50 protein-coding genes (1 of these 50 running past the window's edge) are annotated in these 55,355 nt (G+C 74.7%); 27 read left to right on the top strand and 23 right to left on the bottom strand.

What is annotated here, in order from left to right; all coding sequences use genetic code 11:
- On the top strand, positions 1–253 hold the 3' portion of the coding sequence (yidD, locus tag ACWDBE_RS33825) for a membrane protein insertion efficiency factor YidD (RefSeq protein ID WP_449809811.1). Its footprint begins 320 nt before the window's first position; only the last 253 of its 573 coding nucleotides appear in the window; its start codon lies beyond the left edge, outside the window; the stop codon is at positions 251–253.
- A gap of 102 nt (positions 254–355) precedes the next feature.
- Here yidD and ACWDBE_RS33820 read toward each other — a convergent pair whose 3' ends face one another.
- Positions 356–2,698 (bottom strand): glycosyl hydrolase family 18 protein, encoded by a 2,343-nt coding sequence (locus ACWDBE_RS33820; protein ID WP_449809810.1) that lies wholly within the window; start codon positions 2,696–2,698, stop codon positions 356–358.
- Between the two features lie 287 nt (positions 2,699–2,985).
- Here ACWDBE_RS33820 and ACWDBE_RS33815 point away from each other — a divergent pair, with 287 nt between their 5' ends.
- Both ACWDBE_RS33815 and ACWDBE_RS33810 read left to right on the top strand, forming a co-directional pair.
- Complete coding sequence (locus ACWDBE_RS33815) at positions 2,986–3,651, top strand: class I SAM-dependent methyltransferase (RefSeq protein ID WP_449793314.1); 666 nt, start codon at positions 2,986–2,988, stop codon at positions 3,649–3,651.
- A gap of 112 nt (positions 3,652–3,763) precedes the next feature.
- Positions 3,764–4,858: a TolB family protein gene (locus ACWDBE_RS33810; protein ID WP_449809809.1), complete on the top strand. Its 1,095-nt coding sequence runs from the start codon at positions 3,764–3,766 to the stop codon at positions 4,856–4,858.
- On the opposite strand, the gene ACWDBE_RS33805 is transcribed toward ACWDBE_RS33810, so the two are convergent.
- Complete coding sequence (locus ACWDBE_RS33805) at positions 4,845–7,097, bottom strand: hypothetical protein (protein ID WP_449809808.1); 2,253 nt, start codon at positions 7,095–7,097, stop codon at positions 4,845–4,847. The genes ACWDBE_RS33810 and ACWDBE_RS33805 overlap by 14 nt on opposite strands.
- A gap of 365 nt (positions 7,098–7,462) precedes the next feature.
- Here ACWDBE_RS33805 and ACWDBE_RS33800 point away from each other — a divergent pair, with 365 nt between their 5' ends.
- Positions 7,463–8,050, top strand: coding sequence for a TerD family protein (locus ACWDBE_RS33800; RefSeq protein ID WP_449793311.1), 588 nt, complete (start codon positions 7,463–7,465; stop codon positions 8,048–8,050).
- Positions 8,051–8,078: 28 nt separating this feature from the next.
- Here the strand turns inward: ACWDBE_RS33800 and ACWDBE_RS33795 are convergent, their stop codons facing one another.
- Together ACWDBE_RS33795 and ACWDBE_RS33790 are read right to left on the bottom strand one after the other, a co-directional pair.
- The gene (locus ACWDBE_RS33795) at positions 8,079–9,734 is read right to left on the bottom strand and encodes an ABC transporter permease (protein ID WP_449793310.1); all 1,656 of its coding nucleotides are present in this window, start codon (positions 9,732–9,734) and stop codon (positions 8,079–8,081) included.
- On the bottom strand, positions 9,731–10,651 hold the full coding sequence (locus ACWDBE_RS33790) for an ABC transporter ATP-binding protein (protein ID WP_449809807.1): 921 nt from the start codon (positions 10,649–10,651) through the stop codon (positions 9,731–9,733). Before ACWDBE_RS33790 ends, ACWDBE_RS33795 begins: the two co-directional genes overlap by 4 nt.
- A 96-nt stretch (positions 10,652–10,747) precedes the next feature.
- On the opposite strand from ACWDBE_RS33790, the gene ACWDBE_RS33785 reads away from it, so the two are divergent.
- The gene (locus tag ACWDBE_RS33785; protein WP_449793308.1) at positions 10,748–11,257 is read left to right on the top strand and encodes a GbsR/MarR family transcriptional regulator; all 510 of its coding nucleotides are present in this window, start codon (positions 10,748–10,750) and stop codon (positions 11,255–11,257) included.
- A 46-nt stretch (positions 11,258–11,303) separates the two neighbouring features.
- Here ACWDBE_RS33785 and ACWDBE_RS33780 read toward each other — a convergent pair whose 3' ends face one another.
- Entirely contained in the window at positions 11,304–12,668 is a 1,365-nt protein-coding gene (locus ACWDBE_RS33780) for a lytic murein transglycosylase (protein ID WP_449809806.1), read from the bottom strand.
- A 564-nt stretch (positions 12,669–13,232) separates the two neighbouring features.
- Here ACWDBE_RS33780 and ACWDBE_RS33775 point away from each other — a divergent pair.
- Together ACWDBE_RS33775 and ACWDBE_RS33770 are read left to right on the top strand one after the other, a co-directional pair.
- The gene (locus ACWDBE_RS33775; protein WP_392877886.1) at positions 13,233–13,616 is read left to right on the top strand and encodes a hypothetical protein; all 384 of its coding nucleotides are present in this window, start codon (positions 13,233–13,235) and stop codon (positions 13,614–13,616) included.
- Between the two features lie 41 nt (positions 13,617–13,657).
- A complete protein-coding gene (locus ACWDBE_RS33770) occupies positions 13,658–13,942 on the top strand; it encodes a hypothetical protein (RefSeq protein ID WP_449809805.1) in 285 nt (94 codons plus the stop codon).
- 8 nt (positions 13,943–13,950) lie between these two features.
- Here ACWDBE_RS33770 and ACWDBE_RS33765 read toward each other — a convergent pair whose 3' ends face one another.
- The 3 genes from ACWDBE_RS33765 to ACWDBE_RS33755 all read right to left on the bottom strand — a co-directional run bounded on the left by ACWDBE_RS33765 (position 13,951) and on the right by ACWDBE_RS33755 (position 17,268).
- Positions 13,951–15,555: an alpha/beta hydrolase gene (locus tag ACWDBE_RS33765; RefSeq protein WP_449809804.1), complete on the bottom strand. Its 1,605-nt coding sequence runs from the start codon at positions 15,553–15,555 to the stop codon at positions 13,951–13,953.
- 111 nt (positions 15,556–15,666) lie between these two features.
- A complete protein-coding gene (locus ACWDBE_RS33760) occupies positions 15,667–16,299 on the bottom strand; it encodes an NAD(P)-dependent oxidoreductase (RefSeq protein ID WP_449809803.1) in 633 nt (210 codons plus the stop codon).
- A 45-nt stretch (positions 16,300–16,344) separates the two neighbouring features.
- Positions 16,345–17,268: an EamA family transporter gene (locus ACWDBE_RS33755; protein WP_449792771.1), complete on the bottom strand. Its 924-nt coding sequence runs from the start codon at positions 17,266–17,268 to the stop codon at positions 16,345–16,347.
- 109 nt (positions 17,269–17,377) lie between these two features.
- Here ACWDBE_RS33755 and ACWDBE_RS33750 point away from each other — a divergent pair, with 109 nt between their 5' ends.
- Entirely contained in the window at positions 17,378–17,875 is a 498-nt protein-coding gene (locus ACWDBE_RS33750) for a MarR family winged helix-turn-helix transcriptional regulator (protein ID WP_449792770.1), read from the top strand.
- A gap of 36 nt (positions 17,876–17,911) precedes the next feature.
- Here ACWDBE_RS33750 and ACWDBE_RS33745 read toward each other — a convergent pair whose 3' ends face one another.
- On the bottom strand, positions 17,912–18,766 hold the full coding sequence (locus tag ACWDBE_RS33745) for a methyltransferase domain-containing protein (RefSeq protein WP_449809802.1): 855 nt from the start codon (positions 18,764–18,766) through the stop codon (positions 17,912–17,914).
- Between the two features lie 29 nt (positions 18,767–18,795).
- Here ACWDBE_RS33745 and pdxR point away from each other — a divergent pair, with 29 nt between their 5' ends.
- The 5 genes from pdxR (at position 18,796) to ACWDBE_RS33720 (ending at position 23,223) form a co-directional block, all read left to right on the top strand.
- Positions 18,796–20,298, top strand: a complete 1,503-nt coding sequence (gene pdxR, locus ACWDBE_RS33740; protein WP_449792768.1) for a MocR-like pyridoxine biosynthesis transcription factor PdxR — start codon at positions 18,796–18,798, stop codon at positions 20,296–20,298.
- A 385-nt stretch (positions 20,299–20,683) separates the two neighbouring features.
- Positions 20,684–21,706 (top strand): glycoside hydrolase family 3 N-terminal domain-containing protein, encoded by a 1,023-nt coding sequence (locus ACWDBE_RS33735; protein WP_449809801.1) that lies wholly within the window; start codon positions 20,684–20,686, stop codon positions 21,704–21,706.
- A gap of 286 nt (positions 21,707–21,992) precedes the next feature.
- Positions 21,993–22,454 carry a hypothetical protein gene (locus ACWDBE_RS33730; protein WP_449809800.1) on the top strand — a complete coding sequence of 154 codons (462 nt, stop codon included), beginning with the start codon at positions 21,993–21,995 and terminating at the stop codon, positions 22,452–22,454.
- Between the two features lie 237 nt (positions 22,455–22,691).
- Positions 22,692–23,033: an ArsR/SmtB family transcription factor gene (locus tag ACWDBE_RS33725; RefSeq protein WP_049656769.1), complete on the top strand. Its 342-nt coding sequence runs from the start codon at positions 22,692–22,694 to the stop codon at positions 23,031–23,033.
- A gap of 43 nt (positions 23,034–23,076) precedes the next feature.
- On the top strand, positions 23,077–23,223 hold the full coding sequence (locus ACWDBE_RS33720) for a DUF6126 family protein (RefSeq protein WP_392877867.1): 147 nt from the start codon (positions 23,077–23,079) through the stop codon (positions 23,221–23,223).
- Between the two features lie 67 nt (positions 23,224–23,290).
- Here the strand turns inward: ACWDBE_RS33720 and ACWDBE_RS33715 are convergent, their stop codons facing one another.
- On the bottom strand, positions 23,291–25,822 hold the full coding sequence (locus tag ACWDBE_RS33715) for a cytochrome P450 (RefSeq protein WP_449809799.1): 2,532 nt from the start codon (positions 25,820–25,822) through the stop codon (positions 23,291–23,293).
- A 341-nt stretch (positions 25,823–26,163) separates the two neighbouring features.
- Between ACWDBE_RS33715 and ACWDBE_RS33710 the strand changes: the two genes are divergently transcribed.
- The 4 genes from ACWDBE_RS33710 to galE all read left to right on the top strand — a co-directional run bounded on the left by ACWDBE_RS33710 (position 26,164) and on the right by galE (position 29,802).
- Positions 26,164–26,928, top strand: a complete 765-nt coding sequence (locus tag ACWDBE_RS33710) for a sigma 54 modulation/S30EA ribosomal C-terminal domain-containing protein (protein ID WP_449809798.1) — start codon at positions 26,164–26,166, stop codon at positions 26,926–26,928.
- Between the two features lie 53 nt (positions 26,929–26,981).
- Positions 26,982–27,443 (top strand): hypothetical protein, encoded by a 462-nt coding sequence (locus ACWDBE_RS33705; RefSeq protein WP_449792763.1) that lies wholly within the window; start codon positions 26,982–26,984, stop codon positions 27,441–27,443.
- A 567-nt stretch (positions 27,444–28,010) separates the two neighbouring features.
- Positions 28,011–28,658 carry a hypothetical protein gene (locus tag ACWDBE_RS33700; RefSeq protein ID WP_449792762.1) on the top strand — a complete coding sequence of 216 codons (648 nt, stop codon included), beginning with the start codon at positions 28,011–28,013 and terminating at the stop codon, positions 28,656–28,658.
- A gap of 127 nt (positions 28,659–28,785) precedes the next feature.
- Positions 28,786–29,802, top strand: coding sequence for a UDP-glucose 4-epimerase GalE (galE, locus tag ACWDBE_RS33695; RefSeq protein ID WP_449792761.1), 1,017 nt, complete (start codon positions 28,786–28,788; stop codon positions 29,800–29,802).
- A 13-nt stretch (positions 29,803–29,815) separates the two neighbouring features.
- Here the strand turns inward: galE and ACWDBE_RS33690 are convergent, their stop codons facing one another.
- Together ACWDBE_RS33690 and ACWDBE_RS33685 are read right to left on the bottom strand one after the other, a co-directional pair.
- Entirely contained in the window at positions 29,816–30,514 is a 699-nt protein-coding gene (locus tag ACWDBE_RS33690) for a lytic transglycosylase domain-containing protein (RefSeq protein ID WP_449809797.1), read from the bottom strand.
- A gap of 71 nt (positions 30,515–30,585) precedes the next feature.
- The gene (locus ACWDBE_RS33685) at positions 30,586–30,792 is read right to left on the bottom strand and encodes an antitoxin (protein ID WP_363387466.1); all 207 of its coding nucleotides are present in this window, start codon (positions 30,790–30,792) and stop codon (positions 30,586–30,588) included.
- A gap of 267 nt (positions 30,793–31,059) precedes the next feature.
- Between ACWDBE_RS33685 and ACWDBE_RS33680 the strand changes: the two genes are divergently transcribed.
- Both ACWDBE_RS33680 and ACWDBE_RS33675 read left to right on the top strand, forming a co-directional pair.
- Positions 31,060–31,671, top strand: a complete 612-nt coding sequence (locus ACWDBE_RS33680) for a DUF6542 domain-containing protein (protein WP_449809796.1) — start codon at positions 31,060–31,062, stop codon at positions 31,669–31,671.
- Positions 31,664–33,277, top strand: coding sequence for an LCP family protein (locus tag ACWDBE_RS33675; protein ID WP_449792758.1), 1,614 nt, complete (start codon positions 31,664–31,666; stop codon positions 33,275–33,277). Before ACWDBE_RS33680 ends, ACWDBE_RS33675 begins: the two co-directional genes overlap by 8 nt.
- Positions 33,278–33,366: 89 nt before the next feature.
- On the opposite strand, the gene ACWDBE_RS33670 is transcribed toward ACWDBE_RS33675, so the two are convergent.
- Together ACWDBE_RS33670 and ACWDBE_RS33665 are read right to left on the bottom strand one after the other, a co-directional pair.
- Positions 33,367–33,726, bottom strand: a complete 360-nt coding sequence (locus ACWDBE_RS33670) for a hypothetical protein (RefSeq protein WP_449792757.1) — start codon at positions 33,724–33,726, stop codon at positions 33,367–33,369.
- A complete protein-coding gene (locus tag ACWDBE_RS33665) occupies positions 33,723–34,532 on the bottom strand; it encodes a nucleotidyltransferase domain-containing protein (protein WP_449792756.1) in 810 nt (269 codons plus the stop codon). Before ACWDBE_RS33665 ends, ACWDBE_RS33670 begins: the two co-directional genes overlap by 4 nt.
- A gap of 120 nt (positions 34,533–34,652) precedes the next feature.
- Here ACWDBE_RS33665 and ACWDBE_RS33660 point away from each other — a divergent pair, with 120 nt between their 5' ends.
- Entirely contained in the window at positions 34,653–35,090 is a 438-nt protein-coding gene (locus tag ACWDBE_RS33660) for a DUF4259 domain-containing protein (protein WP_449809825.1), read from the top strand.
- Between the two features lie 7 nt (positions 35,091–35,097).
- On the opposite strand, the gene ACWDBE_RS33655 is transcribed toward ACWDBE_RS33660, so the two are convergent.
- Positions 35,098–36,333: an MFS transporter gene (locus ACWDBE_RS33655; protein WP_449809795.1), complete on the bottom strand. Its 1,236-nt coding sequence runs from the start codon at positions 36,331–36,333 to the stop codon at positions 35,098–35,100.
- A 153-nt stretch (positions 36,334–36,486) separates the two neighbouring features.
- Between ACWDBE_RS33655 and ACWDBE_RS33650 the strand changes: the two genes are divergently transcribed.
- Positions 36,487–36,930, top strand: coding sequence for a winged helix-turn-helix transcriptional regulator (locus ACWDBE_RS33650; protein WP_449809794.1), 444 nt, complete (start codon positions 36,487–36,489; stop codon positions 36,928–36,930).
- Positions 36,931–37,004: 74 nt separating this feature from the next.
- Here the strand turns inward: ACWDBE_RS33650 and ACWDBE_RS33645 are convergent, their stop codons facing one another.
- Complete coding sequence (locus ACWDBE_RS33645; RefSeq protein WP_449792753.1) at positions 37,005–38,081, bottom strand: DUF6777 domain-containing protein; 1,077 nt, start codon at positions 38,079–38,081, stop codon at positions 37,005–37,007.
- A gap of 597 nt (positions 38,082–38,678) precedes the next feature.
- Between ACWDBE_RS33645 and ACWDBE_RS33640 the strand changes: the two genes are divergently transcribed.
- Entirely contained in the window at positions 38,679–40,046 is a 1,368-nt protein-coding gene (locus ACWDBE_RS33640; RefSeq protein ID WP_449792752.1) for a streptophobe family protein, read from the top strand.
- Positions 40,047–40,227: 181 nt separating this feature from the next.
- Here the strand turns inward: ACWDBE_RS33640 and ACWDBE_RS33635 are convergent, their stop codons facing one another.
- The 4 genes from ACWDBE_RS33635 to ACWDBE_RS33620 form a co-directional block, all read right to left on the bottom strand.
- The gene (locus ACWDBE_RS33635) at positions 40,228–40,857 is read right to left on the bottom strand and encodes a DUF1304 domain-containing protein (RefSeq protein WP_449809793.1); all 630 of its coding nucleotides are present in this window, start codon (positions 40,855–40,857) and stop codon (positions 40,228–40,230) included.
- 186 nt (positions 40,858–41,043) lie between these two features.
- Positions 41,044–43,455, bottom strand: coding sequence for an FHA domain-containing protein (locus ACWDBE_RS33630; RefSeq protein WP_449809792.1), 2,412 nt, complete (start codon positions 43,453–43,455; stop codon positions 41,044–41,046).
- Positions 43,456–43,774: 319 nt separating this feature from the next.
- On the bottom strand, positions 43,775–44,506 hold the full coding sequence (locus ACWDBE_RS33625; RefSeq protein WP_449809791.1) for a hypothetical protein: 732 nt from the start codon (positions 44,504–44,506) through the stop codon (positions 43,775–43,777).
- A complete protein-coding gene (locus ACWDBE_RS33620; protein WP_449809790.1) occupies positions 44,503–45,153 on the bottom strand; it encodes an RNA polymerase sigma factor in 651 nt (216 codons plus the stop codon). Before ACWDBE_RS33620 ends, ACWDBE_RS33625 begins: the two co-directional genes overlap by 4 nt.
- Before the next feature lie 246 nt (positions 45,154–45,399).
- Here ACWDBE_RS33620 and ACWDBE_RS33615 point away from each other — a divergent pair, with 246 nt between their 5' ends.
- The 4 genes from ACWDBE_RS33615 to ACWDBE_RS33600 all read left to right on the top strand — a co-directional run bounded on the left by ACWDBE_RS33615 (position 45,400) and on the right by ACWDBE_RS33600 (position 49,371).
- On the top strand, positions 45,400–46,203 hold the full coding sequence (locus ACWDBE_RS33615; protein WP_449809789.1) for an SAM-dependent methyltransferase: 804 nt from the start codon (positions 45,400–45,402) through the stop codon (positions 46,201–46,203).
- Positions 46,204–46,828: 625 nt separating this feature from the next.
- Entirely contained in the window at positions 46,829–47,710 is an 882-nt protein-coding gene (locus ACWDBE_RS33610; protein WP_449792746.1) for a hypothetical protein, read from the top strand.
- A gap of 78 nt (positions 47,711–47,788) precedes the next feature.
- Complete coding sequence (locus ACWDBE_RS33605; RefSeq protein WP_449809788.1) at positions 47,789–48,604, top strand: SDR family NAD(P)-dependent oxidoreductase; 816 nt, start codon at positions 47,789–47,791, stop codon at positions 48,602–48,604.
- Entirely contained in the window at positions 48,601–49,371 is a 771-nt protein-coding gene (locus ACWDBE_RS33600) for a polysaccharide deacetylase family protein (protein ID WP_449792744.1), read from the top strand. Before ACWDBE_RS33605 ends, ACWDBE_RS33600 begins: the two co-directional genes overlap by 4 nt.
- 48 nt (positions 49,372–49,419) lie before the next feature.
- Here ACWDBE_RS33600 and ACWDBE_RS33595 read toward each other — a convergent pair whose 3' ends face one another.
- The 3 genes from ACWDBE_RS33595 to ACWDBE_RS33585 are packed head-to-tail and all read right to left on the bottom strand — an operon-like array spanning position 49,420 to position 52,615.
- Entirely contained in the window at positions 49,420–50,511 is a 1,092-nt protein-coding gene (locus ACWDBE_RS33595) for an MGDG synthase family glycosyltransferase (RefSeq protein ID WP_449809787.1), read from the bottom strand.
- Between the two features lie 12 nt (positions 50,512–50,523).
- Positions 50,524–51,468 carry an NAD-dependent epimerase/dehydratase family protein gene (locus ACWDBE_RS33590; protein WP_449809786.1) on the bottom strand — a complete coding sequence of 315 codons (945 nt, stop codon included), beginning with the start codon at positions 51,466–51,468 and terminating at the stop codon, positions 50,524–50,526.
- Between the two features lie 22 nt (positions 51,469–51,490).
- The gene (locus tag ACWDBE_RS33585) at positions 51,491–52,615 is read right to left on the bottom strand and encodes a DegT/DnrJ/EryC1/StrS family aminotransferase (RefSeq protein WP_449809785.1); all 1,125 of its coding nucleotides are present in this window, start codon (positions 52,613–52,615) and stop codon (positions 51,491–51,493) included.
- A gap of 382 nt (positions 52,616–52,997) precedes the next feature.
- Between ACWDBE_RS33585 and ACWDBE_RS33580 the strand changes: the two genes are divergently transcribed.
- Positions 52,998–55,205 (top strand): MMPL family transporter, encoded by a 2,208-nt coding sequence (locus ACWDBE_RS33580; RefSeq protein ID WP_449792740.1) that lies wholly within the window; start codon positions 52,998–53,000, stop codon positions 55,203–55,205.
- Positions 55,206–55,355: the final 150 nt, after the last annotated feature.

The following is a 55,355-nucleotide window of genomic DNA, read 5'->3' as shown; positions in this document are numbered from 1 at the left end:
GTCCGCCCCCGCCCCGCGCGGGTTCGCGGCCGGAGTGCTGTACGGCGCGGTGCGCTACTACCGCACCGAGGTCAGCCCCCGCCGTCCGGCCTGCTGCCCGTACACGCCGTCCTGCTCGACCTACGCGGTACAGGCGCTGCACCGGCACGGTGCGGTGCGCGGGGCCCGGCTGACGGCCGGGCGGTTGCTGCGCTGCCGTCCGGGCGCGGGCGGGACGGACCCGGTGCCGCCGGGCGGTGGCCGGACGCGCTGAAGCTGATCGGGCCGCCCCCGGGCGGGACGGGTACGGCAGGACGAGCCGCGGGTGGCCCGCACGGATGTTCCGTGCGGGCCACCACTCTGGTCCGATGGATCGTCAGCGCAGGCTGCTGTCCATCGAGTTGAGCATCGTTCCGGCGGCGTCGTCGTTCTCCAGGGAGAAGGCGAACAGCCCGCCCAGGCCCTTGCTCTTGGCGTACGCCCCGCGCGCCTGGACGGCCTGCGGGGTGTCACCGGTCCAGAAGTTGGTGCCGTCGTAGACCCAGCTGCTCTCGGTGACCGGGTCCCAGTGGGTCTGGGCCGCGGTCGGGTTGAGCTCCTTCCAGGCGGCCAGGCCGGCCTCCTGGCTCAGCGGCTTCTTCGCCGTCGGGCCGGTCGCGCTCTGGTACAGGCCGTAGTCGGAGCCGGCCGGGACACCGGTCCAGCCGCGCCAGTAGAACGGGATGCCCAGCACGATCTTGTTCGCCGGGAAGCCGCCGGGGATGCCGTACTCGGGCAGGCCGGTGGTGTACGCGGCGAGCGTGGTGTCCACGTTGTACTTGCGGGTGCCCGGGGTGATCGGCGTGGTCGGGTCGGCCGGGCTGTCGTGCAGCGGGTCCTGGTGGTTGGTCGGGCCCGTGGCGTCCCAGGCGCCGTGCATGTCGTAGGACATCACGTCGGCGTAGTCCAGGTAGGCGCCGATCTTGTCGGTCTCCAGCTGGGCGATCTTGTCCTGGCCGCTGGGCAGCGCGGCGGTCAGCAGGTACCGCTTGCCCTGGGCGGTGCCGAGGGCGTCCAGCTGGGTGCGGAACTCCTTGAGCAGCAGGGTGAAGTTCTGCTTGTCGGCCGCGGAGTAGTGGTTGCCGGTGTGGCCGCCGGCCGAGCCCGGGTACTCCCAGTCGAGGTCGATGCCGTCGAAGAGGCCGGCCGCCGAGGCCTGGCCGCCGGAGGCGTCACCGGCCACGCCGGTCGGCAGGTTCCCCTTGAGGAACATGTCGACGCACGAGGAGACGAAGGCCTTGCGGGAGGAGTCGGTGGCCGCCGCGTCGGAGAAGTACTTGGAGTACGTCCAGCCGCCGATCGAGATGGTGAAGCGCAGGTTCGGGTACTTGGCCTTCAGCTGGCGCAGCTGGTTGAAGTTGCCCTTGAGCGGCTGCTCCCAGGTGTCGGCGGTGCCGTCCACGCTGGTGCCGGAGCCGTAGTCGGCCTGGTAGTCGGCGTAGGCGTCGCCCGCGCCGTCACCGGCGTTCGGGTTGGACTCGTTGGCCGAGTCGGAGGCCTTCACCGCCTGGAAGCAGGTGAACCTGGTCGGGTCGATGTTGGCGAACGCGTAGTGGATGACGTCGAGCTTGGCCGCCGCGCCGCTGGTGTCGACGTTCTTCGCGTTGTACGCGTTCTCGTAGACGCCCCACTGGTCGAAGTAGGCTGATCGGACCGGCTGTTGGGCGGGGGCCGCCGCGGTCGTGGTGCTCACCGGCGCGGACTGGGCGGAGGCGTGGCTGCCGGAGTAGCCCTGGACGCTGAAGGTGTAGCTCCTGCCCGGCAGCAGCGAGCTGACCGTGACGGAGGTGCCCATCGAGGTGGCGACCAGCTGGCCGTTGGACCACACCTTGTACGCGACCGCGCCGTCACCGCTGGTGAGGGTGGACGGCTGCCAGGTGAGCACCACCGCGTTGGACGTCGTCCTGCTGACCGCGAAGCCGGTCGGCGTGGTGACCTTGCCGTCCCCGGCCGGGCCGCTCGCGGTGGCCGTCGGGGTCGGGGTGGCGGTCGTGGGGGTGCCCGTCGGGCTTCCGGTGGCGGTGGGGCTGCCCGTGGCGGTGGGGCTCGCCGTGGCCGTCGGGCTGGCCGTGGCCGTGGGGCTCGCGGTGGCCGTCGGGCTGGCGGTCGAGGTGGGGCCGGCCGGGCCGGTCAGCGTGAGGTCGTCCGCGTAGTACGTGCCGGTGCCGTACCAGCCGTGGGTGAAGACCGTCACGGAGGTCGTGGTGGCACCGGTGGTGAAGGTGGTGCTCAGCTGGTTCCAGCCGGTCCCGCCGGGTGTCCAGACCGAGGAGTTGACGCCGGTTCCGGTGGCGCCCAGGTAGACGTAGCTGCCCTGGACCCAGCCGGCCAGGGTGTACGTGGTGTTCGGCTGGACGGTGACGGTCTGCTGGCACTGCGCGGTGTCGCCGACCGAGGCGGCGCCGCTGAGCGCGTGGGTCCCACCGTGCACCGGGGTGGTGACGACCGACCCGTTGGAGCAGGTCCAGCCGGCCAGGGTGCCGGCCTCGAAGTCGCCGTTGGCGAGCAGGTTGACCGGGGCCGCCGAGGCGGAGCCGAAGGTCAGGGCGATGGCGGCGCCGCTGGTGGTCAGGGTGGCGGCCAGGGCCAGTGCGGTGGCCCTTCTGCGGTGGGCGGCCCGGCGGCCGGCGCGCTCCCCGGCGGGGTGAGCGGGCTGTGCGGGCAGGACACGGTCGTGCATGCGGTGGGTCCTCCGGATGTGTGGGGGTTTCCGGCGGTGCGGTGGCCCGGGTGGGCCGGGGGGAGCCGGCCCGGGCGCGGTGGGGGCGCGCGGGCAGGGTGACGCGTGCTGACGGGCGGTGCGCGGACACCACGGGCGGCCGACCCGTGTACGTCACGACTGAACAGATTGGACTGGACCAATATTCGCCGTCAAGGGTGTCCGTCCGCTGGACCGCTTCCGGCCGGTTCGGCGGCGGCCCGGTAGGTTGGCCGGTACGAGCAGGCCCGTCGAACGGAGGAGGCGCGATGGACAGCCAGGACTGGGACGACCGCTACGCCGCGAGCGAACTGGTGTGGGGAGCCGCGCCCAACCAGTGGGTGGTCCGCGAACTGACCGGCCGGACCCCCGGCCACGCCCTCGACCTGGCCGCCGGTGAGGGCCGCAACGCCATCTGGCTGGCCACCCAGGGCTGGGAGGTCACCGGACTGGACTTCTCCGCCGTCGCCCTGGAACGCGCCGAACGCCTCACCGCCGACCTGCCCGACGAGGTCGCCGACCGGCTCACCTGGCGCCACGGCGACGCCCGCGCCCTGGAAGCCCCCGCCGCGGGATACGACCTGGTCCTGGTCGCCTACCTGCAGCTCCCCGCCGCGGACCGCCGGGCCGCCCTGCGCCGCGCCGCCGACGCGCTCGCTCCCGGCGGCACCCTGCTGGTCCTCGGGCACGACCTCAGCAATCTCACCGAGGGCGTCGGCGGGCCGCAGGACCCGGCCGTGCTGTTCACCCCGGAGGACGTCCTGGCAGACCTCGCCGACCACGGGCTGCGCACCGTCCGGGCCGAGCGGGTGCACCGTGTGGTCGGCGGGGAGCCGGGCCACAAGGACGGCGAGACCGACGGGGGTGGTGGGGCGGCCGGTGGCGGCCGGGTCGCGGTGGACGCGCTGGTCCGGCTGGAGCGGAGCGCCGGCTGACGCATCCGGCCGGCGGGGCCCGCGGCGAGGTCCGCCGGCCCCTGCCGGCCGGCGGCGCCTGATCCGCCTGGCGACGTACGGAAGTTGACCGTGAGTCAACTAGCTTGTGGGCATGAGGACTCGTGCGCTCGGGGTGGCCGCCGTGGCCGCCGCCCTGCTGCTGGCCGGATGCGGTGGCTCGAACTCAGGAACCGGTGCGTCGCCGGCCGGCAGCTCGCCGGTCGACGCGCCGTCGGCCGAAGCCCCGTCGGGCGGTGCGCCGCCGGCCGACCCGCCGTCGGCGGGCGCCGAGCGCCGCGCCGACGGCGCCCGGCTGCTCTACCGCCCCAGCGGCGGGCACAGTGCGCAGAACCCGGCCTTCGCCCCGGACGGCCGCTCGGTGCTGCTCACCGAGTTCAGCGGGGGCTACAACAAGGGCGACGCCGCCCTCGGCATCCTCCCGCTGGACGGCGGCGCGCCGCGCAAGGTGGTGGAGGACCCCGACAAGGCGGCCGTCAACCTCCCCGGCACCAGCTGGAACGCCGCCGCCGACGCCTTCGCCTTCGCCACCGACCGGGAGTCGGAGCACGACGAGGTCTGGCTGATGAGGCCGGGCGGCACCCCCGAGCGGGTGACCAGGCACAGCGACGGCAGCGGCTACAGCGAGCCGAGCTTCTCCCCGGACGGCGAGTGGATCGTCTTCCAGCAGAGCCGGGAGCCGGAGCACACCGCCGGGCAGAGCGACCCGGCCGGGCGGGACTCGATCCGGAAGGTCCGCCGAGGCGGCGGCGAGCCCGTCCTGCTGGTGGACGGCCCGGGAACCGGCACCGACAACCGGCAGCCGAACTGGTCCCCGAAGGGCGACCGGATCGTCTTCCAGCGCCGGAGCGCGGGCCGCGACGACTGGTCGCTGTGGACGGTGGGCGCGGACGGCGGCGGGCTGCGGCGGGTCACCGACGTCCCGGGCGAGCACACCGACCCGAGCTGGTCCCCGGACGGCCGCTTCCTGGTGTTCTCCTCCAACCTGGGGGACCTGCCGAACGCCCAGGTCTTCGTGGTCGACGCGGAGGGCGGGACCCCCGTCCGGGTGACCCACGACGACACCGCCTACGACGGCGCGCCCAGCTGGTCCCCGGACGGGCGGTGGATCGCCTTCGAGTCCGCTCCGGGCGGCGAGGCCAACCCCGCCGCCCTCTGGCGCGTCCCCGCGCCCGCTAGTCCGCGGTGATCGTCACCACCGAGTACTGGGCGACGGTCAGCGGCACGCTGACCGTCGAGCCGGTGACGGTGTACGGGACGGCCTTGGGTGCCGGGTCGGTGCCGTCCGGGCTGGCGACCGTGACGGCGGTGACGATCGCCCCGGCCGGGAGGGCGTAGGAGAGCGTGCAGTTGGCGGGAGCGCTGCGGAACGCCGCCGGGGTGTCGGCGAAGTTGCTGAAGTTCACCAGGTGGACGACGGTGTCGGCGCCGAGCCGCCGGGCGTCCAGGAAGATCCGGCGGTCCCCGGCCAGGGTGACCGCCGGCGGGGCGGACTGCCGTACCGCGGTGAGCAGTTGGTCCGCCGAGGCCTGGTCGGTCTTGGTCAGGTAGCTCAGCCCGGGCAGCGCCTTGACGTACCAGCAGCTGCCGCTGCCGTAGGAGTTCTGCCTGGTGGCGGGCAGCGGGTCGGCCCTGCGCAGGCCGAGCACGTCGGAGAGCGCGAACTCGCTGCGCAGACCGCCCAGTTCGTCCAGCGCGGTGGGTGCCGGGCCGGTGATGACGATCGTCCCGCCGGCCGAGACGAAGCCGCGCAGCAGCGCCGCCTCGGTGTCCGAGACCGCCTGGAGGTTGGGCAGCAGCAGTACCTTGAACCGGGCCAGGTCGTCGGCGGTCAGGCCGGGGCTGGGCACCGTGTCGAACGGGACGTGGGCGTAGACCAGCGCCTTGACGGTACCCCGGAACTCGCCGAGCCAAGGCAGCGAGGCGCAGCTCATCTGCGGGTCGTCGCCGCCCCACCAGTCGGCGATCCCGGCCGGGGCCGTGGCGTTGACGTACATCCCGTTGCCCTCGCCCGGGGCCACGTAGTCCCGCGACGGGGCCGAGTGGTAGACGCCGACCTGCGCGATCGAGACCGGGTTGTAGAGTTTCGCCTGGTTGGTGCGCACGAAGCGGTACATCCGGGTGCGCATCGCGCCGTCCACGGTGTCGTTCTTGAACGGGGTCTTCACCTCGTACGGGTTGCACCCGGCCGCGATCAGCTGGGACATCACCAGCGAGGCGTCGTCGGCCTGCCAGCCGTAGGAGAACGCCCAGGCGGGCTTGGTGCCGCTGGCGGCGCGGGCGTACTTGTACATGGAGATCAGGCAGACCCAGTCGGAGGCGGTGGCGTGCCGCATGCCGTCGTAGTTGCCGAGGATGTCCACCTCCCAGACCTGGCTGACGGCGCCCGGGGCCTGGCGCAGGTAGCCGCCGTCCAGGCCGATCGAGGTGGCGTAGCGGTAGTCCATCGACACGGTCTCGACGAAGGTGACCAGGTCGGGGTTGACCGAGCGGCCCGCCTCGGCGATGTCCAGCTGGAACCGGAGCAGGTTGCGGTGGCGCCACTCGACGTAGCGGCGGAAGACCGGGTCGGCGAAGTTCTGTGCCTTGGGCAGGTCGAGGCCGGTGTCGGCCTTGAACGCGGCCGCGCCCCAGGTGGAGGCGTCGCACCAGGAGAGCACGCCGTCGAAGTAGATCGGGACGTCCGGCCAGATGCCGTCCACGCCGGTCGCGGCCACGCCCTTGATCCGGTTGAGGTAGTAGTCCCGCCAGGGGGAGTTGGGGCTGAGCCAGACGCTCTCGTCGCCCGGGTCGACCCAGACCACCACGCTGCCGTAGAACACGTTGGGCTTGCCGGCGAGGTCGCGCTGGACCCAGTTCTTGCCCTGGTCGTTCTTGTAGAAGGAGCGGCCCTTCTCCCCGCCGGGGGAGATCAGCTCCAGCGACGGGTAGTACATGACGACCTTGAGGCCGGCGGCGTGGGCGAGGTCGGTGAACATCTTCACCTCGGCCATGTGGGCGGCGAACTGGGCGTCGGTGAGCCAGTCGGAGAGCAGGGTGTCCAGCTCGATGACGCTGACCTCCTGTGCCTTGAGGGCGTCCACGTAGCTCTGCATGTCGGCGGGCTCGTTGAAGGTGCCGTCGGCGATGCGGGCGTAGCGGGCCCAGTCCGGCCACACCTGTGCGGCGGCGGTGTCGGTGCGCAGGCCGGCCCGCCCTGTCTGCGGCCAGAGGCCGTCGTACTGCGTGGTGCCGTGGTCGGTGTCCGGCGCCGCGGCGGCCCAGGCCGCGCCGCCGGGCAGCAGCCGGGCGGTGGCGAGCGCGCCGCCCGCGCCGAGGCCGGCCCGGAGCAGCCGGCGGCGGCCGAGGCGGGAGCCTCCAGGGCGTCCCGGTGCCGGGTGCTGTGCGGTTCCTTCGTGCCGTTCGGTTCCTTCGTGCTGCTCGGGCATGGTGGTCCCCCCGGCGTGAGCGGGCCGGCGCGGGTCGGCCCCGGCCCGGGAACGGTCGTGAGCACTGCGATCGGTGCGTGGGGACGGGCGTGCCGTCCCGGGGCCGACCCTAGACCGCGCGCCGCCCCGGCCGTCCGGTCACGGTCGACGGCTACGCCAGACGTCGGACCCCCGGTTCCCTCAGTGTGCGGACCGTCGTCGGGGGTCCTGGGGTCCTGGGGTTCCGGGGCGAGGCCAGGAAGAGGCGGGGGTGAGGCCCGGGGGAGTACGGGGTAGGGGTGCTCCCAGGACACCGTCGATGATCATAAATTCTCTACAGTGCTGTAGATTCGCGGCACGGGCGGTGGCAGAACGAGGAGGACGCGATGAGCGTTTCGCTGGCCAAGGGGCAGAAGATCAGCCTGGAGAAGCCGGGCGGCGGGCAACTGAGCCTGGTCCGGATGGGCCTGGGCTGGAAGGCGGCGGAGCGCAAGGGCTTCCTCGCCAAGCTGCTCGCCGCCGGCCGGGAGATCGACCTGGACGCCTCGGCGGTGCTGTTCGCCCAGGGGCGGCCGGTGGACGTGGTGTTCTTCCAGCACCTCAACAGCAACGACGGCTCGGTCCGGCACAGCGGGGACAACCTGGTCGGCGGCGCGGGCGACGCGACCGACGACGAGTCGATCACGGTCGACCTGACCGCCGTCGCCGCCGAGGTCGACCAGATCGTCTTCACCGTGAACTCCTTCACCGGGCAGACCTTCCAGGAGGTCGAGGCGGCCTTCTGCCGGCTCGTGGACGAGACCACCGGCGTCGAGCTGGCGCGCTACACGCTCACCGGCGGCGGCCCGTACACCGCCCAGATCATGGCGAAGGTGCAGCGCACGGCGACCGGTTGGCAGATGACCGCGATCGGCCAGCCGGCCGGCGGGCGGACCTTCCAGGACCTGATGCCGGAGCTGGTCAAGTACCTCTGAGCCCCGTGGCGGGGCCCGGCGCCGGGCGTCAGTCGATGTCTCGGCGCCGGAAACCGACCAGGGCCAGGGCGATCAGGGCGGCCGCGACCAGGGTGAGCACGGCGAGCGGCGTCCAGTCCATCGCGGTCGCCGGGAGCCGGGGCACCTGCCCGTACGGGGAGAGCCGTTCCAGGCCCTCGGGGAGGTCGAGCAGCGGGCCCAGGTAGCCGATCACGAACGCGTACGCGGGCACCAGCCAGGCCAGCGGCGCGGCCCGGGGCAGCCAGCCGTAGACCGCGGCGGCGAAACCCACCGTCACCCACTGGGCGGGCGCGAAGGCCAGTGCCGCGCCGGTCAGCCGCAGGAACGCGCCCCCGTCGCCGCTGGACAGCGCCCCGGCCAGGCCGAAGCCCACGCCCGCCGCGAGCAGCACGGCGGTGGAGCCCAGCAGGGCCGCCGCCAGGTGCCCGCCCAGCCAGGCCGACCGGGAGACGCCGGTGACCAGCACCGGCACCGCCCGTCCTGCGCTCTCCTCGGCGCGCGGGCGCAGCGTGGCCAGCACCGCGTGGACGCCCGCGACCACCGCGACGACCAGCATGGTCAGCGCGGCGTAGGAGTCGGCGAGGGTGTGCCCGCCGAGCCGGTCCAGCGCCTCCCGGATCCGGTCGACGCCCTTGAGCATCGAGTCGGCGTCGCCGAGCAGCGAGCCGTACATCGCGCCGACCAGCAGCAGGGCGGCCGCGAAGCCGCCGAGCAGGCCGCGGTGCAGGCGCAGCGCGAGGCCGAGCGGGGTGCCCAGGGCCGGGCTGCCGGTGGCCGGGCCGGGACGGGCGGCGCGCAGGCCGGCACCGTGGTCCCGCCGGCTGCTGAGCGCGAACCCGGCGGCGGTGGTCGCGGCGGTCAGGGCGAGTGCGGGCAGCAGCGGCCACCAGCGGTCGTCCACGAAGGGGTAGCTGCGCTGCAGCCAGCCGATCGGGGAGGCCCAGGAGAGCGCGCCCGAGCCGGCGTCCCCGGCGGCGCGCAGCGCGTAGGCGGCGCCGAGCACGGTGAGGGCCAGCCCGGAGGCGGTCCGGGCGTGCGCGCTGAGCTGGACGGTGACGGCGGCCACCGCGGCGAACAGCAGCCCGGCGAGGGCGGTCGCGGCGCCGTACAGCGCCGATCCGGCGGCGGTGAGGCCGGGGATGCCCAGCGCGGGCAGGCCGGCCGCGAGCAGCAGGCCGAGTGCGAGGTCGGCGACGGCGGCGGTGGCCAGGGCGGCGGCGAGCGGGGCGTGCCGGCCGACGGCGGCGGAGCGGAGCAGTTCGGCGCGGCCGCTCTCCTCCTCGGCGCGGCTGTGCCGGGTGACGGTCAGGACGCTCAGCAGGCCGGCCAGGACGGCCAGCAGGCCGAGCATCCGGTGGCCGAGCATGGCGCCCCAGGTGTAGTCGGCCAGGTAGCGAGCCGGGCCGCTCATGGCGAGCAGCGCCGGGTTGTCCGAGCCGTGCGCGATGGCGGCGCGGTCGGCGGCGGTCGGGTAGACGGAGCGGACGCTGTCGGCGGTGGCCAGGGTGACCAGCCAGAGGCCGAGGACCCAGGCTGACAGCCGGAACCGGTCGCGGCGCAGGGCGAAGCGGAGCAGCGTGGCGGTCCCGGCCAGGGTGGTGCCGGCCGGGTGGCGGGGTGCGGCGGTGCGGCCGGTGGCCGGTCCGGCGGTGGTGGCGGTCATCGCAGGGCCTCGGTGTGGTGCCCGTTGGCGGCCAGCTCGTCGCCGTAGTGGCGCAGCATCAACTCCTCCAGGGTGGGCGGGTGGCTGACCAGGCCGCGCAGCCCGGCCGCGCTCAGGAGCCTTACAGCGGTGTCGAGTTCGCTGCTGTCCACGGCGAACCGGACCAGGTCGCCCTCGGTGCGCAGGCCGTGCACGCCGGTCAGCGCGTCCAGTCCGGCGACCGGGCGCAGGGTGCGGGCTTCGACGGTGGTGCGGGTGAGATGGCGCAGTTCGTCGAGGGTGCCGCTCTGCACGACCCGGCCGTGCCGGATGATGCTGACCCGGTCGCCCAGCTTCTCCACCTCGTCCAGGATGTGGCTGGAGAGCAGGACGGTGCGGCCCTCGTGCTTGGCCTGGCGCACGACGTCCTGGAAGACCACCTCCATCAGCGGGTCCAGGCCGGAGGTCGGCTCGTCGAGCAGCAGCAGCTCGGCGTCGGAGGCGAGCGCGGCGACGATGGCGACCTTCTGCCGGTTGCCCTTGGAGTAGCTGCGGCCCTTCTTGGTCGGGTCGAGGTCGAAGCGCTCGACCAGCTCGTCGCGGCGGCGGCGGTCGAGCCGGCCGCGCAGCCGGGAGAGCAGGTCGATGGCTTCGCCGCCGGTGAGGTTGGGCCAGAGCTCGACGTCGCCGGGCACGTAGGCGAGGCGGCGGTGCAGTTCGACGGCGTCGTGCCACGGGTCCCTGCCGAGCATCCGGGCGCTGCCGCCGTCGGCGCGCAGCAGGCCGAGCAGGACGCGGATGGTCGTGGACTTCCCGGATCCGTTGGGGCCGAGGAAGCCGTGGACCTCGCCGGTCTCGACGGTCAGGTCGAGGCCGTCCAGCGCGGTGGTCCGGCCGAAGGTCTTGCGCAGGCCGGACAGGGTGATGGCCTTGGTCATACTTCTGAAGCTACCGTAGTTTCAGAAAAACGTGAATATTGGGAAGTCGTTAAAGTCGACATCGGGGACGAGTGATCACCGGAAAGGGGCGCAGGGGTGGTACAGGGAACCAAGGGGCCGGGGAAGCCGGAGGAGGAGCACGAGGACACGGCGGTGTCCGACTTCGTCGAGCGCTTCGCGGCGGAGCTGGTCGTCGCGGGCATGGGCCGGATGCCCTCCCGGGTCTTCTCCTGCCTGATGGCGGAGGAGAGCGGGGTGCTCACCTCCGCCGAGCTCTCCGAACGGCTGCGGATCAGCCCGGCCGCCGTCTCCGGCGCGATGCGCTACCTGACCCAGATCGGCCTGGTCGCCAAGGAGCGTGAGCCCGGCTCCCGGCGGGACCGCTACCGGGTGCTCGACGACGTCTGGTTCGAGTCGCTGACCCGGCGCGACGAGAACCTGCTGCGCTGGATCCGGGTGCTGCGCGACGGCGAGGCCACCGTCGGCGCCGACACCGCGGCGGGAGAGCGGCTGGCGGAGAGCGCCGCGTTCTTCGAGTTCATGATCGACGAGTTGCACGGGATGCTGGGCCGCTGGCGCGAGCACCGCGCGGCCCAGGGGCTGTGAGCGAGGGGGCGCGGGTTCCCCGGGAGGAACCCGCGCCCCCGCCCGGTCACTTCGTCGGGGCGGCCGACGGTGAGAAGGCGGCGCTGGGGGTGGTGCCGGGCGCCGCGCTCGGGGTGTCCGTCGCGGTGGGGGTGGGGGTGGGGCAGCCCGGCAGCGGCGTCGCCGTCGGGGTGCCGGTGGGCGTGGCGGTCGGGGACGGAGAGCCCGTCGGGGTGGGCGTGCCGCTGGGCGTGGCCGTCGGGTCCGGGCAGGCGGTGGGCGTGCCGGCCGGCGTGCCGGTCGGTGTGCCCGTCGGGGAGCTGCCGCCGCCCGGGGTGGTCGTCGGCGTCGCGGACGGCGAGGTCGACCCGCCGGGCGTGGGTGTGGTGGTGCCCGGGCCCGGCGTCGGCTGGGCGCTCGGCGACTGGTCCGGGGTGGGCGTGACCGGAGCGGGCGGCTGCGGATCCGTGGTGGGCGTGCCGCCGGCGCCCGGGCCCGAACCGTCGGCCGGGAGCGTCGGGAGGCCCGGCGCGGGCGGAGCGGTGGGCGGGACCAGCGGCCCCGGCCGGTTCGGGACGGTGGCCACCGTGCCGCTGCCGAAGTGCGCCATCCAGTTGCGGACCGTCCGCAGGTACTCGCCGGAGTTGTTGTAGCTGAGCACCGCCCGGTCGAGCTGCGCCGGGTCGGCGAGGTCGCGGCCACCGGCGCACAGGTAGCGGCCGGCGGTCTCGGTGGCGTCGAAGACGTTGTTCGGGTCGGCCTTGCCGTCACCGTTGGCGTCCACGCCCCAGGAGGCCCAGGTGGACGGGATGAACTGCATCGGCCCGACGGCGCGGTCCCAGCGGGCGTCGCCGTCGTAGCGGCCACCGTCGGTGTCGGCTATCGCGGCGAAGCCGTTGCCGTCCAGCGCCGGGCCGAGGATCGGCGTCAGGGTCGTGCCCGCGGCGTCCACCTGACCGCCGTTGGCCTGGCCGGACTCCACCTGGCCGATCGCGGCGAGCAGCTGCCAGGGCAGGTGGCAGCCCGGCGAGCGCTGCGCCAGCGAGGCCTCGGCCTGGCGGTAGGCGGCGAAGACGGTGGCGGGCAGGGACGCTCCGGTGGCCGCGAACGGGCCGGCCGAGGGAAGGCCTGGCAGCGCGCCGGGCGGCTGCGGGAGCTGGACGGTGCCGCCGCCGTCGGCCGGCGCGCCGGTGCCGAAGGTGCCGGGAGCGTCCGTCGAGGGGCCGCCGCCGGGCAGCAGGCGGCCGGCGCCCTGGCTCGCGGTGTCGTTCGCCGGGCCGGCGTCGGCGACCGCGACCGGGGCGAGCCCGATGCCCGTCACCTGAGAGCCGGTCAGCGCGGCCAGCGCGGCGAAGGCCGCAGCCGTCCCCGTGACCCGCTTGCCGATCCGCAGCTTGCGCCCGCCCGTGGCCTTGCCGATCCGCACCGTCATCCGCTGCCCCTCCCCGTCGCCGTCCGGACCTTCCCGGAACGGTTGAGCCGTCGTCATCGTGCCCGTCCAGTCGAGGACTGGATCCGCCGCCGGGACGATTAGTATCACGACGATCTGACAGGGACAGGGTGACCGGGAGACGGACAGGAGCCCTCCGAGGGGTTGACTCGGCACTTCAGTCGGGGTGCGGCCCGTTCCGGGAGGTCCGCGACCTGCCGCCTCGTCGGCGCCGCCCGGCGGCAACTCCCCCGACGAGGACGAAAGTTGACTGGCGGCCAACTGTGGTGGGACGGGCGCCAACCGGCGCCGGACCGGCGGTTCGGAGCACGGGGGTGGTGCGTGCGCGGTGTTTCGGGCTCCCCGGAGCCGCCGGTGGTCGCCCCCTGCTGACCTGCCGGAACGTCGGGGAGCGGGCTCGGCCCGCCTTACCAGGACGGGCGCCGGGACGCCAGGGAACGGCCCGGACTCGGCCCTGGACGGGTGACGTTCTGGTGAAAGTGGGCATGCCAGGAATCACCGCCCGGCATGCTGTGCCGCGTGATGATGCGGATGGAGGTCCAGACCGTGAGCGCGAACCTGCCGGAGACCCTCGCCGAGGGGGCGGTGGTCCTGCCGGCTCCCCCTCGGGTGGTCGACGACCTGGCCCGTGACCTGACCCAGGCCGCCGCGGCCGTCCGGGCGGTGTCGCGCACCGGCCGCTCCGGCGCGGACGTCGCGGTCGCCGCGTACACCGCCGTGGTGTGCACCGGGCGGTCGGCCGCCCGGGCCCTCGAAGAGGCCGCCGCTTGGTGCCGCCAGGCCCCCGAGGCCGAGGTGCACTCGATGGCGTGGGCCCGGGTACCGGGGCACCGGGAGGACGTCCACGAGTACCGCGTCACCATGGCCGTCAGCTTTCCCGACGGCGAGACCGGCGAGTACGTCGGCGACACCCATCACGCCTGCCGCTGACGCCGTATCATCACCTCCATGACCGAGGGGGCACGAACGACATGGTGAACGGACCGACCACCGGTCAGGACGGCGCGGTCGCGGGGGAACGGGCCGACGGCCCGCGGGAGTTGTCGCGGGCCGCCGCCGTCGCGGTCACGGTGCTCGCGGTGCTGTCCGGCGCCGCGGTGCTGCTGGCCGTCTTCCACTGGCTGGGGTGGACCGTCCCGTGGATCGGCTGGATCGTCGCCAAGGCCGGGATCAAGCTCGCCGTCGGAGGGTTCGCCGGGCTGGCCGTCGGCTTCGCCTGGCTCCGGGCCAGGCTGAGGGCCCGGCCCGAGAGCTGAGCGGCCCGTCAACCGGCCTGCGGGGACGGGCAGGTGAGGTCGCGCTCGGGTGCGGTGTCGTCCAGCAGGTAGCGCTCGACCACCCCGCTGACGCAGGCGTTGGACGTGGGGTACTGGCCGTGGTCGCCGTTCCCGGTGACGGTGACCAGCCTGGAGCCGCGCAGCGCGCGGTGGGCGCCGAGCGCCGCCTCGTAGTAGGTCGCCGGATCGTGCACCGAGTTGAGCATCAGCGTGGTCGGCAGATGGGCACCGGTCACCTTGACCTCGGGCGCGGGGGCGGCCGGCCAGGCGGCGCAGACCGCGCTGAAGGCGAGCGTCCGGGCGCCGGCCAGCGGCCAGCGGGCGGTGTTCTCCGCGCCGCGCCGGATCCAGGTGCCCAGGTCCCTGGTCCACGGGGTGTCGTTGCAGGTCACCGCGAAGTACTCGGCCGCGAACTCCGGGCTGAGGTAGCTGTTGTAGGCCTTCGCGGCGGCCGCCCGGGTGGCGGGGTCGGCGTCCTGCCAGGTGTCGAGGGTGGCCAGCAGCCGGGCCAGGGCGGGGAAGTCGGACGCCCGGTAGATCGCCGACATGGCGAGGCTGTCCAGCTGGTTCGGGCCGATCGTCAGCGCCCCCTCGACGATGGGGGAGTCGTGCAGCGCCGCGCGCCGCTGCTCCCAGTGCGCCCGCACCTGCTCCGGTGTGGAGCCCCAGTGGTAGGTGGCGTCCCGGGCCGCGAGCCAGGGCGTGAAGTCCTCGTCGAAGCGGCGCTGGAAGCTCATCGGCTGGCCCAGCTCGAACGTCTCCCAGGTGCCGTCGAAGCCGATGTTGCTGTCCAGCACCATCCGCTCGACCCGGTGCGGGAAGAGCGTCCCGTAGTAGGCGCCGATCATCGAGGCGTAGGACGGGCCGTAGTAGCTGAGCTTGCGCTCGCCGAGCAGGCCGCGGAACAGGTCGATGTCGTGGGCGGTCTGCTCGGTGGTCAGGTAGGGCAGGAGGTCTCCGCTGCGCTCCTGACAACTGGCCGCCAGATTCCTGGAGTTGGCGATGACCCGGTCGATCGCCGCGGGGGACTGGTCGCGGTAGTCGCCGGCCAGGAACTCCTGGAACTCCTCCTGGGTCTGGCAGACCGCCCTGGTGCTCTCGCCGACGCCGCGCTGGTCGAAGCCGACGATGTCGTACGCGGCGGCGACCGCCGGGGCGCCGGCGGCCAGGTGGGCCGGGCGCGCCAGGCCGGTGCCGCCGGGGCCGCCGGCCGCCATCAGCAGGGTGCCCTTGCGCTTGGCCGGGTCGGTGGCGCGGTGCCGCGAGACGGCGATGGTCAGGTCGGCCCCGGCGCCGGGGTGGTGCCAGTCGCGCGGGGCGGCCATGGTGGCGCAGTCCAGCGTGGGCTGCCCGGCGCAGGGCTTCCAGTCGAGGGTCTGGTGGGTGTAGCGGGTGGGTGCCCGGTCGGCGTCGCCCGGGTCGCGGCCGGTGGCCGCGCCCGCGGTGGCGGGTGAGGCCAGGCCGGCCAGGACGGCGGCGACGGTGAGGGCCAGGGTGGTGCGGCGGGCGCGCCGGGCGCGGGGTGCCGGTCTGCCGGTCTGCCGGGCTGGGGTCTGACGGGTTGCGGTCCGGCGCGTTGCGGTCTTGGTCACGGGAACGATCCTGTCCGGGCCCGGCCTGATGATCCATCACGCCCGCTGCCGTCTTCGGGGTGGTGCTGGGTACACCCCGCCGGGGCGGGGCGGGGTGCGGGTCGAGGGTGCTCAGTAGGCGGCGGTGAAGCGGGCGCGGCGGTGGGCGGGCCGCTCGGCCTCGTCGAGGAGCGCGACGGCGAGGTCCTCCATGGAGATCGCCGAGTCGCCCGCGGAGTCGACCAGCAGTTCGTCGCGGCCGATCCGGAACCGGCCGGTGCGCACACCGGGCTCGAGCACCGCGGCCGGGCTCAGGTACGTCCAGTCGACCTCCGGGTCGGCGGCGCGGTAGAGGTCGAGCTGCTCGCCGCAGGCCAGGGCGATCGGCCGGATCTCGTCGGGGCTGTCGACCAGGGCGGTCCCGCCGCCGCCCGGGACGAGCAGGCTGCCCGCGCCGCCGACGGCCAGCAGCCGCACGCCGGTGCCGGCGATCCCGGCCAGCAGGCCCCTGGTGGCGACGGCCAGTTCGTGCTCGCTGCCGGGCAGCGGACGGGTGGCGGTGATCACCACGTCCTGCCCGGCCGCGATCCGGGCGACGTCCTCGGGGGCGCGGGCGTCGCCGACGGCCAGGGCGGCGGCGGACGGCAGGTCGTGCGGCTTCGCCGGGTCCCGTACGACGGCGGTGACCCGGTGGCCGCGGGCCAGGGCCTCGGCCACGACCCGGCTGCCGACGTTGCCGGTGGCGCCGAACACGGTGATGCGCATGGGGAACTCCCTGGAGTGGTGGGGAACGGTGGTGGTGGGGCGGGGTCAGGCGTTCTCGCGGGCGGGCCGCGGGGCGGCCGCCGGCTCGGCGTCGACCGCCGTCTTGGCCGCGGTGCGCGGCCGTTGGGTCTGGGCGGCGACCAGCGCGCCGAGCACGACCAGCGCGCCGAGCGCCTGGAGCGGGCTGAGGTCCTGGCCGAGCGCCAGCCAGCCGAGCAGGGTGGCGACGACGGGGCTGAGCAGCGAGAGGAAGGAGACCGAGGTCGGCGGCAGCGCGCGGAGCCCCCGGAACCAGAGCGCGTAGGTGACGGCCGCGCCGATCAGGCACAGGTAGGTGTAGCCGAGCACGTTGGCGAGGCTGTAGTGGGACGGCGGCGCGCCCTCGGCGAGCAGCGTCACCGGCACCAGCAGCAGCCCGCCGGCGGTGAGCTGCCAGCCGGTGGTGGCGAGCATCGGCGCGGGGGAGACCCACCGCTTGGCGAGGACGATGCCGGCGGCCATCACCACGGCGCCGCCGAGCGCGGCGAGCACCCCGACCGCGTCCAGCGCGGCGTTGGCCCGCAGCACCAGCAGGCTGACGCCCGCGACGCCCGCGATGCCGGACAGCACGGTGCGCGGGGTGAGCCGGTCGCCGAGGAGCAGGGCCGAGAGCCCGGCGGTGACCAGCGGCTGGACGGCGCCGACGGTGGCCGCGATGCCGCCGGGCAGGCGGTAGGCGGCGATGAAGAGCAGCGCCTGGAACACCCCGATGTTCAGGGCGCCGAGGAGCAGTGAGCGCCACCACCAACTGCCCTGCGGCAGGCGGCGGGTGAGGGCTATCAGGAGGATCCCGGCGGGCAGGCAGCGGATGACGGCGGCGAGCAGCGGGCGGCCGGGCGGCAGGAGTTCGGTGGTGACCAGGTAGGTGGTGCCCCAGACCGCCGGGGCGAGGGCCGTCAGCAGGACGAGGGCGAGGCGATTTCTTAGCACTAAGGCAATGTATCTCAGCGCTAAGGCATCTCACCATGCCGGGAGAGTGATGTGGCTCACGGTTATCTCACCGCTAAGGAATTCTTTCGGGATCGCCTACCCTGAACCCGTGGCAGATCATGTGGACCGCGTCGTCGCGCAGTGGGGCGCCGAGCGCCCCGACCTGGACGTCTCCCCGATGGAGGTGTTCGGCCGACTCAAACGCCTCTACCGGCTGGTGGACGCGGCGCTCAACCGCACCTTCGCCGAGCACGGGCTGGACGCCGCGTCCTTCGACGTCCTCGCCACCCTCAAGCGCAGCGGACCGCCCTACCGCCTCACCCCCACCGGCCTGATGCAGTCCGCGATGGTCACCTCGGGCGCCATCACCCAGCGCCTGGACCGGCTGGAGGCCCGCGGTCTGGTCACCCGCACCCGCAGCGACCAGGACGGCCGCAGCCGCGAGGTGGCCCTCACCGCCGACGGCCACGCCCTGATCGACCGCGCGCTGCCCGACCACCTCGCCACCGAGTACCGCATGCTGGCGGGCCTCGACGAGGCGCAGCGGACGGCGCTCGTCGAGGCGATGCGCGCCCTGCTGGCGGACCTCGGGGACAGCCCGGAGTAGTAGCCCGCGCCCGGTGCCGGTGCCCGTGCCGGGCGGCTACGGCCTGACCGCCACCGCCTTGAAGAAGGCGTAGTGGAACGTCCCGCCCGGCTCGGCGGCGCGGCGCAGCTCCGTGACCCCCCGGTCGAAGTCCTCCGGGGTGGTCAGGCCGGCGGCCAGCGCCTCCGCCCGTACGGCCTCGACCATCGCGACGAAGGTCCGCCGGGTGAAGCCCTCCACCAGGGCCGGACGGGAGTCGTCGGCGTAGACCGTGCGCGGGCGGACCGACACCCGGGCGAAGCCGGCCGCCGTCAGCAGCGGATGGAGGCGGCGGCCCAGCAGGCCGTCGCCGCCAGCCCGGGCCTGCAACCGCACCAGGTGGTCGACGGTGCGGCGGGCCGCCGGGCTCTCCGGGTGGAACAGCGCCGAGCCGTGGTCGCCCTCGATCACCGTGATCGTCCCGCCCGGCCGCAGCACCCGGTGCAGCGCCGCCAGCCCGGCCGCCGGGTCGGGCAGGTGCTCCAGCACGAAGCACAGGAAGACGTGGTCGAAGGAGCCGTCCGGGAACGGCAGCCGGTGCAGGTCGCCGTGGTGCCAGACGACGTCCGCGGCGGGCGCCTGGGCGGCCACCCGGGCGCGGGCCAGGGCCAGGGAGTCCGCCGAGAGGTCCGCCGCCGTCAGCCGTACGCCCGGGCTGGCGGCCAGCAGGTGCACGGTCTGCGCGCCCACCCCGCAGCCCGCCTCCAGCACCCGGCTGCCCGCCGGGTAGGCCGTGCCCGCGTGCAGCAGTTCGGCGAGGGTGTCGGCCTGGTCGCCGAGGCGCCGCGCCTCGGTCCGCGAGTAGCCGTGGACGTAGTCACCTGGGTGCTCCGGCGCCGCGGCAGCCGCGGGTGTGGACGTTTCCGTGGTCATGGCCCCACCCTCGCCGCCACTATGGTCCGGTGAACAGGTCCAAAGCCGAGGCATCCGACCGGTCCAAAGAGGCCGGCGCCGACTTCCTCCAGCTCGACACCGCCGACGCCCCGCCCGGCGGCCTCACCGACTGGCTCGCCCGTCGGCTGCGCGAGGCCGTCGCCGACGGGCGGCTCCCGGCGGGCAGCCGGCTGCCCGCCAGCCGGGTGCTGGCGGCCGAACTCGGCGTCTCCCGCGGGGTGGTGACGGACGCCTACCAGCGCCTCGCCGAGGAGGGGCGGGTGGCCGGCCGCGGGCGCGGCGGCACGGTCGTGGTCGCGGCCGTCGCCGCCACCTCCTCCGTCGTACGGGGGGAGGAACCCGGGGCGGACCGGCCCCGTCCGGCGCCCGCGCTGTTCCCGGACGACCCCGCCCCCGAGGTCTTCGACCGACTGCGCGCCGCGCCCGCCCGGATCGATCTCACCCCCGGCGTGCCCGACCTCGCGGCCTTCCCCCGCACCGCCTGGATGCGCGCCGAACGCGCCGTCCTCGACGGCCTCGCTGCGGCCGACCTCGGCTACGGCGACGTCCGCGGCACCCCCGCCCTGCGCCGGGCCGTCGCCCACTGGCTGGCCCGCAACCGCGGCATCCGCGCCGACCCGGACGAGGTGCTGATCGTCGCCGGCACGGCCCAGGCCCTCGCCCTGCTCGGCCGCGCCCTCGGCCGCGTGGGCATCGGCGAGGTCGCGGTCGAGGACCCGGGCTCGCTCGGCGCCCGGCAGCACCTCGCCCACTGGCTCGCCGCCACCCCGCCCGTCCCGGTCGACGCCGAGGGCATCCGGGTCGACGCGCTGCGCGCCACCGGCGCCCCGGCCGTCCTGCTCACCCCCGCGCACCAGTACCCGACCGGCGTCGTCCTCGGCGGTGACCGGCGGCGCGCACTGCTGCGCTGGGCCGCCGAGGGCGGCCTGGTCATCGAGGACGACTACGACGCCGAGCACCGCTACGACCGTCCGCCCGTCCCGGCGCTGCGGGCCGCGCTGCCGGAGCAGGTCTGCTACGCGGGCAGCGTCTCCAAGCTGCTCGCCCCCGCGCTGCGCACCGGCTGGCTGCTGGTCCCGGCCCGGCTGCGGGACGCCGTCCTGGACGCCAAGCGCTTCGCCGACCTCGGCAACCCGGTGCTGCCCCAGCTGGTGCTCGCCCGGCTGATGGAGTCCGGTGAGCTCGACCGCCACCTGCGGCTGCTGCGCCGCCGTCACCGGCGACTCCGGGACGCCATGATCGCCGCCATCCGCACCCACCTGCCGGGAGCGACCGTGCACGGCGCGGCGGCGGGCCTCCACCTGATGCTGACGCTCCCGGAGGAGCCCGGTCGCACCGACACCGAGTGGGCCGCCGCCGCGCTGGCCGAGGGGGTCAAGGTGCAGCCGCTGTCCTGGCACGCCCGGCTCCCGTACCCGCCCGGCCTGGTCCTCGGCTACGCGGCGGGCTCGACGGCGGAGATCACCGAGGGCGTGGCCGTCCTGGGGCGGCTGGTCCGGCGGTCGTCCTGACCTCGGCGTCGGCTCCGGCGCGGTGGGGACGCCGCGGCGGGCCCGGTGGGGGGCTCGGTTCACGGCCTCCGGAGGCTCTTGGGCCCCCGTTCGGCGTAGGGCGCGGCGTTGGTGGCTTATAAGTCGGAATATCGGATACAGCTGCGCAGAGGGAATGCCGGGCCGTGCCCCGGGGTAAGTTGACATGCTGTAGTCAAATACTGGCCCGGGAGGCGTGATGGTCCCGTTCCGAAGTGTTGCCCAGTTCGGCGTCGTGCTGGCGGTGCTGGGAGCCGCGCTCGGGCCGGTGCCGCTCGGATCGTCCGCCCGGCCGGGCGGCCCGGAGCGCCCGGGCGCTTCGACCGTATCGACTGCTTCGAGCGCTTCGAACGAGAGGGGCGCGGCGATGGCCGGCCACGGGCAGGAGGACTCCCGGGTGCTCGCCGGGCGGCGGATCGTGCTGTCGTACCCCGGCCCGACGCCGCCGCCCGGGGTGCTCCAGGTGATCCGGGAGGGCCGGGCCGCCGGGGTGATCCTGTTCGGCGAGAACGTCACCAGTCCCGAGCAACTCACCGAGGCCGTCGCCGAGTTGAAGCAGGCCGCGGCCGAGGCGCCGCATCCGCGCACCCTGCTGCTGATGACCGACCAGGAGGGCGGCAAGGTCCGCCGGCTGCCCGGCGAGCCCGAACTCTCGGCCCGGCGTGTCGGGTCGGCGGCGAACCCGCTCGCCGCGGCGGCGGAGACCGGGGCCGGTGCCGCCCGGACCCTCGCCGACGCCGGGCTGAACCTCAACCTCGCCCCGGTGCTCGACGCCTACGACACGCCGGACAACTTCATCGACCACTTCGAGCGCTCCTACGGCCAGGACCCCGCCAAGGTGGCGGAACTGGGCAGCGCCTTCCTCGCCGCCCAGCAGGGCCTCGGCGTGGCCGCGACCGCCAAGCACTTCCCCGGCCTCGGTGCGGCGCCCCGGGGCGAGAACACCGACGAGCGCCCGGTCACCCTGAACGTGCCGCTGTCCCAGCTCCGCTCCCGCGGCGAGGCCCCGTACCGGGCGGCCATCGCGGCGGGCGTGCGGCTGGTGATGGCCTCCTGGGCGGTCTACCCGGCGCTGGACCCGGACCACCCGGCCGGGTTCTCGCCAAGGATCATCCAGGGCGAGCTGCGCGGCCGGCTGGGCTTCGGCGGCGTGACCGTCACCGACGCGATGGAGGCCCAGGCGCTCGCCCCGTACGGCGGCACCGGCGACCGCGCGCTGGCCGCCGCCGAGGCCGGGATGGACCTGCTGCTCTGCTCCGCCCGCGACCCCCGGCAGGCCGAGGACGCCGCCGAGGCGCTGGCCGCCGCCCTGGACGACGGCCGCCTCGACCGGCACGCCTTCACCGACGCCGTGTCCCGCGTCGACGCCCTGCGCGCCTCCCTGGGCTGAGCGCGCGGGCGCCGGCAAGCGGGGCGAGGGCGGTCGCGCGGCGGCGGTTCGCATGCGGTTCACCTGGGCTCAAGGCGGGCGTCGCCCAGGCGTGTGCGGAAGTTCTACCGCTCAAGGGCGTTTGAGCCATCGAAGGTCTGATTTTGGCCGAGCATTCGGTTCAAAGGGTAAATCGAGCTCTGGGCTTATGAATCACATGGCAAAGTTCCTGTCGTGGACCTATGAAATGTCATATGTACCACGTCACCTGTCCCAGTCCGCCCTCGTTCCCCTCAAGGAGGAACCCATGAACCGGATCGCCCGGATCGCCGCCGGTGCCGCCGGCGCCGTCGCCCTGCTCTCGGCCCCCGTCCCCGCCTTCGCCGCGGCTCCGACCCCGGCCACCACCACCGTCACCACCTGCGGGAACTACAGCCTCCAGGCCGGTCTGGCCACCTACGCCTGCGCCGACGTGACCGGTGACAGCGTCGCGATCTACGGCAAGATCGGCCTGGCCGGCCCGCCGTCCCCGGGCACCCCGTGGCCGCCGGCGCCGAAGGAGCTGGTGACCCACCTGTCGGCCGACGTGGTCGGCGGCACCTCGCTCGGCGCGGTGAGCGGCCGCACCGTCTTCCAGGTGAGCACCGTGCGGGTGGACGGCATCGCGGCCACCGTGGCGTGTGGGTCCACCGTGCACGTGTCCTTCGACGTCGAGGGGTTCTGGAGCGGTCAGGTGCCGGCCACCGCCGATGTGCCCGTGGTCTGCTGACGATTCGTCATCGTGACTGCCGAGCCCGGGAGTTGGCAGCATCCCGGGCTCGGCTTTCGGCTTCCCTGACCCGGTCGGGGCCCGGTGGTCGATCCCGCGGCCCGGGCCCGTCGGGCGGTCGACGCACTGTGACGACTTGAAGAAATCTTCATCTGTCGCGATGATGCCTACCGGCCGCGGCTCCGATCCCGCCCGGCCGGACGACCACCGAGCCGGACCAGAGGGAGTGCGCGGACGATGCCGGTACCGCTGTACCAGGCCAAGGCGGAGTTCTTCCGCACCCTCGGCCACCCCGTGCGGATCCGGGTCCTGGAGCTGCTCCAGGACGGCCCCAGGCCGGTGCGCGAGCTGCTGGCGGAGATCGAGGTCGAGCCCTCCAACCTCTCCCAGCAGCTCGCGGTCCTGCGCCGCACCCAGCTGGTCACGGCGACCCGCGAGGGCAACACCGTGGTCTACGCGCTCAGCACCCCGGACGTCGCCGAGCTGCTGCGCGCGGCCCGGCGGATCCTGACCGAGCTGATCACCGACCAGGGCGCGCTGCTCACCGAGCTGCGCGCCCCCGGCGGTCGGCCCCGCTGAGCCGAGCCCGGTCCGTCCGCCCGATCCGAGGAGAAGCACCACCATGAGCGACAGCACGAGCGACGAGGGTACGAGCGAGGAGAAGCGGCGCCGCAAGGCGATGCTGATCCGCGCGGGCATCTACATCTTCGCCACGCACCTGTTCGCCGGTTTCGTGCTGCTGCTGTTCGCGCTCGGCGGCCGGAAGTAGCGCGCCGCGGGCGGGAGCCTCACCGTCGCCGGGAGCGGGACGCTCGGCTGCGCCGCGGGCGGGACCCTCACCGGCGCCGGCCGCGGTCCGGCACCAGGTAGCGGTGGCTGGTGCTGGTCCAGGCCAGCACGCCGGCGATCAGCTCCCGGGTGCCGTCCAGGTACCAGCGCCCGGAGGGGTGGCGGCACAGCAGCTCGCGGCGCAGCTCCTCGCTCTCCTGCTGCAGCCGCGCCACCTGGGCGCGCACCGAGTGGACCGCCCGGCTCCGGGTGCAGCCGTGGGCCCGCTGGAGGGCGATCACGGTGTTGAAGGCGGCCCCGGGCTGTCGTTCCTCGCGCCTCAGCGAGTAGAGGTCGTTGATCAGTGTGGCGGCGTCGGCGGTGTTGGCGCGCAGCCGGTGCAGCGCGGGCTCCGCGTGGAGCGCGGCCGGGGCGTCGGCGCCGTGGACCCGTTCCAGTATGTTCATGAACGGGTAGAGGCAACTGCCGTGCCGGCGCAGGTGCATGGTGTCCGTGAGGTCGAGGCCGAGGGCGGGCACGGTGCCGCGGGCGCGGTGGTCGGCCTCGGCGGGGAAGGTGGCCAGGCAGGCCCGCCACTCCCGGGTCGCCCGGGCGCGCCACTCCGGGGACATCGACGCGGTCTGCCGCTGCCACAACTCCCGCCAGGCGAGCAGCGTGTGGCTCTCGGACGGGCTGTCGCCGGGGGCTCCGTCGAGGACCGCGTTCAGCGGGTCGACCAGGGCGCGGGCCTCGTCGGGGTGGCGGCCGGGCGAGCCGTCGAAGCGGTCGTCCAGGATGGTGAACCAGCCCAGCATGTCCACCAGGAGGTCGAGTTCGGCGCCCCGGGTGCGGGGGAAGGCGTGGCCGATCAGCTCGTGCAGCGCGTAGGCCCGGTAGCGGGGCAGCTCGGGCGGGGTGAGCAGGCCGTGGCGGACCACCCAGTCGGCGTGCCGGTCGGCGGCGAGGCGCAGATGGGTGCGCGGCCGGGGGGCCGCCGGGCCGGCCGGGCTCGTGGGCGCGGCCGGGGCCGTGGAGGTGGCGGGGGCGGTCGCGCGGTCGGCGCCGGTGAACGGACACCGGTCGGGCGGCTCGCCCTGCGAGGAGGCCACCGCGTTCCCCGGTGAGGCGGCGGCGTCGCCGTCGCGGGAGGCCGTCGAGGTGCGTCCGCGTGGGGAGCGCGCGCCCCGTGGCGCGAGCCGCACCCGCAGGCCGTGCGCCTGGACCGTCGTCCACACCACTTCGCGGGCCCGGGAGCCCGGCACGGCCGTCGGGCGCCAGCGGCGGAGGATCGCCGCGGCCGCGACGGTCAGCTCCGCCCAGGCGAAGGCCTCGCCGATGCACTTGTGCTTGCCCGCCCCGAACGGCAGGAAGGAGGGCCGCCCGGTGCCGCCGCCGTCCTGCCAGCGCTCGGGCCGGAAGCTCGTCGGCTCCGGGTAGCGCACCGGGTCGCGGTGCAGCGCGGTGAGGCTGTACAGCAGCTCGGTGCCGGCCGGGACGCGGTACGGGCCCAGCTCGACCGGCACCTGGGCGGTGCGCATCAGGAAGGCGTTGGGCGCGTGCAGCCGCACCACCTCCTGGGTGACGCTGCGGGTGTACGTGAGCCGGGCCAGCGCCTCGGGGGTGGGGACGGTGCCGACGGGCAGGTGCTCGTCCAGCTCGTCGAGGATCCGGGCCTCCGCCTCGGGGTGGCGCAGCAGCTCGTCCAGTAGCCAGGTGAGGGTGGTGGAGACGGTCTCGGTGCCCGCGCCGAACATGGTGATCGCCTCGGAGCGGACGTCGGCCTCGGTGAGCGGGCAGCCGGTCGCCGGGTCGGTGGCGGCGCGCAGCAGGGCGGGCAGGGTGCGTCGGGCCCCGGCCCCGGCCCCGGTGCCCGCGGTCGGGGCACGGCCGTTGACGGCCTGGTCGACCACCCGGTTGAGCACCCGCACGGCGTCGTCGAAGCGCCGGTTGACGGGCAGCGGCAGCCGGGCGAGCGACGGCTTCGGGTAGAGGGACTGGACGATCTGGCCCTTCACCAGGTCCGGCAGTGCCCGGTGGAAGGCGACGGTGGCGTCCTCGCTGAGCCGGGCGTCGAACAGCGAGCGGGTGACGATCTCCAGCGCCAGGTGGTTCATCTCCTTGGCCACGTCGAGCACCTGCCCGGGGCGCCAGCGCGCGGCCCGCTCCTCGGTGACCTGCTGCATCACGGCCAGGTACTCGCCCATCCGGTCCGGGCCGAAGGCCGGCTGGATGATCCGGCGGCGGTCGCGGTGGGCCTGGCCCTCGGACATCAGCAGGCCGTCGCCGAAGGCCGTCTTGAGGGTGTCCTGGACGGCGCCGCGCGGGCAGTCGTGGGCCAGTGCGACGAGCAGGGTGTGGACCAGCCGGGCGTCGGTCACCACGCAGACGGTGCGCGGGCCGAGTCGGATGCGGACCACCCCGCCGTGGCGGGAGAGCGAGCCGAGGAAGCCCAGCGGGTCGCGCAGCAGGGCGCCGGCGTGCCCGAGGCCGGGCAGGGCACCGGGGGCCAGCGGGGGGACGGCGGCGCGGGCCAGCGGGGAAGGGCCGGGTGCGGTTCTCGGCGGGACGATCAGCTTCCGGGTCTCGGTCTGCAGGGACATGACACTACCTCTCACCAGAGGGGCCGGTGCGGGCGATACCGGGTGGCAGCGGCGGGCCGGCCGGGATGCGGGGGACCGCCCAGCGCGGCCCCCGCGCGCGCCCCCGGCGGGAGGGCGCACGTTGAGCAAACGCGCCGGTTTCCCGAGCGTTGCGCCGAATGTGCGGGGATCACTCCAACGGCCGAGTGGATCGACCCTTTCGTGCGTGCTCGAAGCTCCGTGTTGACCTGCGCGGATGCCTTCGCCCGGGCGGCCCGGCGGTTGCCCGGACTGCAGGGTCTTTGGACCCTCGCCGCACGGGCGTGCGAGGGACAGCATGGATGCGAAGAAGGAGGAACCTGATGACCCGTCTGCGCCACCGGCCGGCCCTCGACGTCCGGGTGGAGATCCGCGGCGAGCTGCCGCGGGAGGAGGCCGAGTACGCCCGGGTACGGGCGCTGGCCACCGCCACGGCGCTCGGCCCCGACGCCCACGCGCTGCGACTGCGGCTGACCCGCTCGCGGAACCGCTCGGTGACCCGGCCCGCGCTGGCCCAGGCGGGCGTCGAGCTGGCGGGTCTCGGGCCGGTCCGGGTCCAACTGGCCACCGGCACCGCGCGGGAGTCCGTCGACCTGGTGCTCGGCACGCTGGCCGGCCGGGCCCTCCGGCTGCGCGAGCAGGGGGACATCGGCTTCGCCGCCGCCTACGAGAGCTCCTACCGCCCCCAGTACGCCGACCGCCCGCTCGCCCAGCGGCGGATCGCCCGGCACAAGGCGGTCGTGCTCGCTCGCCGCAACCCCGAACAGGCCGTGCTCGAACTGCTCGCCCTCGACCGGCGGTTCCACCTCTTCGCGGACGCCGCGACCGGGCGCGACAGCCTGGTCCACCGCTGCTCGCCGGGCGGCACCGTGGAGCTGTGCGCCGCCGGCACCAGCGCGATGCCCCCGCTCGACCTCGCCGAGGCGGCCCGCCGGCTCTGGCTCACCGGCGGCCCGTTCGTCGGTTGGACCGACCCCGGCGACCACCGCGCCCGGGTGCTCTACCGCCGCTTCGACGGCCACTACGGCCTGATAGCGCCGGTGTCGGACGGCCGGATCGGGGCAGGAACCCACTCGGCACAGGACTGACACCACGGCACGACGACCACACCACGAACTCTCCACGACAAGGGGTCGGGACCATGGACTGCGAAGAAGTCATGCTGACCGTCCGGATCACCGCCGCCGAGCGCGCGCTGCTGCGCGAACTCGCGCGCGGGCACGGTGGCGACGTCTCGGACGTGGCGGTGGACGGACTGCTGGAGGTCATCCCCGCGCTGCACGACGACACCTGCGTCCTGCCGCTGCTGCGCGTGCTGTCCAGACCGGCACCCTTCGCGCTCACCCTGTGGCTGCCCGCCCCGGTCGCGGACCTGCTGCCGCTGCTCGGTGAGCGGCTCGCGCGGACCGGCGGCCCCGCGGCCGGTCCGGCCAGTGCCGCGCTCTCGGCGGCCCTGCGGCTCTGGCTGGCCGGGGACCGGATCGCCCTGGCGGCCGGGCTGGCCCGCCTGCACGGGGGCTGCGGCGCCGGCGCGGTGGCGGCGGTACGGTCCGCGGTCGGTGCGGCGGCCTTCGGGGCGGAGCGGGTGAGGGTCGCGGCCTGACCCTTCGGTCGTCCTGAGTGTTCGTCATGTCTCGGACCGCGATGGCGAGTCCGGGGTGCAAGCGGTGCGCCCGGCAGTGTCCGGGCGCACCGCTTTTTCCTTGAGTCGGACGGGGGAACTCCGCGGGCGATTTCTGTTATCTCCGGCCGCCCCTCCCGCTCTCCGGAGTGTCGGAAGGTCCGAGCCCCGCGCGTCAGGGGAGCCCGACCCGGGGGTGGTGCATGGCGGTTGAGGTGATCATGAGTCAGATCCCCTGTGCGTCGGCCGTCTTGGGTCGGGGCTGCGGCGGTCGGCAGTCGCCGGGCGGAAGCCCTTGGCAGAACCGGCCGCTGTCGAGGGCCTCGTGAGTCGTTCGGGGTAAGGCTGTTCCTGTGAGTCCGTGAAACCGGTCGGCCCGTATGCCGGCCGACCCTTCGACCCGAGCCGCCGACGCCCGTGGGCCCGTAGGCCCGCAGGCCTGCAGGCCCGTCGCGCCGGGAACGTCGACCGCCCACCCGGCGGCAGCCGTTCCCGGCGCCGGCCGTTCCCAGTGCCCCCGCCCCCACACCGCCCCGAGGACCAGCCCGTATGCGAACCCGCCCCCACCTCGCCGCCCTCGCCCTGGCCGCCGCCGCCCTGCTGCCCGCCGCCGTACCCGCCGCCGCCCACGGCGACGGCGTCCACCTGGACGTCACCGGCCAGCGGAACGGCCGCGTGAGCACCGTCGCCACCTGGGAGAACGACCACGACCCGGTGACCGGGGAGTTCACCGGCACGCTCTCCGCGACGGCCTCCGACGGTCGCACCGTCGGCCCCTGGCGCCTGGTCACCGCCCCCGGCAGCCCCGGCACGTACACCACTCGGGAGGCCCTCCCCGTCGGGCACTGGCGGGTGACGGTGGACTGCGTCGTCCCCGCCCTCGGGCACGGCGAGCGCGAACTCGACGTCGACACCGTCGCGATCGCCGACCCGACGCCCCCGGAGACGGAGGACCCGGCGCTGTCCGAAGGCTCGCCGCGGTCCGCCGAGGTGGCCCCCGCCCCGCTCCGGGAGACCGCGACGGCGGCGGGAAGCACCGCGGCGGCGGGGACCGCCGCCGTCGCCGCCCGGGAGGGCTCGCCGCGCCCCGCCCACGCGACCACCTCCGACACCACCACCTGGGCGGCCATCGGCACCGCCTGCGCGGCCGTGGTGCTGGTCGCCACCGGACTCTGGCTGCGCCGCCACCGCGGCTGACCCGTCCTGGACCGCCCGGCCGGGTCGCGGGGGCGCCCGGCGGAACCAGCCGGGTGCGAACCGACGTCCTTTTCGGTCACCGGGCGCCACCGCGGGTGCCCGGACGATCGCAAGGGAGCGTCCGCGCATGAAGAAGGTCCTGATCACCGGAGGTGCGGGATTCATCGGCAGCACCGTCGCCTCCGCCCTGCTCGACCGGGGGATCACCCCGGTCGTGCTGGACGACCTCTCCCGGGGACGGACAGAGTTCGTCGCGGACCGGGTCTTCTACCGGGGCGACATCGCCGATGCCGCCCTGCTCGACCGGATCTTCGCCGAGCATCCCGACATCGACGCCACCGTGCACTGTGCCGCGAAGATCGTGGTACCGGAGTCGGTGGCCAAGCCGCTGTACTACTACCGGGAGAACGTCGCCAAGACCGTCGAGCTCCTGGACGCCCTCCAGCGCAACGGCTGCACCCGGATCGTCTTCAGCAGCTCCGCGTCGATCTACGCCCCCACCCCTGACGCCCGGGTCGACGAGAGCAGCCCGGTCGACGCCGGCAGCCCGTACGCGCGCACCAAGCAGATGATGGAGCAGGTCCTCCAGGACTGGACCCGGGGCGAGGGCGCCGAGCGCCAACGCGTCATCGCCCTGCGCTACTTCAATCCGATCGGCGCCGACCCGCAGCTGCGCACCGGCCTCCAGGACCTCAACCCCACCCACGCCCTGGGCAAGCTGATCGAGGCGCACACCACCGGCACCCCGTTCACCGTGACCGGCACCGACTGGGCGACCCGCGACGGCTCCGGCATCCGCGACTACGTCCACGTCCAGGACCTCGCCGAGGCGCACGTCGCGGCGCTGCTGCGGTTCGACGAGGTGATCGCCCCGGGCGTGGCGGACCGCTACCGGGTGATCAACGTCGGCACCGGCGACGGGACCACCGTGCGGGAGCTGATCGCCGCCTTCGAACAGGCCGTCGGCGCCAGCCTGGAGGTGCGGGAGGCCGGACCGCGGCCCGGGGACGTGATCGGCTGCTACGCCGTCGTGGACACCGCGCGGGACCTGCTCGGCTGGCAGCCGCGGCGCGGCATCGCCGAGGGGGTCGCCGACGCGCTGGCCTGGCGGCGGGTCTGGTCGGCCCGGGTCGGCGTCAGCTGACCGCCGCACGACGCTACTTGACGGCCTCGCCGGACTTCGACCAGTTGTCGCGCAGTCGGTCGAGGTAGGACTGCGCCTGGGAGCCGATCTTGACGCCCCGGGCGAAGGCCAGCATGTTGCCCGCGCCCGCGTTGTATCCGAGGGCGGCCAGTTCGTCCCGGGTGAGCGGCGCGCCCGGGCGGACGGGCAGCTGTGCGGCGAGGTCGTGCAGGTGCCAGGCGGCCGCCTGGATGGCCAGGTCGCGGTCGTCCGGCAGCTCCTCCCACTGCCGGGAGGCGAAGGGGCGGCCGGGCTTGGTGTCGTCGAAGGCGGCCCGGTGCATGTTGGCGATGCCGAAGGAGGCGTCCGGCTTGCTCCGCTGCCAGGCCCGTTCGAGCTCGGGGTCGTGAGGCTTGTACGCCTCGTTGTAGAGGATCGCCATCAGCAGCTGCGGGTTGACCCCGGCCTCGGCGGCGTACCGGCGCACCGGCGCCGCGTAGTCGGCGGGGTCGTAGGAGCCCGACGGCTTCGGGGGCTTCGACGGCGCCGCGGAGGCGCCGGCCGACGGCGCGGCGCCCGCGGAGGCGCCGGACGGGGCGGCCGCGGTCGGGGAGGGGTCGGCGGAGGCCGCGCCGTCGTGGCCGTTGCCGCGGACGAGACCCAGTCCGGCCACCACCACGACGCCGATCACCAGCCAGCGTCCCCGGCCGGACCCCTTCTTCTCCTCGCTCACCGCTGCCGCCCCTCCCCGTTCGCCCGTATGTCCGTTCGACCGCCGCGCGGCTGATCGTGCCCCGCGGCAGGCTACTCGGTGGGCTTCCGGTCGCCGTCGAGGTTGCGCAGGAAGTCCTTCGCCTTCTCGACGCCGGTGTCGATCTGCCCGCTGTACTTGCCGTCCGTGCGGTCGTCGATCGCGTCGCCGACCTTGTCCAGGCCCTGCCCGATCACGTCGCCGTGCTCGCGGGCGAGGTCGGTGGCCTTGTCCGCGATGTTCTTCAGACTCTCAAACATGGTGACGCTCTGCTCCTCTGATGCGTTCCTGATGGTGTGCCGACGTGGCGGGGATCATGACCATCCTAACGACGGCCCACCGGGCGGTCCGTCGCTGCCGGGTGGCAGCGGGTGACTTTGCTGAAATGGGTTTGTATGCTCCACCCCATCCTCTACAGCGATGTAGAGGATGGGGTCCCACCAGGACGCCGGCAGGACCGAGGGCGTCCCGGCACACGCGGCGGTGCGATCGCGCCGCCGCGGCCGCAACGATCGAGGGAAGTGCGCATGGCCGGTCAGCGGGCGAGAACGCCGTACCAGGACGCGGGACCGCGTACCGAGGGCCGCGCCCTTCCGACCCAGCGCTCCCGGGCGGTCGGCGCGGGAGCCGCAGGCGCCCCCGGCGCTGCCGCGGCCCCCGTCACGCCCCGGCCGCCGCGCCCCGGGGCGGCCCGCCGCCACCAGCAGGCGCGCCGACGGGCCGGGGCGGCGGCCGCGCTCTCGGCGGTCGGGCTGCCGCTGCTCGGCGCGGTCGCGGACGAACTCGACGGGCCGGGCGTCGGCCTCCTCTTCGCGGTGGGCTCGGTGCTCGGGACGGCGGCCGCCGCGGCGCTGTGCAGCCGGGCGGGCCGGTGGTGGGTGGTGACGGCCGCTCCGGTCGTGGTGCTGCTCACCGCCTCGGGCGTCGAGTACCTCGCGCAGCCCGGGAAGTACCAGGGGAAGAACCTCGGCACCGGCGTGCTGCGCTGGGTGGTCGGGGCGTTCCCGGTGATGGCCGCGGCCGTGGCGGTGGCGCTCGCCGTGGTCGCGCTCCGCGCCGCGTCGGCCCGCCGGACGGTGTCGGAGCGCCGGCGAAAAGGCAGGACGGCCGCACCCGGTGGAAGGGGCCGCCGTGGCTGAGCGCGTCAACAGCCGTACCGGCGGCCGGGGTCAGCGCGGTCAGCGCGGGCACCTCCCGCGCCGCGGGGCCGCCCCGATCACCGTCGCCGGGCGCACCCTGGCCTGCACCGTCTCGATCGCCGTGCTCGGGGCCAGCGGCTTCACCTGGTACGAGTACCGCAGCCTGGACGACGGCATGATCAAGTCCTCCGCGCTGAGCGAGGCCAAGAAGAACGCCCCGCCGCACCTCGACAAGTCCGTCAACCTGCTGCTGATCGGCCTGGACAGCCGCAAGGACATGGACGGCAACGACCTGCCCAGGCAGTTCGTGGAGGACGAACTGCACGCCGGCTCCAGCGAGATCGGCGGGTACAACACCAACGCCCTGATCGTGCTGCACATCCCGGCCGACGGCGGCAGGGTCACCGCGCTCTCCGTCCCGCGCGACGACTACGTACAGACCGTCGGCGCCGACGGCAGGATGCACAAGGTCAAGGAGGCGTACGGGATCGCCAAGGGGGCCGCGGAGCAGAAGCTGGCGGGCAGGGGGCTCTCCAGGGCGGAGCTGGAACGGCGCAGCCGGGAGGCCGGCCGCTCGGCCACCATCCAGACGGTGCAGTCCTTCCTGGACGTCCCCATCGACCACTTCGCGGAGGTGAACCTGATGGGCTTCTACGACATCGCCAAGGCGGTCGAGCCGATCCAGGTCTGCCTCAACCACCCGGTGGACGACCCGATCACCGCCCGGACCGCCACCCACGAGGGCGGTGGCACCGGCCTCAGGCTCCCGGCCGGGATCAGCTCCCTCGACGCCGCGCAGGCGCTCTCCTTCGTCCGCCAGCGCCACCACCTCGCCAACGGCGACCTCGACCGCACCCACCGGCAGCAGGCGTTCCTCTCCTCCGTCGAGTACAAGCTCAAGCAGCAGGGCATCCTGAACGACCTCGGGCAGATGCAGAAGCTGTTCGCGGTGGTGAAGAAGGACGTGGTCATCGACAACGAGTGGGACATCCTCGACTTCGCCCAGCAGGCGCCCAACCTGACCGGCGGCAACGTGGAGTTCAACACCCTGCCGATCAGCGGCTTCAAGACCGTCGGCGGGCAGGAGGTCAACACTGTCAACCCGGACCTGATCAGGAAGATCGTCCGACAGCTCTTCAACCACGAGGCGGCGCCGGTCGTTCCGGCCGCCCCGCCGGGGGACGTGCCCGTCGAACCGGGCCCGTCGTCCGCCGCCGCCCCGGGTGCGGTGCTCAAGGCCGTGGTCGACGTCAACGCGGCCGCGGGGGTGGCGGCCGACGAGTCCAGGGCGCTGGCCGAACTGGGCTACCAGGTGGGCCGGATCGGTGACGCCCCGGCCAGGACGCGGGCCACCGCGGTCACCTACGGGGCCGGGGCCAAGACCGACGCCCAGCGCCTCGCCGCCCGCTACGGGGTGAGCGCGGTCTACTCGGCGGCCGTCCCGGCGGGCCGCGTGGTGGTCACCCTCGCCCCCGTCCGCACCCCGAGCCCGACGGCCGTGCCGTCGGGCGCCCCGGCGCAGGGAGAGCCCTCCGCCGACCCGGCGGCGGGGCTGCCGATGCAGGGGCCGGCGGTGCGGGCGGGCGGGATCCCGTGCGTGGACTGAGGCTCCTCGGGGCGGCGGAACGGTCCTCGTGGTGCTTGGCCAGGGCCAGGCTCTCATGGGGCTCGGCCAGGGGCAGGCCCTCGTGGTGCTCAGTGCCGGCCTGGTCCTCGGGCCGGGCCGGGGCGGGTGTCCCGGAGCGGCTCGCGGTCGAGGACCTCGACGTACCCGATCCGCGCGTCCACGACGTCCGGGACGAGCACGCCCTCGGCCGGATCGAGCCGGACGCACCGGTGGCCCCGACCGTACGGCCGGCCGTACGGATGCGGAGCCGTCCGGAATCTCTGGCAGAAGTCGTCCCCGCAGCGGCACTCCGCGACCAGCCGCAGGCTCCAGGCGCGGGCGGCCGGTTCGGGCTCGCCCTCCCGCGTCAGGAGGTCGACCAGCTCCCCGACCGGATCGGGGAAGACCTCGCGGACCAGCGGGTGGCCCGCCGTCTCCGGCGCCGTCACGGGCGGGGCGCCTTCACGCCGTGGACGGCGGCGTACTCGGCGGCGAGCCAGGGGCCCAGGTCGTCGACGAGCACGGCCAGGGCGGCCCGGTCGGCGGTGGGGGTGCGGGCGATGGTGGCGGCGAGTCGCAGCTGGGCGGCGCGTTCGGGGTAGTGGGCGGCGAAGGCCTCGGCGGAGGCGGCGAGGTCGCTGGTCCAGCCGCCCCAGCGCGGCATCACCAGGGTGAAGCCGGTGCGGACGAGCCGGCGGGAGATGCCGCGGGTGAGTGCGCGCAGTTCGCCGTCCGTGGCGGCGGCGGCCAGGCGCTCGCGCCACTGCGGGAGGACCAGGGCGAGGTCGCCGTTGGTCTCCCGGGCGAGCAGCGAGGTGGGGCGGTAGCGGGGGAGCCGGGCGGCGAGGTCCTTGCCGAGCAGCGGGGTGCAGAGGCAGGCGACGAACCAGCCGAGGTCGTGGCGTTCCAGCTCGCTGAGCAGCGTGCCGGTGTCGAAGAGCAGCACGCCGACCCCGTTCACCTGCGCGAACTCGGCGTCGAGCGCGGCCTCGAGGGCGTCGGCCGCCGCCCGGTCCGCGGCGCTGGGCTCGTGGTGCAGGGCGAGCAGCAGGTCGAGGTCGGAGACGCCGGGTGTCGCGGTGCCGCGCGGGACACTGCCGTAGAGGTAGGCGCTGTGCAGGCGGTCGGGGGTGAAGGCCGCGGCGATCCGCTCGCGGGCGGCCGCGACCACGGGCGCGAACGCCGGGGGGACGCGCTCGAGCGAGCCCTCCCGTGCGATGAAGCCGTCCCGGTCCAGCCCCTGAGTGGTGGTCATGGCGGCACTATGTCCCAGCGGCGCCCCGCTGACCAGCGAATATCCGTCGGCCCGCGGATTGTCAGTGGGGTGTGCAAGCATCCGTTGCACACGAACACGAACGGCGTGGTGGGGAACGGCATGGGCACCTGGGACATCGGGCACTTCGACAACGACTCGGCGGCGGACTTCTGCAACGGCCTGGACGACGCGGCGCCGGGTGAGCGTGAGGCGCTGCTTCGGTCGGCGCTGCTGGGCGCCGTCCGGGCGGAGGAGTACCTGGACTCGGACGAGGCCGTGGAGGCGGTCGTCGCCGCCGCGCTGGTGGCGGCGCAGTGCCCGGGCGGCGCGGCGGTGACGAGCGCCTACGGCCCCGAGGAGCCGATACCGCCGCTCTCCGTCGAGCTGCGCCCGCTCGCGGTGGAGGCGTTGGACCGGGTGGTGGCGGAGGAGTCGGAGCTCGCGGAGCTGTGGGACGAGACGGAGAGCGGTCCGGCCTGGCGGCGGGGCATACGGGAGCTGCGCGACGTCCTCGATCCGGTGCCGCCGACGATCGACGTGCCGTTGTTCGACATCTGAGCGGACGTCAGTGGCGGGCCGCCGTCCACCAGTAGCCGAGTGCGGTGAGGCTGGTGGCGGCCCCGAGCAGGCAGACGGCCGTCCAGCCGCCGTGGTCGTAGACGACGGTGGACAGGATCGCGCCGGCGCCGCACCCGGCGGAGTAGAACAGCATGTAGCCGGCGGTCAGGCGGCTGCGCGCCTCCGGGCGGACCTGGTAGAGCAGGTGCTGGTTGGCGACGTGGACGGACTGCAGGCCGTAGTCGATCACCACCATGGCGAGCACCGGCCACCAGACGGAGTGCGGCAGCAGCGCGGCCGGGAGCCAGCCGACCAGCATGGCGAACAGGCCGATGCCGGTGGTGCGTTCGGCCCGGCCGCGGTCGGCCTGGCGGCCGGCGAACCCGGCGCCGAGCGCTCCGGCGGCGCCGGCGAGGCCGAAGAGCCCGATCTGGGTGTGGCTGAGGGCGAAGGGCGGCGCGGCGAGTGGGAGCACCATCGGGGTGAGCAGCACGGTGACGGAGGTGAAGCTGAGCAGCGCGAGGACGGCCCGGGTGCGGAGCACGCGCTCCTGGGCGAAGAGCACGAACACCGAGCCGACCAGGCGCGGGTAGCCGATCCGCTCGACCGTGCGGTGCCGTTCGGACGGGACGGTGGCCGCGACGGCGAGGGCCATGGCGGCGGCCGCGACGGCGGAGGCCAGGTAGACGGCGCGCCAGCCCGCCAGGTCGCCGATGGTTCCGGCGACGGTTCGGGCGAGCAGGATGCCGACCACGATGCCGCTGGTCACGGTGCCGACCACGCGGCCCTGGTCGCCCGGGGCAGCGAGTTGGGCGGAATGGGCGACGACCACCTGGGCGACGACCGCGAGGACGCCGACGGTGGCCATCGCGGCGAGCATCAGCGGGGCGGAGGGGGCGAGCGCGACGGCGAGGAGGGCGAGGACGGACAGGCCCAGCTGGGTGGTGATCAGGGTGCGGCGGTTGACGTGGTCGCCGAGCGGCACGAGCAGCAGCAGGCCCAGGGCGTAGCCCGTCTGGGTGAGGGTGCCGACCAGGCCGATGGTGGCCGGGGAGATGCCGTAGTCCCGGGCGATCAGGTCGAGCAGCGGCTGTGAGTAGTAGACGTTGGCCACGGCGAGGCCGCAGGCGACGGAGAGCAGCCAGGCGGCGGCGGGCGACAGGCCGCGCGCCGGCGCTCCGCCGGGGTTGTCGGGTGGTCCGGCCTCGGCGCAGGCCGCGGTTGTGCGGGCGGGAGAGGTCATGGTGGGACTCCCTCGAAGGGCACAGTGGTTTCAAAGTGCTACCGAGAGACCATGGCATATCCTGGTTTCAATAAGCAACCATGCTGATCGGTACGCTGGGCGCCGACCGGTGGGAGTCCGGAGCCGAGAGCCGACAGCCGAGAGGTGGGAGAAGTGCCGAAACGCACCACGCACGAGGAATCGAGCTGCCCCGTCGCCCGTCCGATCGACGTCGTCGGTGACGGCTGGACGCTGCTGATCGTCCGTGACGCCTTCGACGGGCTGCGCCGCTTCGGGCAGTTCCAGAAGAACCTCGGCCTGGCCAAGAACATCCTGTCGGCCCGCCTGGCCAACCTGGTCGCCAACGGCGTGTTCGAGCTCGCACCGGCCGCGGACGGCAGCCCCTATCAGGAGTACGTCCTCACCGAGAAGGGGCGCGCGCTGTTCCCGGTGATCACGGCGCTGCGGCAGTGGGGCGACGAGTGGTTCTTCGAGGAGGGCGAGCCCCGGGCCCGCCTGGTGGACCGCGAGTCCGGCGCGCCCGTCGCACCGGTCGAGGTGCGCTCGGCGGACGGCCGGCTGCTCGGGCCGCAGGACGCGCGGGTGCTGCTGCCCTGAGGCGAGCCGCCGCCACCGGCCGGGTGGCCGGGGTGGTAGCCGGTGGCAGCGGTGGGCGGGTGGCGGACGTCGGGTCAGCTCGGCCTGGCGGCGCTCGTGGTTGCGGATCTGGTCCCGGTTCCGGTGGTCGTCGTGACGGCGGTGATCTTCGCGGGGCCCGCCGTCGTCGTGCCGGTCGCCGGATGGGTGGGCGTAGCCGCCGTCACGGTGGACGTGGGGGTGGAGGTGGCGGTGGGCGGGGACGTGGTGCCGGTCGTCGTGGTCGTCGTGCCCGAGCTCATGGTGCCCGGCGATGTCGCCCCCGGGCTCGTCGCCGTGCCGGGTGAGGGGGTGCCGGGCGACGTGGGGGAGGTGGCCGTGGGCGCGGGCTCCCAGGGCGCCGGCGGCGGGATGCCGGGGGCCAGCGGCCCCGTCGGCGGTTCGACGGTCCGGTCCACGGCCTCGGCCCGCCCGGTCAGCCGGGAGAACCACCTGCCGGTCTGGATGTCCGCCAGGACGATCTCGGTCACCGGCTGCGGTGCGGGGACCACCACGATCAGCGCGGTCGGATGGAAGCCCGCCCAGGCCTTCCCGGTGTAACGGGCGTCGTTCACCGGCGTCGGCGGCTTCAGCGGGTTGCCGCACGAGCAGCGCGCCCGGGGCACGCCCCGGGCGTCCACCAGGACGGCGGTGCCCGCCTGGAGCACGGACTGGTACGCGACCACCGCGCCGCTCCGGTAGCTGTGGTTGGTCACCCGGGTGTCCACCCGCAGGTAGGCGGAGGTGAGCGAGCGCAGGTAGCCCGGGATGTCGGCCTGCGCGATGCCGACGGCCGAGGCCCAGGCACGCCCGGCGTCCCCGGCCGAGACCATCCCGATCAGGCGCTCGGTGTCGCAGCTCGGCTTGCTCGTCGTCCCGGCGTACAGCCCGGCCGAGCTGCCCCCGACGCTGTGGAGAACCGCTGTGGGGCCGCTTCCGGGCGAGGTGCCGCCCGGATGCTGCGCCGTCGGGGTGACGGGGGCGGGCGCGGGGGCGCTCACCGCCTGGGTCTCCACCGACGGGGTGAACGGGTCCGGCCCGGGATCGGCCGGGGCCTGCAGGGCGACCTCGTTCGCCGTCGGCACGGTCGAGTGGTGGCCGCCCTGGTTGCCGGTGATCAGCACGGCGGCCACCGCGGCCACCGCCACCGTGCCCGCCGCCGGGAACAGCCCCTTCCCGGAGCGCCACCAGGGCCCGCGAGCACCGGGCCCGGGCCTGCCGGCTCCGCCCGGTCCGAACGGCCCGCCCGTACCGCCGAGGCCGCTCGCACCCCCGGCGCCGCCCGTCCCGGAGGCACCACCCGTCCCGGATGCCCCGTACGGGCCCCAAGGCGGAGGAGGCGTGGACGGCGGCCCGGCCGGCGGTCCGGACGGAGGCCCGGAGGGCGGCCCGGACGGGGGTGTGGACGGAGGCCCGGAGGGCGGCCCGGACGGGGGTGTGGACGGAGGCCCGGACGGGGGACCTTGCGAAGGCTCGCCGGGCGGTCCGGACGGAGGTGGCTGGGAGGACATCGAGGCTCCGTTTCGCAGGCGGTCGGCCGACCGGGGCCGGCCCCGGAGGCTCCGGCCGTCGGCTTCCCTTTCTCCCCCGCGCCCCCGTCCGCCGCAACAGCAGGTGGGCCGGGCGTCGCCGAGCGTGCCCGCCGACCGTCGGCCACCCTGGAAGCCCCACCGGCAACCGGTCGGCTGCCGGCCGGAGCCCAGGCACCCCGCGTACTACGAGGAGGCGGCATGCAGCAGCCCACCAACCGGGCCGCCGGCCCACCCGGTGCCGTCCGAGGCTGGCTGGAGGCGCTCGCCGTCGTGGTGGCCGGGCTGGTGGCGATGGCGGCGGTCGCCGCACTCGGCCTCTGGCTGGCCGGCGCCGACGACCTCCCGGACGGCGGCGTCCCTGCCGTGCTGGCCGCGACGCTGGCACTCGCCGTCGGCGGCACCGTCCGGCTCGACGGCGGCGCGGGAGACTTCGCGGCCGTCGGGGCCGAGATCAGCGCGATGCCGCTGAGCGTCTCGGTGGCCGGCGCGGTCACCATGGCGGAGGTGTTCCTGCGCCAACTGCGCTTCCGCGCCGTCGCGGGAGGCGGAGAGCTGCTCGGGCGGATCGGCCGGACGGTGCTGCTCTGGCTGCTCGCCCTGGTGCTGATCACCCTCGGCGCCCGGCACACCTTCGTCGTCCCGCTCGGCGACGACCTGGCGCAGTCGATCGGCGGCGCGCTCGGGCTCACCCCGGAGGTCGGCTTCCACGCGGACGGCCCGACCACCGTCGGCATCGGGCTGGCCTGGCTGCTGGTGGTGCTCGCGCTCACCTTCGCGGTGTCCCGCCGGGCCCCGCTGCCGGCCGCCCTGGTGCGCCACCAACTCGCCGTCCGCCCGGCGGCCTTCGCGCTCTGGTCGGTCCTGCTGGCGTACCTGGTGATCGGTGCGGTGGCCGGGGTGCTGACCGTGATCGTGCACGGCAACGCCCGGCAGACCCTGGCCGTGCTGCTGCTCGCACTGCCCAACCTGGTCTGGTTGGCCTTCGGCCTCGGGCTCGGTGCCGAATGGCACGGGCGGCTGATCGGCGCGCTCGGCCTGCCCGTCCCCAAGCCGCTCAGCGCCGTGCTGCGCACCTCCGAGGGCGGGCAGGCGACCGTCGACCTCGGCACCCTCGCGGAGCAGGACGCGCGCAGCTGGTGGCTGTTGCCGCTGGCCGCCGTCCTGCTGCTCGCGGCCGCGTTCCTGGCGGCTGCCCGCTCACCGCGCACCGTCCGGCTCTGGCAGCACGCCGTCCGGTTCGCGCTCTCCGCCGCCGTCACCATGCTGCTGGTGGGCCTGTGGACCCGGGTGGACGCCGACTACGGGCTCTCGGTGCTCGGCGTCGGCCTCGGCCGGGGCGGCCTGGGCGACCTGCTGGGCGCCGTGCTCGGCGGCAACAGCCCGCTGGCCGCGCTGGGCAGCGGCAGCCTCACCCTGAGCCCGGTGCTCTGGACGGCGGTGCCGCTCGCGGCGGGTTGGGGGCTGGTGGCCGGCGCGCTCGGTGCTCTGCTCGCCACTCGGGTGCGGCACCGTGGCGAGGTCGCCGGAGCGGGGGAGGAAGCGCCCTTGGGCGGGCCTGTCGGTTGACGGGATCACCCGGGTGGTTCGGCAGGAGTCCGTGCCTGGCGGTGGCGGTGGCGGTGGGGAGGCGGTGACGCTGGTCGCGATGTGGGTGCAGGTGCCGACGAGGGGCGTGACGGCGCAGGTCGGCGAGCAGTCGGCGGTCCGTTGGCGCCCCGGCCGCGGGGCCCGCCCGGGACGGCCGGGTTCAGAACGCCTCTGCCAGGAGGATGACGGCTGGCGGTACCGCCTGGCCGAGCGCGCCCCGCCAGAGCTTCGGCTCGGAGCAGAACAGGGTGACCCCGCCCGCGAGCATGAACGCGGCGACGTAGAGCACCAGCGCCCGCCCGGCCCCCGGGTGGCCGGCGTGCAGCAGGACCAGGCCGGTGACCAGGCCGAGCGCCAGGAACAGGTTGTAGAAGCCCACGTTGACGCGCCACAGCCGGACCTCCGGGGCGTCCGCCGTGCTGCCGGTGAGCAGCCGGCGCACCCGCGGGTGCCCGTACAGGAAGCTCTCGAGCGGCCAGACGATCAGGTGGATCGCCGCGGCGACCACGGCGAAGACCTGGCTCACGGCGTTCACGGCGGACGGCTCCCTCCGGTCGGGGGCGACCAGGACGGCTGGACGACCGGTGCGGCCCCGGCGGGCGGCCGGGGCACCACCGGCGGGTCGGCGGTCCCGCGCGGGCGGGCCCCCGGCGGCGGGCGGCGGCTGCGGCAGGGCGACCAGCAGCCGCCCGTCCACCCGGGCGGCGGGTTGGGGCGGGTCCGGCGCCGCCCAGGAGGCCATCCCGTCCGGTGGGGCGACGTGGGTGGGGCGGAACGCGAACTCGTCCATGGACGGCTGCATTTCCTCCGCCGCGCGATCCCCGCCGCGCGCGGCACGACTCGCACCACAGGTCGCCTCCCACTCTACCGGCGGCGGCCCGAGCCCGCGGGGCTCACTGGTCGCTGGTCACTGCCCGATGCCTTGTGCCCGACGTCCGTTGTCCGTCGGGCCCGGCAGGCCCGGGCGTCGAGGCCGTCAGCGCCGCATGATGCTCGGCTCGTGCCGCCGCAGCAGGACCAGCACCACCAGGCCGTACAGCAGTGAGAGCGCGGGCAGCAGCACCATGCTCAGCACCCAGCCGGACCGCTGGTGGCGGAACATCGGATCGGCGGTGATCGCGTTCGGGAAGATGCCGTGCAGTTCGACGGTGCGGGCCATCGCCGACATGCCCCAGCGGGACGGGATCAGCCAGGCGAACTGCTCCAGCCCCGGCACCCCGTGCAGCCTGAGCATCAGGCCGCTGAAGACGATCTGCACCACCGAGAGGAGCACCAGCAGCGGCATGGTGGCCTCCTCCTTGTCCACCAGCGCCGAGACCACCAGGCCGAGCATCATCGCCGAGAAGGCGAGCAGCGCGACCGCGATGATCAGCTCGGGCAGCTGCGGCATCACCACCCCGGTCGGCACCGCGAAGGACAGGTTCACCCCGGCCAGGCCGACCCCGGTCAGTACCGCGGCCTGGGCCACCGTGACCGTGCCCAGCACCACCACCTTGGAGACCAGGTAGGCCGATCTGGACAGCCCGACGACCCGCTCCCGCCGGTAGATCGCGCGCTCCTTCACCAGTTCGCGCACCGAGTTGGCGGCGCCGGTGAGCAGACCGCCGATGCAGAGCGTGAGCAGGCAGTTGACGGCGTTGTCGGGGGAGAGCCGCGAGCCGGCCATCGCCCGGCACATCAGGCCGATGACGAAGGGCAGCACCACCATGACGGTGAGGAAGAGCCGGTCGGCGGCCAGCACCGAGGTGTACCGGCGCACCAGCGTGCCGAGTTGGGAGAACCAGCCCTGCGGTTTCTCCCAGGCGATCGGGGGAGTGGCGGACACCGGCGGGCCCTGGTCCGCAGCGGGGTGCAGTGCCTGACCGACGTACGGGGCTCGACCGGCGCTCGGCGCCGGACCGGGGCACGGCGCGTGCCAGGCCTCGGCCGCGATGTAGTGCGCGTACTGCGGGGAGTCGCGGAAGCGCTGCTGCCAGGCGGCGTGGTCCTCGTGCTCGAAGGCCTCGAAGGCCTCCGGCCACTCGTCGAAGCCGAAGAACTCCAGCGCCTCGCCGGGCGGCCCGTAGTACGCCGTCCGCCCGCCCGGGGCCAGCACCAGCAGACGGTCGCAGACGTTCAGGCTCAGCACGCTGTGCGTCACCACGACCACCGTCCGGCCGTCGTCGGCCAGCCCGCGCAGCATGCGCATCACCGAGCGCTCCATGCCCGGGTCCAGACCGGAGGTCGGTTCGTCGAGGAAGAGCAGGGACGGCTTGGTGAGCAGTTCCAGGGCGACGCTGACCCGCTTGCGCTGACCGCCGGAGAGGCTGGCGATCACCTGGTCGGCCCGGGCGTCCAGGCCCAGCTCGTGGATCACCTCGCGGACCCGGGCCGCCCGCTCCTGCGGGTCGGTGTCGCCGGGGAAGCGCAGCTCGGCGGCGTAGGACAGGGCCCGGCGGACGGTGAGCTGGGTGTGCAGGATGTCGTCCTGCGGGACGAGTCCGATCCGGCGGCGCAGCTCGGCGTAGTCGCGGTAGAGGTCGCGTCCGTCGTGCAGCACCGTGCCCAGGTCGGCGGGGCGCAGCCCGGTGAGGGCGTTGAGCAGGGTGGACTTTCCCGCGCCGCTCGGACCGGCCACCGCGAGCAGCGCCTTCTCGGCGAGGGGGAAACCGACGTCGTCCAGCAGCACCCGGTGGTCGGGGCCGACCCGGACCACCAGGTGTCGGACGTCCAGGGAGATCTCGCCGGTGTCGGTGCACTCGACCAGCCGGCCGTCGGCCAGGCAGAACGCGGAGTGGCCGATGCCGACGATGTCGGCCGGGCCGACCGGGGCGCGTTGGACGGGGCGGCCGTTGAGGTAGGTGCCGTTGTGGCTGTCCAGGTCGACGATCTCGTGCCCGCCGCCGGGCAGGGCACGCAGTTCGGCGTGGTGGCGGGAGACCACCAGGTTGTCCAGGACCAGGTCGTTGTCGTCGGAGCGGCCGATCCGGACGCTGTGACCGAGCAGCCGGTGGACGGCGCTCGGGCGGCGGAAGGTACCGGAGGCGTGCGCGGCGACCAGTGACGGCTGCCGGTGCGCGGTGGGGACCGGGAGGGCGGCGAAGGTCGCGGACAGGCCGTCCGCCGGATCGCCGAAGCGCAGCCGGGTGCCCGGGCCGACGTTCTCCTGGTGGACACGGCGGCCCTCGTCGTAGGTGCCGTTGGCACTGCCCGCGTCCTCCAGCAGCCAGTGGCCGTCGTCGGCGCGAAGGACCGCGTGGTGCCAGGAGACCCGGGGGTCGTCCAGCACGATCTCGCCGGTCGGGTCGCGGCCGAGGTGGTAGGCCCGGCCCGGGTCGATCAGCTGCGAGTCGCTGTCGGTGACCAGCACGAGGGGCGGCGCGGTGGGCGCGCCGGGGCGCTCTCCCATGGTGGGCAGTCTATCGCCGCCGCTGTCGCCGCGGCGGTCGAAGTGCCGTTCCGGAGTGCGATATTGGACTGGACCATTGCCTTGGCCCAGCACTGTGTTCAGCGATCCCGCGGGGTCCGGGTGCTCCGAGGCGAGTTCGAACTCCTCGGCGGCGGCGAGCTGTTCGGCCGGCGACCGATCCAGCTCTGCGACCGCTGCCGGGGCGGGCAGGGCGACGGCCCGGGGAGCGGCCGCAGGCGGGGAGCGGGCGCGGCCCGGCCGTGGTCGCCGAGCTCTCCGCGCTCACCTGAAGGGATGATCACGACGCCCCGTGGGCTGCTCACCCCCACGGGGCGTCGTGATCATCCACCGCCCCCCACGGACGGCCCTCCCAGGAGCACGCTGAGGTCGCCCCCGAGGTGAGCCCCCACGGGCTCGGCACCTCCTCCTCGTCGCCGTCCTGCACCGGCAGCCGGTCGATCACCGCGACCAGCGCCGGCGGCAGCTGCGGCGCCAGCCCCCGGTGCACCCGGGAGAGGATGTCCCGCCGCACGCCGTCCGGCAGCAGCGGCCGGTTCATCCGCAACACCCTCGGCCCGGGCGGCCGTTCGGCCGTCGCCAGCTGGTCCGACCAGGCCCGCCAGTAGTCGGCGTCGTCGGTCTCGCCGAGCATCAGGTGGTGCAGGTGCAGGCAGTACGCGGCCGTCCCGCTGCCCGAGCCGGCCGCGAAGCGCCACCAGAACTCGGCGCCCTCCTCCTTGCCGGTGGCGTACAGCAGCGCGCCGAACACCTCGGCCCCCTCCGGCTCGATCCGGCGCGCGTTCACCAGCAGGTCGAGGCCGCGCGAGGCGTCCGGCGCGCCCAGCACCAGGGCCACCACCAGGCCGAGTTCGAAGGCGGCCTGCTCGTGCTCCGACGGCAGGTGGACGGGCGCGGCCGTGAGCCGGGCCCGGCGTACGGCGGCGATCCGTTCCGCATGGGCGCGGTCGGGCCGCGGGACGCGGAACACCGTGCTCGCGCCGTCGGCCGGATCCGCTCCGGCCGGGGCCCCCTCCTCGGGTCTCGCCGTCACAGTTCGCCGCCACCGTCCGGGAGTTCGCCCACCCCGAGTCGGCGGGCCAGCCGCTCCCGGGCGTGCCGGAGGTTGGAGTGCACGGTCGCCACCGGCCGCCCCAGGTACGCCGCGATCACCTTGACGTGCAGGCCGAGCAGGTACCGCAGAATGACCACGTCCCGTTGTCGGTCCGGCAGTTCGAGGATCGCCGCGTACAGCCGCACCTCGTCCGCCTCGCTGCGCAGCAGCCCCTTCGCGACCTGCTTGAAGGCGCCGATCACCGCGGCGAAGGTGACCGCCTCCACCTCGACCGGCTCCTCGACGGCCACCCAGTCCGAGACGTGCCGGTTGGCCAACCGCCAGGCGTACGCGGCCGGTTCCTCGAACCGCAGCACCTGCGGCCAGCAGCGGGCCAGGTCGGACTTCACCGCCGCGACCACCAGCGCCGCGTCGGCCCGGTTGCCTATGCGGGTCATGGCGAGGGCGCGCCAGGCCGGCTCGTGCGTCTCGCAGAAGGCCACGTACGGCAGGCCCAGGCGGAGTTCGGCCTCGGAGCGGGTTCCGGTGTCGGCGGTGGCCGTCGGTTCCGCCCCGGTCCCGTGGAGGTACGACACGGCCGTTGCGCCCCCGTGCCCGCGTTCCGGGGCACTCCTGTCGATCGTCATCGAGCCTGCTTTCCGTGGCCGTCGGCTGCTCGCCCGGGCCACCCGAGGGTCGGGCTGTCTGCGCCCATCCTCATTCCATCAGGCCCGTCACTCCAGGATGCAATCCGAATACAGATTGTCATCTCATGGGAGTCGCTGGTTGGTTGAAACGCTCGAAGACGGCCGGAACGTGACGGTCCGCGCCTATCGTGGGCGGCGGGGACCGGTCGGAAACGGAAGCGGAAGAGGAACCGGAGGGAGAACGCGATGGGCCTCTACGACGGGGTGGACCTGCGGCTCAACGTCCCGCACTCGGCCCGGATGTACGACTACTTCCTCGGCGGGTTCACCAACTTCGCCGCCGACCGCGAGGCCGCCGGCCACGCCCTCGCCGTCGCGCCCTGGCTGCGCGCCGCCGCCCGCGTCAACCGGGCCTTCATGCAGCGTTCGACCCGGGCGCTCGCCGAGGCCGGCTTCGACCAGTTCCTCGACATCGGCACCGGCATCCCCACCTCACCCAACCTGCACGAGGTCGCCCAGGGCATCCGGCCCGACGCCCGGGTGGTCTACGCCGACAACGACCCCATCGTGCTCTCGCACGCCCAGGCCCTGCTCACCGGCACCCCCGAGGGGCGCACCGCCTACGTGGAGGCCGACGCCACCGACCCGGCGCGGCTGCTCGCCGCCCCCGGCCTGCGGGAGACCCTCGACCTGTCCCGCCCGGTCGCGCTCTCCCTGAACGCCCTGCTCCACTTCGTCCCGGACAGCCACGGCGCGTACGGGCTGGTCGAGCACCTCAAGTCCGCTCTCGTCCCGGGCAGCGCCCTGGTGGTGACCCACGTCAGTCCGGAGTTCGCGCCCGCGGACATCGCCAGGCTGACCAGGATCTACGAGGCCGCCGGCACCGCGGCCCAGGCCCGTCTCCGGCCGGAGATCGCCCGCTTCTTCGACGGCTGGACCCTCCTCGAGCCCGGACTCGTGCCCATCGCGGAGTGGCGGCCGGCGCCCGGCGAGGTTCCCGGCGCCGCCTCGGAGGTCTCGCTGTACGCGGGGGTGGCCGTCCGGCCGTGAAATCCCGCGCGAATTAGCGTTCCTGACGAGCCATCGGCACCCGAACCGCGTCGCTCCGATTGAGAAGGCGGCTCACGCCGCGCCGATCGATCGGAGGAGGAGCATGCACCCGCAGCCTTCGCAGACCCGTCACAGCCGCCGCGCCGTCCTCGGTCTCGGCCTCGGTCTCGGTCTCGGCCTGGGAGCGGCCGTCGTCGTGGCCGCGACCGGCGGGCCGGCCCTCGCGGCCACGGCGACCGGTCCGGCCGCCGACCGCGCCGCAGATCCAGGACCGGCGAGCACGGCATCACCAACGACGTCGGCATCGCCTGGACCCCGGCGGGCGCCCCGTCCTGCTCGCCGTGCTCACCACCAAGCCCGCGGACCAGAAGGCGCCGATGGACGAGCCGCTGGTCGCCCGGACGGCCACGCTGCTCGCGGGCGCGCCCGGCTGACCGAGCGCTCCTGGCCACGGCCGCCCCGGCGGCCGGAACAGTCGTCCCCGTCACGCCTGCCACCCGGTTCACGCACCGCACGGTGCTCATGCCACTGATGCCCGTCACCCCGTCCGTCCCACCCGTGCGACCCCGTCCCGCCGGGCCCAGACTGGTGAGGGACGATGCTGCCCCGCCAGGCAGGGAGAGGCATGCTGCTAGGGCTCACCACCGCGCTGGTCGCGACCGTCTGCTTCGGCTTCGGGGCGGTCTTCCAGGCGCGCGGGGCGCGGTCCGCCCCGCGCACCGACCGGGTGCGGGCGGGCCTGCTGACCGCGCTGGTGCGGTCCTGGCAGTTCGTCCTCGGCACACTGCTGGACATCGTCGGCTTCGTGCTGAGCGTCGTCGCCCTGCGCACCCTGCCGCTCTTCCTCGTCCAGGCCGTCACCAACTCCGGTCTGGCCGTCACCGCCGTGGCCGCCGTCTGGCTGCTCGGCGCGCGGCTGCGCCGGAGCGACATCGCGGCCATCGTCGCCGTGGTCGTCGGCCTGACCCTGCTGGCGCTCGGCTCCGGCCGGGAGGGCCGCGACCACGCCGCGCCCGCCTTCCACTGGGCGCTGCTCGCCACCACCGCCGCCATGCTGCTCGCCACCCTGGTCCTGGTGCGCCGGCAGGGCAACGCGGCCGCGGCCGGCCTGGGGCTGCTCGCCGGGGTCGGCTTCGGGGTGACCAGCCTGGCGGTGCGGGTCCTGGACGTCTCCGGTCCGCTCGCCGTCCTCACCGACCCGGCAGCCTACGCCCTCGTCGTCGGCGGCCTCGGCGGCTACCTCGCCTACGCCCTGGCGCTGCAGCGCGGCACCGTGACGGCCGCGACCGCCGCCGGGACGGTCACCGAGACCTTCGGACCGGCACTGGTCGGGGTGACGGCGCTCGGCGACGCCGCGCGCCCCGGCTTCGAGTGGTGCGCGCTGACGGGCTTCGCGGTGGCGGTGGGCGGCACCATCGTGCTCTCCCGCTTCGGTGAGCTGGAGGGCGAGTCCGCCGAGCTGTCCGCCCGGCACCGGGGCACCGAGCCCGCCGTCCCGCCCCGGTAGCCCGGACGGCACCGCCATGCGAAGGTGACTTGCCGGACAAAACGGACGGCGACACGGCCACAGAGCGGCAGGTGCCAGATGGCGGAGGAACCCCACTCCCGACCCCGGCGGTCGGCCCCGAAGGGCCACACGGACCCGACGGACCCGCCCGACCGCCCCGTCGCGCTGATCACCGGCGCCTCCTCCGGCATCGGCCGCGCCGCCGCCACCCGCCTGGCCGACACCGGCTGGCACACCCTGCTCTCCGGCACCGACCGCCCCCGGCTCGACGAACTCGCCGAGCGCACCGGCGGCCGCGCCCTGCCCGAGGACCTGAGCAAACCGGACGGCCCGGCCCGCCTCGCCGAGGCCGCCCTGGCCGAGACCGGCCGGGTGGACGCCCTGATCGCCAGCGCCGGCCTGGGCTGGCGCGGCCCGTACGCCCGGACGCCCTCCGACACCCTGGACCGGATGATCGAGGTCAACCTCGCCGCCCCGCTGCGCCTGGTCCGCCTGCTGCTGCCCGGGATGCTGGAGCGCCGCCACGGCCGGATCGTGCTGATCGGCTCGATGGCCGGCCAGGTCGGCGTGCGCGACGAGTCGGGGTACGCCGCCACCAAGGGCGGGCTGACGATGTTCGCGGAGAGCCTCTGGTACGAGCTGCGCGGCACCGGGGTGGGGGTGCGCCTGGTCCTGCCCGGCGCGGTCGACACCCCGTTCTTCGACCGGCGTGGCACGCCCTACCAACGCGAGCGGCCCCGCCCGGTCCCGGCGGAGCGGGTCGCGGACGTCGTGGTCGCGACCATCACCACCGAGCGGGACCGGCTCTACGTCCCGCACTGGCTCGGCCTCCCGGCCCGCATCCACGGCATGGCCCCGGGCGTGTTCCGCCGGATGGCCTCGCGCTTCGGGTGAGCGCCGCCGCCGGGCACCGCCCGGCCACCGTCGCCGCCGCGGCCCTCGCCGTCGCCGCCGGGATCGAGTTCCTGCACCTCGCCCCGGCCGCCGTCCGCCTGCCGCCGCTGCGCCGCACCCTCGCCCGCCGCACCGCCGGCCACGGCACCGCGCCCGGCCACGTCGCCCTGACCTTCGACGACGGACCCGACCCGCGCAGCACCCCGTACGTCCTCGACGCGCTGGACGCACTCGGTGCCCGCGCCACCTTCTTCCTGCTCGGCGCGATGCTGGAGCGCGCCCCCGCGCTCGGCCGCGAACTGGTGCTGCGCGGCCACGAGGTGGCCGTCCACGGCTGGCACCACCGGCAGCAGTGGTACCCGGCCCCCGCCCGCGACCTGCGCGAACTGCGCCGCGCCACCGAGGCCGTGACCGAACTCTGCGGCGCCCGCCCGCTCTGGTACCGCCCGCCGTACGGGGTCCTGACCGCCGGCCCGGCGCTGGCCGCCCGCCGGCTCGGCCTGCGCAGCGTGCTGTGGACGGCCTGGGGCCGCGACTGGACGGCGCGGGCCACCGGCGAGTCCGTCCACGCGACCGCCCGCCCCGGCCTCACCGCCGGCGCCACCCTCCTGCTGCACGACTCCGACTGCACCTCCGCACCCGGCTCCTGGCGCGCCACCCTCGCCGCCCTCCCCCTGATCGCCGCCCACTGCCGCACCCACCACCTCACCCTCGGCCCCCTGCGCGACCACCGCGTCCCGGGCCCGGGCGGGGGCCGCCGGCCGTGACGGGCGGGTCACCCGCCCGGGCGGCGTCGGCGCGCACCGGAGCCGCGGCTACCCCAGCCCGACCCGCCGCAGCGCCGCCCCGAACCCCGCCTGCCAGGCCGCCGGTGTCGCGCCGGCGGACGGCGCGGGCTCGGGGCGGCGGAGGGCGGCGAGGGCGTTGCGGACCACCTCGGCGGGGTGGGCGGTGGCGACGTCGGCGTGGCCGAGCTCCAGCTCGTGCTGGAGGTTGTCGCGCCCGTGCCCCTGCACCACGTCGAGGAGCAGCAGCCGCCGGCCCAGCGCCCTGGCCTCGCTGCAGGTGTCGCCCGAGCTGGTGACCACCAGGTCGGCGGCGGCCATCAGGGCGGGGACGCGGTCGGTGTAGCCGAAGGGGTGCAGCCGGGGCTCCCGGCGTGCGGCGGCCCGCAGCCGGCGCTCCAGCTCCGGGTTGCGCCCGGCCACCGCGAGCACGTGCGGCCCGGTGGCGGCCAGCGATGCGGCGGTGCGGGCGAGCGGGCCGAGCCCCCAGGAGCCGGACATCAGCAGCACGCACGCGGCGCCCGCCGGCACGCCCAACTCCGCGCGCGCCGCGGCCCGTTCCGGCGGTCGGTAGAACGGCTGCCGCAGCGGCGCCGGGACGACGGCGATGTCGGCGTCCGGCCGGTACCGCCGCACCGCGCACGCGGCGATCTCCGAGGTGACCAGGAACAGGTCCGTCCCCTCCTGCACCCAGAGCCGGTGCGGCGTCACGTCGGTGCAGAACACGAAGTGCCGGAACTCCCGCTCCGGGGCCTGCCGCAGCAGCCGGTTGACGGCCGAGGTCGCGGTGGCGAACACCGAGACCACCAGCTGCGGCCGCTGCGCCGCGATCAGCTCCCGCAGCGCCGGGACCAGTCGGGTGCGGGCCGTCGCGTCGGCGAGCAGGGCGAGCCGGGCACCGGGCCGCAGCGCCGAGAAGTGGAAGGCGTCGTACACCCCGGGCAGGTCGAGCAGCCGGCGGAACACCGCCTCCCCGGCCGCGCCCGAGCGCTGCCCGAGCAGCGCCATGGCGTCGACGGTGCGGGTGGTCCAGCCGCGTTCCCGCAGGGTGTCCGCGCAGGCCTGCGCCATCACGTCGTGGCCCTGCCCGAGCGAGCCGGAGACCAGCAGGGCGTGCGGCATCGGGCGGCCCCGTCAGGCGCCGGCGGCCGAGCCGACGGCGGCCCGGTACCAGTCCGCGTACCGCCGCACCCCGTCGGTGAAGTTGGTGTGCGGCGACCAGCCCAGCAGCCGCTTGGCCTGCGCCGAGGAGATCCGCCGCCCCGCGTAGTCGGCCTTGCGCCCGTCGATGTGCTCGATGCCGACGGGCCCCAGCAGGCCGTCCACGGTGTCGGCGATGTCCCGCACCGAGACGGCCGTCGAGCCCTCCAGCGCGAAGGTCTGGTCCTCGGCGGCGGGGGACAGGGCCCGGACGTGGGCGTCGGCGAGGTCCTCGACGTAGACGAAGTTGCGGCTCTGCCGGCCGTCCCCGGCGATGGTGATCGGCCGCCCGGCCAGCGCGGCCTGGACGAACCGGGCGACGACCAGCTCGTCCCGCATCCGGGGGCCGTACGGGATGCCGTAGCGCAGGATGGTGAAGTGCTGCCCGTAGAGCTCGCGGTAGCTGTGCACCAGCATCTCGGCGGCCAGCTTGGTGGCCACGTAGAGATGGCCGCTGTGCTCCAGCTCGATCGGCACGTGTTCGTCCAACTCCTCTTCGTCGCCGTCGAGTTGACCGTCAGCCAGGGCGGCGCCGTAGACCCAGACGGTGCTCGCCAGCACGATCCGGCTCAGGCCGCCGCGCCGGGCGGCCTCCAGGACGGCCTCGGTGCCGTCGATGTTGGTCCGCACCGCGCGGACCGGGTCGGCGGACACCTGCTCGACGTCGGCCATGGCGGCCAGGTGGTAGACCACCTCGCTGCCGGCCAGGGCCGCGGTGAGGGCCTCGAGGTCGAGGACGTCGAGCCGCGCGTGTTCGGCGTCCGGATTGAGGTACTTGTCGGTGGTGTCCACCGCGAGGACGTCGTGGCCGGCCGCGATCAGGTGGTCCACGACGTGTGAGCCGATGAACCCGCAGCCCCCGGTGACGGCTATCCGCACGATCTTGCTCCCTTCGCTCCGGCTATCCGGCCAGTCGCCGGTACACCGTGGAGACGGCGTCGACCACCTGCTCGGTCTCGTCCTCGGTCATGTCGGAGTGCACCGGCAGGCAGACCTGCCGGGCGCAGACGTCCTCGGCCACCGGCAGCGGCCCGCGCCGGTACGGGGCGAGCACCGGCTGGAGGTGCAGCGGCAGGTCGTAGACCTCGCCGGACAGCCGCACCCCGTGCTCCTCGGCCAGCGCCCGCTTGAACTCCGCGCGGTCCACCCCCGACGGCAGCAGCGCCACGTACTTGTAGTAGTTGCCGCGGCAGCCGGGCGGTTCGAGCACCGGGTCGAGGCCGTCCAGCCCGGCCAGCGCGGCGTCGTAGCGGCCGGCGACGGCCCGGCGGGTCTCGATGAACTCCTTCAGCCGGCGCAGGTGCACCGTACCGATCGCGGCGTGCGGCTCGCTCATCCGCCAGGAGTAGCCGAGCTCCACGTGGTGGTTGGTGGTGAAGGACCCCTTCCCCTGGTCGCGGTGGATCCGGGCCGAGTCCCGCAGCTCCGGCGACTCGGTGAGGATCATCCCGCCCTCGCCGCTGGTGGTGACCTTGGTGGGGTAGAAGGAGAAGGCCCCGGCCAGGCCGAAGGTGCCGGCGGCGCGGCCGTCGAAGCTGCTGCCGTGGGCGTGCGCGGCGTCCTCGACCAGCGGGATGCCGCGCCGGTCGCAGAGCGCGCGCACGGCGTGGACCTGCGGGCCGACCAGCCCGCCGATGTGCACCAGGACGACGGCGGCGGTGTCCGGGGTGAGCGCCGCCTCCAGGGTCTCGGGGGAGAGCGCGAGGGTGGCCGGGTCGACGTCGGCGAAGACCGGACGGCCGCCCGCGTGCACCACCGCGCCGGCGGTCGCGTAGAAGGTGACGGCGGGGACGACCACGTCGCGGCCTCGGACGTCGATGCCGCGCAGGATCACCTCCAGCGCCGCCGTGCCGCTGCTCACCGCGACGGCGTGCGAGGCGCCGTGCTCGGCGGCGAAGGCCTGCTCGAAGCGCTCGGTCCACGGGCCGAGGGTGAGCGCGCCGGTGGTGAGCATCTCGGTCACCGCCTCGGCGACCGCCGCGCGGTCGCTCTCGTCGAACACGATGCGGGCGGCTGGAACGCCCATGTCGGCACCTCCGGCGGCGGGCTGCGAAAGCAGCACCGATCGGGTCGGATCCTCCCGAACCGCACGTCAGCGGACGGGTCAGGCACATCACGCTACTTCGCCCACCGGTCCGCGGCCCGCCGTCGCGGCCCGCACGGGTGACCGCATCTGCTTCCGCCGCAGGTCCGGGCGCTGCTTCCGGTGCGGGGCGTGCGCTCCTCCGTGCGGGGGAGGGCACTACTGCGTCCGCAGTACGCAAACGGCCTGCGCAGGGACGACGACGGAGCAGGGGTCGGCGATCAAGGATTGGTCATGCTGCGGCGGACCGCGTCCATCAGGACGTTCCGGCCGGCCGCGGCACGTTCCGTACCCGAGAACCGCATCCGAAGGAGTCCGCTCTCCCGTGGCCACGTTCCTCTACCGTCTGGGCCGATGGGCCTTCGTCCGGCGCCGGCTGGTGACCTTCCTCTGGGTCGCCGTGCTGGCCGCCGTCGGGGTCCTGGCGGCCAAGGCGCCCGCCGCACCCGACGACGGCTTCGCGATGCCCGGCACGGAAGCGCAGAAGGCCTTCGACCTGATGAACGAGCGCTTCCCCGGCGGGCACGCCGACGGGGCCTCGGCGCGCCTGGTGTTCGTCGCCCCCTCCGGCCAGAAGATCACCGCCGCCCCCAACCAGCAGGTGGTCGAGCGGACGGTCGACGAGGTCGCCCACTCCGAGCAGGTCACGGGTGCGGTGAACCCGTTCAAGATGCAGGGCGCCGTCTCCTCGGACGGCACCACCGCGTACGCCACGGTCAACTACTCCGCCAAGGCGGGTGAGGTGTCCGGGGGCGCCACCGACGCCCTGGAGCAGGCCGCCCAGCACGGCCGGGACGCCGGGCTCAAGGTCGAGATCGGCGGCAACGCGCTGATGGCCAAGCCCGAGGCGGGCGGCAGCAGCGAGGCGATCGGCATGGCGCTGTCCGCCGTCGTCCTGGTGATCACCTTCGGCTCGCTGGTCGCGGCCGGCCTGCCGCTGCTCACCGCCGTCGTCGGCGTCGGCCTCGGCATGGCGCTGATCGCCGCGCTCGGCAGCACGTTGGGGCTCTCCACCACCACCGGCACGCTCGCCATGATGCTCGGCCTCGCGGTCGGCATCGACTACGCGGTGTTCATCGTCTCCCGCTACCGCGCCGAGCTCGCCGAGGGCCGCACCCCCCAGGAGGCGGCGGGCCGGGCCGTCGGCACCGCCGGGTCCGCGGTGGTCTTCGCCGGCCTCACCGTGGTGATCGCGCTCGCCGGCCTCTCCGTGGTCGGCATCCCGATCCTGGCCAAGATGGGCATGGCCGCCGCCGGTACGGTCGTCATAGCCGTGCTGGTCGCCCTCACCCTGGTCCCCGCGCTGCTCGGCTTCCTCGGTCGCAAGGTGCTGCCCCGCAAGGCCCGAAAGGCCCGTACGGCCCAGGGCGAGGCCTGGGGCGCGAAGGAGAACGGCGGTGCCCGCTGGGCCCGCTTCATCCTGCGCCGCCCGCTCGCGGTGCTGCTCGGCGGTGTGATCGGCCTCGGCGTGCTCGCCGCCCCCGCGCTCGATCTCAGGCTCGGCCTGCCGGGCGACGAGTCCAAGCCCACCTCCACCACCCAGCGCCGCGCCTACGACCTGCTCTCCGAGGGCTTCGGCCCCGGGTTCAACGGCCCGCTGACGGTCATGGTGGACGCCAAGGGCGTCGCCGACCCGAAGGCCGCCGCGGCCGAGGTCGCCAAGAAGGTCTCCGGTCTGCCCGGGGTCGTCGCGGTGACACCGCCGATGTTCAACCCGGCCGGTGACACGGCCCTGCTCAACGCCGTCCCGGCGACCGGCCCGAGCGAGGCCGAGACCAAGGACATCGTGCACGCCATCCGCGACGACGCGGCCGGCCTCAAGTCGGCCACCGGGGCGACGGTCCTGGTCAGCGGCACCACGGCGATGAACATCGACGTCTCGCAGAAGATGTCCGACGCGCTGGTGCCCTACCTCGCCGTGGTCGTCGGCCTCGCCGTCCTCCTGCTGATGGTGGTCTTCCGCTCCGTCCTCGTCCCGCTGAAGGCGGCCCTGGGCTTCCTGCTCTCCGTGGTCGCCGCGCTCGGCGCCGTGGTCGCGGTCTTCCAGTGGGGCTGGCTGGCCGACCTGATCGGCGTGGAGCAGACCGGCCCGGTGATGAGCATGATGCCGATCTTCATGATCGGTGTGGTCTTCGGCCTCGCCATGGACTACGAGGTGTTCCTGGTCACCCGGATCCGCGAGGGCTTCGTCCATGGTGAGCAGCCGGGCGAGGCCATCGTCACCGGCTTCCGGCACAACGCCCGGGTGGTCACCGCGGCCGCGTTCATCATGATCGCCGTCTTTGCGGGCTTCATCGGGATGAGCGAGCCGATGATCAAGATGATGGGTCTGGGCCTCGCCGCGGCGGTCGCCTTCGACGCCTTCATCGTCCGGATGACCATCGTCCCGGCCGTCCTTGCCCTGCTCGGCCGCCGCGCCTGGTGGCTGCCGCGCTGGCTCGACCGCCTGATACCCGACGTGGACGTCGAGGGCAGCAAGCTGGAGACCAGCGCCCCCGAGCCGGCCCCGGGCCGGGAGTCGGTCACCGTCTAGGCCGGCGCCGACCGGCCTGGCGCTCCGCCGCTGCCCGGCCTGGCCCCCGGCACCAGCGGAACCGAGCGGAACTGAAAGGCGGAGACTGCCATGGGAGTTGAGATCCAGGTCGAGCCCCTGGGCGACCACGAGCACCTGGTTCGGGTCCGT

The sequence above is a fragment of the Kitasatospora sp. NPDC001132 genome (genome assembly GCF_053598415.1).
Note: the sequence above shows the minus strand (reverse complement) of the source record. Positions and strands in the feature narration are given on the sequence as shown.

Excerpts from the sequence above, each read along its gene's own strand:
- ACWDBE_RS33735 (WP_449809801.1), top strand. The coding sequence starts at position 20,684 with ATGGCCGGCCACGGGCAGGAGGACTCCCGGGTGCTCGCCGGGCGGCGG.
- ACWDBE_RS33815 (WP_449793314.1), top strand. The coding sequence starts at position 2,986 with ATGGACAGCCAGGACTGGGACGACCGCTACGCCGCGAGCGAACTGGTG.
- ACWDBE_RS33615 (WP_449809789.1), top strand. The coding sequence starts at position 45,400 with ATGGGCCTCTACGACGGGGTGGACCTGCGGCTCAACGTCCCGCACTCG.
- ACWDBE_RS33745 (WP_449809802.1), bottom strand. The coding sequence starts at position 18,766 with ATGACCACGGAAACGTCCACACCCGCGGCTGCCGCGGCGCCGGAGCAC.
- ACWDBE_RS33585 (WP_449809785.1), bottom strand. The coding sequence starts at position 52,615 with ATGGGCGTTCCAGCCGCCCGCATCGTGTTCGACGAGAGCGACCGCGCG.
- ACWDBE_RS33635 (WP_449809793.1), bottom strand. The coding sequence starts at position 40,857 with ATGGACGAGTTCGCGTTCCGCCCCACCCACGTCGCCCCACCGGACGGG.
- ACWDBE_RS33790 (WP_449809807.1), bottom strand. The coding sequence starts at position 10,651 with ATGACCAAGGCCATCACCCTGTCCGGCCTGCGCAAGACCTTCGGCCGG.
- ACWDBE_RS33795 (WP_449793310.1), bottom strand. The coding sequence starts at position 9,734 with ATGACCGCCACCACCGCCGGACCGGCCACCGGCCGCACCGCCGCACCC.
- ACWDBE_RS33660 (WP_449809825.1), top strand. The coding sequence starts at position 34,653 with ATGGGCACCTGGGACATCGGGCACTTCGACAACGACTCGGCGGCGGAC.
- ACWDBE_RS33720 (WP_392877867.1), top strand. The coding sequence starts at position 23,077 with ATGAGCGACAGCACGAGCGACGAGGGTACGAGCGAGGAGAAGCGGCGC.
- ACWDBE_RS33700 (WP_449792762.1), top strand. The coding sequence starts at position 28,011 with ATGCGAACCCGCCCCCACCTCGCCGCCCTCGCCCTGGCCGCCGCCGCC.
- ACWDBE_RS33640 (WP_449792752.1), top strand. The coding sequence starts at position 38,679 with ATGCAGCAGCCCACCAACCGGGCCGCCGGCCCACCCGGTGCCGTCCGA.
- ACWDBE_RS33595 (WP_449809787.1), bottom strand. The coding sequence starts at position 50,511 with ATGCCGCACGCCCTGCTGGTCTCCGGCTCGCTCGGGCAGGGCCACGAC.
- ACWDBE_RS33655 (WP_449809795.1), bottom strand. The coding sequence starts at position 36,333 with ATGACCTCTCCCGCCCGCACAACCGCGGCCTGCGCCGAGGCCGGACCA.
- ACWDBE_RS33730 (WP_449809800.1), top strand. The coding sequence starts at position 21,993 with ATGAACCGGATCGCCCGGATCGCCGCCGGTGCCGCCGGCGCCGTCGCC.
- ACWDBE_RS33760 (WP_449809803.1), bottom strand. The coding sequence starts at position 16,299 with ATGCGCATCACCGTGTTCGGCGCCACCGGCAACGTCGGCAGCCGGGTC.
- ACWDBE_RS33770 (WP_449809805.1), top strand. The coding sequence starts at position 13,658 with ATGGTGAACGGACCGACCACCGGTCAGGACGGCGCGGTCGCGGGGGAA.
- ACWDBE_RS33610 (WP_449792746.1), top strand. The coding sequence starts at position 46,829 with ATGCTGCTAGGGCTCACCACCGCGCTGGTCGCGACCGTCTGCTTCGGC.
- ACWDBE_RS33685 (WP_363387466.1), bottom strand. The coding sequence starts at position 30,792 with ATGTTTGAGAGTCTGAAGAACATCGCGGACAAGGCCACCGACCTCGCC.
- ACWDBE_RS33710 (WP_449809798.1), top strand. The coding sequence starts at position 26,164 with ATGACCCGTCTGCGCCACCGGCCGGCCCTCGACGTCCGGGTGGAGATC.
- ACWDBE_RS33715 (WP_449809799.1), bottom strand. The coding sequence starts at position 25,822 with ATGTCCCTGCAGACCGAGACCCGGAAGCTGATCGTCCCGCCGAGAACC.
- ACWDBE_RS33780 (WP_449809806.1), bottom strand. The coding sequence starts at position 12,668 with ATGACGGTGCGGATCGGCAAGGCCACGGGCGGGCGCAAGCTGCGGATC.
- ACWDBE_RS33680 (WP_449809796.1), top strand. The coding sequence starts at position 31,060 with ATGGCCGGTCAGCGGGCGAGAACGCCGTACCAGGACGCGGGACCGCGT.
- ACWDBE_RS33800 (WP_449793311.1), top strand. The coding sequence starts at position 7,463 with ATGAGCGTTTCGCTGGCCAAGGGGCAGAAGATCAGCCTGGAGAAGCCG.
- ACWDBE_RS33725 (WP_049656769.1), top strand. The coding sequence starts at position 22,692 with ATGCCGGTACCGCTGTACCAGGCCAAGGCGGAGTTCTTCCGCACCCTC.
- ACWDBE_RS33810 (WP_449809809.1), top strand. The coding sequence starts at position 3,764 with ATGAGGACTCGTGCGCTCGGGGTGGCCGCCGTGGCCGCCGCCCTGCTG.
- ACWDBE_RS33665 (WP_449792756.1), bottom strand. The coding sequence starts at position 34,532 with ATGACCACCACTCAGGGGCTGGACCGGGACGGCTTCATCGCACGGGAG.
- ACWDBE_RS33705 (WP_449792763.1), top strand. The coding sequence starts at position 26,982 with ATGGACTGCGAAGAAGTCATGCTGACCGTCCGGATCACCGCCGCCGAG.
- ACWDBE_RS33805 (WP_449809808.1), bottom strand. The coding sequence starts at position 7,097 with ATGCCCGAGCAGCACGAAGGAACCGAACGGCACGAAGGAACCGCACAG.
- ACWDBE_RS33820 (WP_449809810.1), bottom strand. The coding sequence starts at position 2,698 with ATGCACGACCGTGTCCTGCCCGCACAGCCCGCTCACCCCGCCGGGGAG.
- galE (WP_449792761.1), top strand. The coding sequence starts at position 28,786 with ATGAAGAAGGTCCTGATCACCGGAGGTGCGGGATTCATCGGCAGCACC.
- ACWDBE_RS33630 (WP_449809792.1), bottom strand. The coding sequence starts at position 43,455 with ATGGGAGAGCGCCCCGGCGCGCCCACCGCGCCGCCCCTCGTGCTGGTC.
- ACWDBE_RS33620 (WP_449809790.1), bottom strand. The coding sequence starts at position 45,153 with ATGACGATCGACAGGAGTGCCCCGGAACGCGGGCACGGGGGCGCAACG.
- ACWDBE_RS33605 (WP_449809788.1), top strand. The coding sequence starts at position 47,789 with ATGGCGGAGGAACCCCACTCCCGACCCCGGCGGTCGGCCCCGAAGGGC.